49 protein-coding genes and 1 pseudogene (1 of these 50 running past the window's edge) are annotated in these 57,671 nt (G+C 70.2%); 24 read left to right on the plus strand and 26 right to left on the minus strand.

Annotated elements, in window-relative coordinates; translation table 11 throughout:
- Positions 1-117 precede the first annotated feature (117 nt).
- Positions 118-786, minus strand: coding sequence for a class I SAM-dependent methyltransferase (locus ACFYOY_RS39310; protein WP_351882577.1), 669 nt, complete (start codon positions 784-786; stop codon positions 118-120).
- 348 nt (positions 787-1,134) lie between these two features.
- Complete coding sequence (locus ACFYOY_RS39315) at positions 1,135-1,554, minus strand: ATP-binding protein (RefSeq protein ID WP_351882579.1); 420 nt, start codon at positions 1,552-1,554, stop codon at positions 1,135-1,137.
- Between the two features lie 135 nt (positions 1,555-1,689).
- Here ACFYOY_RS39315 and ACFYOY_RS39320 point away from each other — a divergent pair, with 135 nt between their 5' ends.
- From ACFYOY_RS39320 to ACFYOY_RS39335, 4 genes are read left to right on the plus strand one after another with little or no spacing between them, the layout of a single operon-like run.
- On the plus strand, positions 1,690-2,541 hold the full coding sequence (locus ACFYOY_RS39320) for a helix-turn-helix transcriptional regulator (protein WP_351882581.1): 852 nt from the start codon (positions 1,690-1,692) through the stop codon (positions 2,539-2,541).
- Positions 2,542-2,551: 10 nt separating this feature from the next.
- Positions 2,552-2,758, plus strand: coding sequence for a DUF397 domain-containing protein (locus ACFYOY_RS39325; RefSeq protein WP_351882583.1), 207 nt, complete (start codon positions 2,552-2,554; stop codon positions 2,756-2,758).
- Between the two features lie 15 nt (positions 2,759-2,773).
- On the plus strand, positions 2,774-3,523 hold the full coding sequence (gene recO / locus ACFYOY_RS39330; RefSeq protein WP_351882585.1) for a DNA repair protein RecO: 750 nt from the start codon (positions 2,774-2,776) through the stop codon (positions 3,521-3,523).
- A gap of 50 nt (positions 3,524-3,573) precedes the next feature.
- Positions 3,574-4,407 carry an isoprenyl transferase gene (locus ACFYOY_RS39335; protein WP_351882587.1) on the plus strand — a complete coding sequence of 278 codons (834 nt, stop codon included), beginning with the start codon at positions 3,574-3,576 and terminating at the stop codon, positions 4,405-4,407.
- Between the two features lie 16 nt (positions 4,408-4,423).
- On the opposite strand, the gene ACFYOY_RS39340 is transcribed toward ACFYOY_RS39335, so the two are convergent.
- Positions 4,424-5,488, minus strand: coding sequence for an aldo/keto reductase (locus tag ACFYOY_RS39340; RefSeq protein ID WP_388592450.1), 1,065 nt, complete (start codon positions 5,486-5,488; stop codon positions 4,424-4,426).
- Between the two features lie 132 nt (positions 5,489-5,620).
- Between ACFYOY_RS39340 and ACFYOY_RS39345 the strand changes: the two genes are divergently transcribed.
- Positions 5,621-6,439, plus strand: coding sequence for a helix-turn-helix transcriptional regulator (locus ACFYOY_RS39345; RefSeq protein WP_388592453.1), 819 nt, complete (start codon positions 5,621-5,623; stop codon positions 6,437-6,439).
- Positions 6,440-6,525: 86 nt separating this feature from the next.
- Here ACFYOY_RS39345 and ACFYOY_RS39350 read toward each other — a convergent pair whose 3' ends face one another.
- Entirely contained in the window at positions 6,526-7,104 is a 579-nt protein-coding gene (locus ACFYOY_RS39350) for a TetR/AcrR family transcriptional regulator (RefSeq protein ID WP_137965698.1), read from the minus strand.
- Positions 7,105-7,174: 70 nt separating this feature from the next.
- Between ACFYOY_RS39350 and ACFYOY_RS39355 the strand changes: the two genes are divergently transcribed.
- The 7 genes from ACFYOY_RS39355 (at position 7,175) to ACFYOY_RS39385 (ending at position 14,894) form a co-directional block, all read left to right on the plus strand.
- The gene (locus tag ACFYOY_RS39355; RefSeq protein WP_388592456.1) at positions 7,175-7,768 is read left to right on the plus strand and encodes a dihydrofolate reductase family protein; all 594 of its coding nucleotides are present in this window, start codon (positions 7,175-7,177) and stop codon (positions 7,766-7,768) included.
- Between the two features lie 125 nt (positions 7,769-7,893).
- A complete protein-coding gene (locus tag ACFYOY_RS39360; RefSeq protein WP_351882595.1) occupies positions 7,894-8,319 on the plus strand; it encodes a nuclear transport factor 2 family protein in 426 nt (141 codons plus the stop codon).
- Between the two features lie 233 nt (positions 8,320-8,552).
- Positions 8,553-9,140 (plus strand): TetR/AcrR family transcriptional regulator, encoded by a 588-nt coding sequence (locus ACFYOY_RS39365; RefSeq protein ID WP_351882597.1) that lies wholly within the window; start codon positions 8,553-8,555, stop codon positions 9,138-9,140.
- A gap of 159 nt (positions 9,141-9,299) precedes the next feature.
- Positions 9,300-9,683, plus strand: coding sequence for a hypothetical protein (locus ACFYOY_RS39370; protein ID WP_351882599.1), 384 nt, complete (start codon positions 9,300-9,302; stop codon positions 9,681-9,683).
- Positions 9,680-13,948 (plus strand): polymorphic toxin type 17 domain-containing protein, encoded by a 4,269-nt coding sequence (locus ACFYOY_RS39375; RefSeq protein ID WP_388592460.1) that lies wholly within the window; start codon positions 9,680-9,682, stop codon positions 13,946-13,948. The genes ACFYOY_RS39370 and ACFYOY_RS39375 overlap by 4 nt, the downstream gene beginning before the upstream one ends.
- Positions 13,949-13,991: 43 nt before the next feature.
- Positions 13,992-14,219: a hypothetical protein gene (locus tag ACFYOY_RS39380; protein WP_388592463.1), complete on the plus strand. Its 228-nt coding sequence runs from the start codon at positions 13,992-13,994 to the stop codon at positions 14,217-14,219.
- Between the two features lie 198 nt (positions 14,220-14,417).
- Positions 14,418-14,894 (plus strand): hypothetical protein, encoded by a 477-nt coding sequence (locus ACFYOY_RS39385; protein WP_388592466.1) that lies wholly within the window; start codon positions 14,418-14,420, stop codon positions 14,892-14,894.
- A gap of 163 nt (positions 14,895-15,057) precedes the next feature.
- Here ACFYOY_RS39385 and ACFYOY_RS39390 read toward each other — a convergent pair whose 3' ends face one another.
- From ACFYOY_RS39390 to ACFYOY_RS39410, 5 genes are all read right to left on the minus strand, one after another.
- Complete coding sequence (locus tag ACFYOY_RS39390; RefSeq protein WP_351882603.1) at positions 15,058-16,227, minus strand: Cmx/CmrA family chloramphenicol efflux MFS transporter; 1,170 nt, start codon at positions 16,225-16,227, stop codon at positions 15,058-15,060.
- 324 nt (positions 16,228-16,551) lie between these two features.
- Positions 16,552-16,977, minus strand: a complete 426-nt coding sequence (locus ACFYOY_RS39395) for a Fur family transcriptional regulator (protein WP_388592469.1) — start codon at positions 16,975-16,977, stop codon at positions 16,552-16,554.
- Positions 16,978-17,160: 183 nt separating this feature from the next.
- On the minus strand, positions 17,161-18,033 hold the full coding sequence (locus ACFYOY_RS39400; protein WP_351882607.1) for a metal ABC transporter permease: 873 nt from the start codon (positions 18,031-18,033) through the stop codon (positions 17,161-17,163).
- 1 nt (position 18,034) lies between these two features.
- Positions 18,035-18,907, minus strand: a complete 873-nt coding sequence (locus ACFYOY_RS39405; RefSeq protein WP_351883078.1) for a metal ABC transporter ATP-binding protein — start codon at positions 18,905-18,907, stop codon at positions 18,035-18,037.
- A gap of 29 nt (positions 18,908-18,936) precedes the next feature.
- Positions 18,937-19,944, minus strand: a complete 1,008-nt coding sequence (locus tag ACFYOY_RS39410) for a metal ABC transporter substrate-binding protein (RefSeq protein ID WP_351882609.1) — start codon at positions 19,942-19,944, stop codon at positions 18,937-18,939.
- 150 nt (positions 19,945-20,094) lie between these two features.
- Here ACFYOY_RS39410 and ACFYOY_RS39415 point away from each other — a divergent pair, with 150 nt between their 5' ends.
- Entirely contained in the window at positions 20,095-21,477 is a 1,383-nt protein-coding gene (locus ACFYOY_RS39415; protein WP_014060587.1) for a glycine--tRNA ligase, read from the plus strand.
- A gap of 138 nt (positions 21,478-21,615) precedes the next feature.
- Complete coding sequence (locus tag ACFYOY_RS39420; RefSeq protein WP_243979943.1) at positions 21,616-21,909, plus strand: hypothetical protein; 294 nt, start codon at positions 21,616-21,618, stop codon at positions 21,907-21,909.
- 122 nt (positions 21,910-22,031) lie between these two features.
- Here the strand turns inward: ACFYOY_RS39420 and ACFYOY_RS39425 are convergent.
- Together ACFYOY_RS39425 and ACFYOY_RS39430 are read right to left on the minus strand one after the other, a co-directional pair.
- A pseudogene (locus ACFYOY_RS39425) lies at positions 22,032-22,187 on the minus strand (TetR/AcrR family transcriptional regulator); the annotation flags it as partial.
- Between the two features lie 44 nt (positions 22,188-22,231).
- Complete coding sequence (locus ACFYOY_RS39430) at positions 22,232-23,746, minus strand: MFS transporter (protein WP_351882612.1); 1,515 nt, start codon at positions 23,744-23,746, stop codon at positions 22,232-22,234.
- A gap of 112 nt (positions 23,747-23,858) precedes the next feature.
- On the opposite strand from ACFYOY_RS39430, the gene ACFYOY_RS39435 reads away from it, so the two are divergent.
- The gene (locus ACFYOY_RS39435; protein ID WP_351883080.1) at positions 23,859-24,800 is read left to right on the plus strand and encodes a helix-turn-helix transcriptional regulator; all 942 of its coding nucleotides are present in this window, start codon (positions 23,859-23,861) and stop codon (positions 24,798-24,800) included.
- A 148-nt stretch (positions 24,801-24,948) separates the two neighbouring features.
- Here the strand turns inward: ACFYOY_RS39435 and ACFYOY_RS39440 are convergent, their stop codons facing one another.
- Positions 24,949-26,436: an MFS transporter gene (locus ACFYOY_RS39440; protein WP_351882614.1), complete on the minus strand. Its 1,488-nt coding sequence runs from the start codon at positions 26,434-26,436 to the stop codon at positions 24,949-24,951.
- Positions 26,437-26,564: 128 nt separating this feature from the next.
- Here ACFYOY_RS39440 and dusB point away from each other — a divergent pair, with 128 nt between their 5' ends.
- From dusB to ppdK, 6 genes are all read left to right on the plus strand, one after another.
- Positions 26,565-27,785, plus strand: a complete 1,221-nt coding sequence (gene dusB, locus ACFYOY_RS39445; protein ID WP_351882616.1) for a tRNA dihydrouridine synthase DusB — start codon at positions 26,565-26,567, stop codon at positions 27,783-27,785.
- A 141-nt stretch (positions 27,786-27,926) separates the two neighbouring features.
- Positions 27,927-29,174 carry an alpha/beta fold hydrolase gene (locus ACFYOY_RS39450; RefSeq protein ID WP_351882618.1) on the plus strand — a complete coding sequence of 416 codons (1,248 nt, stop codon included), beginning with the start codon at positions 27,927-27,929 and terminating at the stop codon, positions 29,172-29,174.
- Positions 29,171-31,384: a caspase family protein gene (locus ACFYOY_RS39455; protein ID WP_351882620.1), complete on the plus strand. Its 2,214-nt coding sequence runs from the start codon at positions 29,171-29,173 to the stop codon at positions 31,382-31,384. Before ACFYOY_RS39450 ends, ACFYOY_RS39455 begins: the two co-directional genes overlap by 4 nt.
- A gap of 15 nt (positions 31,385-31,399) precedes the next feature.
- Positions 31,400-32,359, plus strand: a complete 960-nt coding sequence (locus ACFYOY_RS39460) for a MoxR family ATPase (RefSeq protein WP_351882622.1) — start codon at positions 31,400-31,402, stop codon at positions 32,357-32,359.
- Complete coding sequence (locus ACFYOY_RS39465; protein ID WP_351882624.1) at positions 32,359-35,853, plus strand: tetratricopeptide repeat protein; 3,495 nt, start codon at positions 32,359-32,361, stop codon at positions 35,851-35,853. Before ACFYOY_RS39460 ends, ACFYOY_RS39465 begins: the two co-directional genes overlap by 1 nt.
- 636 nt (positions 35,854-36,489) lie before the next feature.
- Positions 36,490-39,207: a pyruvate, phosphate dikinase gene (ppdK, locus tag ACFYOY_RS39470; RefSeq protein WP_351882626.1), complete on the plus strand. Its 2,718-nt coding sequence runs from the start codon at positions 36,490-36,492 to the stop codon at positions 39,205-39,207.
- 163 nt (positions 39,208-39,370) lie between these two features.
- On the opposite strand, the gene ACFYOY_RS39475 is transcribed toward ppdK, so the two are convergent.
- Both ACFYOY_RS39475 and ACFYOY_RS39480 read right to left on the minus strand, forming a co-directional pair.
- Positions 39,371-39,691, minus strand: a complete 321-nt coding sequence (locus ACFYOY_RS39475; protein WP_351882628.1) for a DUF6087 family protein — start codon at positions 39,689-39,691, stop codon at positions 39,371-39,373.
- Positions 39,692-40,224: 533 nt separating this feature from the next.
- On the minus strand, positions 40,225-41,421 hold the full coding sequence (locus tag ACFYOY_RS39480) for a helix-turn-helix domain-containing protein (RefSeq protein WP_388592480.1): 1,197 nt from the start codon (positions 41,419-41,421) through the stop codon (positions 40,225-40,227).
- Positions 41,422-41,958: 537 nt separating this feature from the next.
- Between ACFYOY_RS39480 and ACFYOY_RS39485 the strand changes: the two genes are divergently transcribed.
- Positions 41,959-43,074 (plus strand): helix-turn-helix domain-containing protein, encoded by a 1,116-nt coding sequence (locus ACFYOY_RS39485; protein ID WP_351882632.1) that lies wholly within the window; start codon positions 41,959-41,961, stop codon positions 43,072-43,074.
- A 42-nt stretch (positions 43,075-43,116) separates the two neighbouring features.
- Here the strand turns inward: ACFYOY_RS39485 and ACFYOY_RS39490 are convergent, their stop codons facing one another.
- Both ACFYOY_RS39490 and ACFYOY_RS39495 read right to left on the minus strand, forming a co-directional pair.
- A complete protein-coding gene (locus ACFYOY_RS39490) occupies positions 43,117-43,779 on the minus strand; it encodes a response regulator transcription factor (protein ID WP_351882634.1) in 663 nt (220 codons plus the stop codon).
- Complete coding sequence (locus ACFYOY_RS39495) at positions 43,779-44,978, minus strand: histidine kinase (RefSeq protein WP_351882636.1); 1,200 nt, start codon at positions 44,976-44,978, stop codon at positions 43,779-43,781. Before ACFYOY_RS39495 ends, ACFYOY_RS39490 begins: the two co-directional genes overlap by 1 nt.
- 191 nt (positions 44,979-45,169) lie before the next feature.
- Between ACFYOY_RS39495 and ACFYOY_RS39500 the strand changes: the two genes are divergently transcribed.
- Positions 45,170-45,778, plus strand: coding sequence for a DUF308 domain-containing protein (locus ACFYOY_RS39500; protein WP_351882638.1), 609 nt, complete (start codon positions 45,170-45,172; stop codon positions 45,776-45,778).
- Between the two features lie 44 nt (positions 45,779-45,822).
- Here ACFYOY_RS39500 and ACFYOY_RS39505 read toward each other — a convergent pair whose 3' ends face one another.
- Together ACFYOY_RS39505 and ACFYOY_RS39510 are read right to left on the minus strand one after the other, a co-directional pair.
- Positions 45,823-47,337: an amino acid permease gene (locus ACFYOY_RS39505; RefSeq protein WP_351882640.1), complete on the minus strand. Its 1,515-nt coding sequence runs from the start codon at positions 47,335-47,337 to the stop codon at positions 45,823-45,825.
- A gap of 88 nt (positions 47,338-47,425) precedes the next feature.
- Positions 47,426-48,574, minus strand: a complete 1,149-nt coding sequence (locus ACFYOY_RS39510; RefSeq protein ID WP_388592484.1) for an aminotransferase class V-fold PLP-dependent enzyme — start codon at positions 48,572-48,574, stop codon at positions 47,426-47,428.
- 258 nt (positions 48,575-48,832) lie between these two features.
- On the opposite strand from ACFYOY_RS39510, the gene ACFYOY_RS39515 reads away from it, so the two are divergent.
- A complete protein-coding gene (locus tag ACFYOY_RS39515) occupies positions 48,833-49,531 on the plus strand; it encodes an FCD domain-containing protein (RefSeq protein WP_351882644.1) in 699 nt (232 codons plus the stop codon).
- A gap of 8 nt (positions 49,532-49,539) precedes the next feature.
- On the opposite strand, the gene ACFYOY_RS39520 is transcribed toward ACFYOY_RS39515, so the two are convergent.
- The 8 genes from ACFYOY_RS39520 to ACFYOY_RS39555 all read right to left on the minus strand — a co-directional run.
- A complete protein-coding gene (locus tag ACFYOY_RS39520) occupies positions 49,540-50,463 on the minus strand; it encodes a carbohydrate ABC transporter permease (protein WP_351882646.1) in 924 nt (307 codons plus the stop codon).
- On the minus strand, positions 50,463-51,401 hold the full coding sequence (locus ACFYOY_RS39525) for a carbohydrate ABC transporter permease (protein ID WP_137965667.1): 939 nt from the start codon (positions 51,399-51,401) through the stop codon (positions 50,463-50,465). The genes ACFYOY_RS39520 and ACFYOY_RS39525 overlap by 1 nt, the downstream gene beginning before the upstream one ends.
- A complete protein-coding gene (locus tag ACFYOY_RS39530) occupies positions 51,401-52,666 on the minus strand; it encodes a sugar ABC transporter substrate-binding protein (protein ID WP_351882650.1) in 1,266 nt (421 codons plus the stop codon). The genes ACFYOY_RS39525 and ACFYOY_RS39530 overlap by 1 nt, the downstream gene beginning before the upstream one ends.
- Before the next feature lie 88 nt (positions 52,667-52,754).
- Positions 52,755-53,966 carry a 4-carboxymuconolactone decarboxylase gene (gene pcaC, locus ACFYOY_RS39535; protein ID WP_351882652.1) on the minus strand — a complete coding sequence of 404 codons (1,212 nt, stop codon included), beginning with the start codon at positions 53,964-53,966 and terminating at the stop codon, positions 52,755-52,757.
- Complete coding sequence (gene pcaB / locus ACFYOY_RS39540; protein ID WP_388592490.1) at positions 53,963-55,321, minus strand: 3-carboxy-cis,cis-muconate cycloisomerase; 1,359 nt, start codon at positions 55,319-55,321, stop codon at positions 53,963-53,965. Before pcaB ends, pcaC begins: the two co-directional genes overlap by 4 nt.
- A gap of 25 nt (positions 55,322-55,346) precedes the next feature.
- On the minus strand, positions 55,347-56,009 hold the full coding sequence (gene pcaG, locus ACFYOY_RS39545; RefSeq protein WP_351882656.1) for a protocatechuate 3,4-dioxygenase subunit alpha: 663 nt from the start codon (positions 56,007-56,009) through the stop codon (positions 55,347-55,349).
- Positions 56,009-56,776, minus strand: coding sequence for a protocatechuate 3,4-dioxygenase subunit beta (pcaH, locus tag ACFYOY_RS39550; protein ID WP_388592493.1), 768 nt, complete (start codon positions 56,774-56,776; stop codon positions 56,009-56,011). The genes pcaG and pcaH overlap by 1 nt, the downstream gene beginning before the upstream one ends.
- Before the next feature lie 54 nt (positions 56,777-56,830).
- A protein-coding gene (locus ACFYOY_RS39555; protein WP_351882660.1) for a thiolase family protein crosses the window boundary here: on the minus strand, positions 56,831-57,671 show its 3' portion. The gene runs 362 nt beyond the window's last position; 841 of the gene's 1,203 nt are visible here — the last part of the coding sequence; its start codon lies off the right edge, out of view; its stop codon occupies positions 56,831-56,833.

Here is a 57,671-nt window from a genome sequence, read left to right on the forward strand (position 1 = left end):
CCCCGGGGCGGGGCTTAACGGCGCGGCAACTCGGACGCGGAAACGTAGCGGTTGAGGTGAGGCAGGGGTGGCCGGAGGGGATCGGATGCGATCCGCTCCCCTCCGGCCACCCCTCACTCACTTCGGAGCGCTCGCGCGCACCATGAGGGTGCCGACGTCCTCCGGGTTCGGTGGGGGGAGCACCTGCGCGTCGATCTCGACGAACCCCATGCGCTTCAGCAGGTCGGTCCACCACTCGGGCGCGTACGACCAGCGCAGAAGGGTGAGCTTCCGGCCCGCGAGGCCGTTCCCGTACATCGGCTGCGGGCCGTAGTAGCCCTCGAGCGGCTCGGCCTGCGAGAAGGCAAGGGTGCCGCCTGGGCTGAGGCGCTTGGCGATCAGTGGGATCAGGTCGTCGGGGTCGGTGAACCAGAGCGCGCCCCAGATGGAGAAGATCGCGTCGTACGTCGTCTCAGTCGTAGCGAGATAGCCGCATGCCTCGGCTTGGACGAATGCCAGGCCAGGGGTTCCGTCCCACCATTGGCGGGCACGTGCGACCTGGGCGGCGGAGAAGTCCAACGCGGTTACCGCGACGCCGGTACGGGCGAGGTACACGGCCTCCTTGCCCTCGGCGCAGCCGAGCTCCAGCGCGGTACGCGGGCTGCCCAGAAACTCCTCGCCGGGGCCGTGCCCGTCGTACTGGGTCCACGCGAAGGTCTCAACGTCAGGCTTCGGCTGCTCGCCCTCCCCGCGATACGGCTTGTAGGTGTCCCAGTACTCCGGCAGGGTGGTCGACTCGCGCGGCATGGGCCTCCTCCGGGGTGTCCGACAGGCTGGACACCGTACCCATGTCTTTCATTGGCCACAGCGGAATCACGGCGTTTCATCCGCACGGGTGGCGAGCTGCGTGCTGCCAAGTTCAAGACGGCTGAGCGCAGAGGAAGGATGCACACTGACCTCGCTCGTGCATGGCGGCAGTGGGGCAATCCGGAGCAGACAGCTGCGGAACTTCTATCAGCGGTACGAGTGTCTCCGGGTGAAGTGCGAGACAGGCCGGCGATCCGCAAGATCGTGACCGACCTTCAGGGCCGACACCCACGCACTACCGGTGTGGGGGAATTGGTTGCGGCGACCGGGGACTTGGCTAACTCTTGATCACTCGGTGAGGGGTTCGCGCAGCTCGAACCAGATGTGCTTACTGGTGGGGCGCAGCCCGTGCTCCCAGGTGACGCCCCACGCGTAGGCCAGCTCCTGCATCAGGAACAACCCCCGGCCGCCCTCCTCGTCCGGCGCCGCGTCGCGGGGATACGGGTGCCGTTCCGGGGAGCCGTCGCGTACGGCGATCGTCGCGATGCGGTCGCGAACGAGGGTGTCGATGTGGATCAGCTGGGTGTTGGTGTGCCGGTTGACGTTCGTCACGGCCTCGGAGACCAGGAGTTTCGCCGTGTCCGCGAGGTCGTGCAGGTCGTTGGCCTGGAGGAGGGCGGCGATGGCGTCCCGGCAGACCCTGGGGCTCTTGGGGGAGTTGGGGGCGCTGAGGCGGTAGGCGTACGGGGGTTCGGCGGTTTCGGGCATGGCGGTGCTCCCAACGCGGTGCGTGATTGGTTCGATGCGCTGCGCTACCAGGACCATAGAGCATCTGAGTGCACGTGTGCACTACGCTTCCAGTAACCGTTAACTGAGTGGACGTGACTGAAGGGGAGGGTGTTGGTGTCACCCAGGTCAGGCCCGACCGCGAGGCAGCGGCGCCTCGGTACGGAACTGCGCAAGATGCGCGAGCACGCCGGAATGACCGTGGCCCGCGCGGGCGAGGAGCTAGGCGCGGATCGCACTCGGATCAGCAACATGGAGGCAGGCCGCCTCGGCATGAGCGAGGAGCGAGTGAGGACGCTCGCGGCGATCTACTCGTGCGCGGACCAGGCGTACGTCGACGCGTTGGCGGCCATGGCTGTGGAACGGGTGCACGGCTGGTGGGAGGAGTACCGGGGCAAGCTGCCCGCAGGCGCGCTCGATCTGGCCGAGCTGGAACACCACGCGGTGGACCTGAGGACGATGCAGCCGATGCACATCCCGGGGCTGCTGCAGACGGAGGACTATGCCAGAGCCGTGTTCGCTACGGCGGTGCCCGATCTCACCGCCGCCGAGCACCGCCGCAGGCTGTCCCACCGGCTGAAGCGTCGGGACGTACTGGACAGGGACAATCCGCCGCAGTGCACCTTCATCGTCCATGAGGCAGCGTTGCGGATGCGGTTCGGCGGCGCCAAGGTGGCCCGTGGCCAGTTGGAGTACCTGCTGGAGGCGTCCGAGCGCGACAACGTGACCGTGCGCGTGATTCCCTTCGCGGCCGGAGGTTTTCCTGGCGCGGGGGCTTCCGTACTCTATGCGGCCGGACCGGTGCCGCAGCTGGACACCGTTCAGCTCGACGTGGCGACCGGAGTCGCTTTGGTGGACGCGGAAACGCTCGTTGCCAACTACAGGGAAGTCCTGGACCGGACGCAGGGGCTGTCACTCAGCCCTGAGGACACGCGCGACTTCGTTCGCTACATCGCGCAACAGCTCTGAAGGCATGGAGATGTCTGACATACAACACTGGCGGAAGTCCTCGTACTCAGGTGACGCAGCCAACAACTGCGTCGAGCTGGCCCAGGTCCCGGACGCCACCGCGATACTTCTCCGCGAGAGCGACGAACCCCAGACCGTGATCGCCACCACGCCCGCCGCCCTCCGGGCGCTCACCCGGGCCGTGAAGGCAGGGCGGTTCGATCACCTGTCCCGCTAGGGGACAATGGGCGCCATGAGTCTGTTCCGCGACGACGGCATCGTGCTGCGCACCCAGAAGCTGGGGGAGGCGGACCGGATCATCACCCTGCTCACCCGCAACAACGGCCGCGTCCGCGCCGTGGCCCGGGGGGTGCGGCGTACGAAGTCGAAGTTCGGCGCGCGGCTCGAACCGTTCAGCCACGTCGACGTGCAGTTCTTCTCGCGCGGTGGTGGCGAGCTGATCGGGCGCGGGCTGCCGCTGTGCACGCAGAGTGAGACGATCGCGCCGTACGGTGGCGTCATCGTCACCGATTACGCCCGCTACACCGCCGGTACGGCCATGCTGGAGACGGCCGAGCGGTTCACCGATCATGAGGGCGAGCCCGCCGTACAGCAGTATCTGCTTCTCGTCGGCGCCCTGCGCACCCTGGCCGCCGGGGAGCACGAGCCGCATCTCGTCCTGGACGCGTTTCTGCTCCGCTCCCTCGCGGTCAACGGTTACGCACCGAGTTTCAACGACTGCGCCAAGTGCGGGATGCCCGGCCCGAACCGGTTCTTCTCGGTCGGCGCGGGCGGGGTCATCTGCGGAGAGTGCCGGGTGCCCGGAAGCGTCGTACCCTCGGCGGAGTCGCTGACGCTGCTGGGCGCGCTGCTGACGGGGGACTGGGAGACGGCGGACGCGTGTGAGCTGCGGCACGCCCGGGAGGGCAGCGGGCTCGTGGCGGCGTATTTGCACTGGCACCTGGAGCGGGGACTTCGGTCGCTGCGGTACGTAGAGAAGTAGCAGCACAAGCAGTAGCACAGAGAGCAAGAGCTGAGGGAGACGTGGCAGGCATGGCAGGACGCGGGTTTCTGGGCCGACAGCGGCGCGAGTACCGGATCCCGGAGCCGCACCCGTCCGGCGCCCGGCCGCCGAAGATCCCCGGTGAGCTGGTGCCGCAGCATGTGGCCGTCGTGATGGACGGTAACGGCCGCTGGGCCAAGGAGCGCGGGCTGCCGCGCACCGAGGGGCACAAGGTCGGCGAGGGCGTCGTGCTGGACGTGCTCAAGGGCTGCCTCGAGATGGGCGTCAAGAACCTCTCCCTCTACGCTTTCTCGACCGAGAACTGGAAGCGCTCGCCCGACGAGGTGCGCTTCCTGATGAACTTCAACCGCGATGTCATCCGCCGCCGCCGCGACGAGATGGACGCGATGGGCGTACGGATCCGCTGGGCGGGCCGGATGCCGAAGCTGTGGAAGTCGGTGGCGCAGGAGCTCCAGGTCGCTCAGGAGCAGACCAAGGACAACGACGCCATGACGATGTACTTCTGCATGAACTACGGCGGCCGGGCGGAGATCGCGGACGCGGCGAAGGCGCTGGCGGAGGACGTCCGGTCGGGTCGGCTCGATCCGTCGAAGGTGAACGAGAAGACGTTCGCGAAGTACCTCTACTACCCGGACATGCCGGATGTGGATCTCTTCCTGCGCCCGTCGGGCGAGCAGCGGACATCCAACTACCTGATCTGGCAGAGCGCGTACGCCGAGATGGTCTATCAGGACGTGTTGTGGCCGGACTTCGACCGCCGCGACCTGTGGCGGGCGTGCCTGGAGTACGCCTCGCGGGACCGCCGCTTCGGCGGGGCGATCCCGAACGAGGAGCAGCTGAAGAAGGACTCCCCGTCCGAGTAAGCGCCCAGGGCCCGTATCAGCGACGGGTTTCGAGCTTCATTTCACCTGCGGTCACGTTGCGGATGTGGTCACTGGCGAGCATGTCATGCGGGAAGCCGAGTCCTATCGCGCTGGCCTCGTCGAGGCGGGCCAGGTGGGCGGCGGTGAGGTCGACCTCCAAGGCGCCCAGATTGTCCTCCAGCTGCGCGGGGGTGCGGGCGCCGATGATCGGTGCCGTCACGGTCGGATTCCGCAGGGTCCAGGCCAGCCCGACCTGGGCGGGTGTGACGCCCAGCTCCGTGGCGACCTCCTTCACGACATCGGCAATGGCAAGGTTACGTTCGGTGAGCGTGCCCAAGGCGAGGTTGAAGCTCTTGCGGGTGCCGTCGTCGGATGCGACGTTCGCCGCGGTCAGGTCGTCGCGGCTGTACTTGCCGGTGAGCACCCCGCCGGCCAGGGGTGAATACGGGAGCACGCCCAGCCCCATCTCGCGCGCCATGGGGATCAGGTCACGTTCCCCGGTACGCTCGATCAGGTTGTATTCGATCTGGAGCGCGACCAGTGGCGACCAGCCGCGCAGGTCGGCGATCGTCTGCATGCGCGAAACCTGCCAGGCCGGGGCGTTGCAGATCGCCACGTACAAGATCTTGCCCTGCCGGACCAGATCGTCCATGCCGCGCAGGATCTCCTCGACCGGTGTCGTGAAATCCCACACGTGCAGGTAGAGCAGATCGATGTAGTCCGTATTGAGCTGTCGCAGACTCGCTTCCACCGAAGTGAACAGGCTCTTGCGGTGACTGCCCGCGGAATTCGGGTCACCCGGTCGGCGTAGCGTCGTGTATTTCGTTGCGAGCACCAGGCTTTCGCGGTTGTCGCGGGTGAATTCGCCCAGCATGCGCTCGGAAGTGCCATTGCTGTAGGTGTTGGCGGTGTCGATGAAGTTGCCGCCTCGCTCTACGTAGCGGTCGAACAGCTTGCGCGCCTCGTCCTGCTCGGCTCCCCAGCCCGACTCGGTGCCGAAGGTCGCCGCGCCCAGTGCCAGCGGTGAGACCCGCAGCCCGGAGCGGCCCAGCAGCCGGTAGGTGTCGAGAGTGAGCGACATGGTGTCCTCCTGTGCTCGTGATCCGTTGTCGAGCACAAGCCTGTGACCGCCGCGAGCCGGAGGTAAGGGAAAGAAGTTCCTGGGAAGGCCAGTCCTACCCTCGCTGTTGCAACGAACATGACGACCCCCACCGTGGACACAACACAGGAGCTGGCCGCGTTCCTGCGGGCCCGGCGCGAACGGCTGGACCCGCGCGATCTCGGCCTGCCGTCGCGTCGGCAGGCCCGGCGGACCCCGGGGCTGCGCCGCGAAGAGGTCGCTGAGCTGGCCGGGGTCAGCGTCGACTACATCGTGCGGCTGGAACAGGGGCGCGGGCTGCGGCCCTCGGCGGACGTGGTGGAGGCGCTGGCCCGAGCGCTGCGCCTGGCCCCCGTCGAACGCGCCTACCTCTTCAACCTGACCCAGCAGCGCCCCCGCAACGCCGACAAGCCCGCCACCACCGCGGCGCCGCCGCTGGCCCATTTGGTCGCCGACCTGTCGCCGCTCCCGGCCATGCTGATGAACCACCGCTACGACATCCTGGCCTGGAACCATGAAATGACGAGGGTGCTACTGGATTTCGACACCCTGCCTCCGGCGCAGCGCAATGCGATGTGGCTGTGCCTGATGCATCCGGAGATACGCGAGTTCTACGTCGACCGGGAACGCGTCGTGCGGGAGGGGATCGCCCATCTGCGCGCCGCGTGGGCCACGCATCCGGAGGATCGGGCGTTGACCGACCGCATTGCCGAATTCATCACTCGTGACGAGGAATTCGCGCGACTGTGGGCCGAGCGGGACATCAAGGTCAACGGCCGCGGGCACAAGGTGATGCGGCATCCTGACGTCGGTGTGATCGCGGTGGATTTCGAAGTGCTGATACCGCTTGAAGATCCGGAGCAGCGTCTGGTGATCTTCCGCCCTGCGGATGATGAGAGCCAGTCGGCAATGGACCGGTTGTGCGCGCGGTGATGTCGAAGCGTTTGTTCACGCACTGAGCCGAACCGTCATTCCGGCGCGTAGGTGACATGAGCGGGGCCCGCCTGCCCCGCCGCCCCCTACTCCGCCGCCACGATGCGCTCCACCGCGGCCGCCACCAGCCGGTCACGCTCAGCCTCCGTGAAGACGTCCGGCAAGGTGAGCTGCTCGACGATCAGCCAGTTCAGAGCCAGGATCAGCAGCTTGACGGCCATGGCGTCACCGGGGAGCCCCGACGCCTCGTGGTAGGCGACGTTGGCGTCGACGTCGGCCCGCACCCGCTCGGTGAGGACCGTGCGCAGCGCGGGGCGGCGGGTGGCCTCGAGACGGAGCTCCAGCAGTGCCAGATAGCCGGTGCGGAACGAGGCGACGCGGCCGACGAGTTCACGCATCAGCTCCACGTAGGTTTCCCGGTCGCGGCCCGCCGCCCGCTGGCGGGCGATCGTGGCCTCGTCGGGCTGGAGTCGCTCGTAGACACGGGCACCGGCCTGGGTGAGCAGATCGTCGCGGTTGGCGAAGTAGTTGGATGCCGTACCGGCGGGGACGGCGGCCTCGGTGTCCACCGCCCGGAAGGTCAGGCCGCGTGCGCCTTCCCTGGCCAGCACCTCGATCGCGGCGTCGACGAGTGCGGCGCGCCGCTCGTCGTTCCGTCTCACCATTGACACCACTCCATCTGTAGTACTACGTTCTGACCACTTCAGTCAGAGTACTACAGATGGAGCTGTCACGATGCGAAAGCTCGTCTACTACGTCGCCGTCACGCTCGACGGCCGCATCGCCGGCCCCGGCGGCGAGTACGACTTCTTCCCCGGCGGCGACGAACGGCAGTCCGCCGCCTACTCGGCCTGGACCAACACGCTGTTTCCCGAGACGGTCCCGACCGCCTACCGTGCCGCGGTCGGCCTGGCCGACACGCCCAACCGCCACTTCGACACCGTCGTCATGGGCCTCGGCTCCTATCGCCCCGCCCTGGACGCGGGCGTCGGCAGTCCGTACGCGCATCTGCGTCAGTACGTGGTGTCCAGCACCCTCAAGCCCGACATCGACCCGGCCGTCACCGTCGTCCCGGGCGACCCGCTCGCCCTCGTGCGCGAGCTCAAGCGCGAGGAAGGCACGGAGCTGGACGTGTGGCTCTGTGGCGGCGGCAAGCTGGCGGGTGCCCTCCTGTCCGAGGTCGACGAGCTGGTGATCAAGAACTACCCGGTCGTCGCGGGTGCCGGAATCCCGGCCTTCGACGGCGCCTTCGACCCCACCGTCTTCGACGTCGCCGAGCGCACGGCCTTCCCCAACGGCGTCACCCTCACCCACCTCACCCGCCGCTGACGTGCGCCCCCGGCCGGGCAGCGCCACGGTTGAGGTCGGCGGAGTGGAGTTGATCGTCGCCCGGAGCACCGGCGTACTATGTTTGACGCTAGTGTCAAACATTGAGCCGAGCAGGTGGTGTCCCGATGGCGTATGCGAGTTCCGTTGAGATCGTGGAGGCGTTCTGGGCGGAAGTGTGGAACGCCCACGCCCCGGAGAAGATCGACGACTTCGTGGTCGATGACTTCGTGATCACCAATGCTGGTAAGAGCATCGAGGGGCGGGAGAACTTCAAGGCGTGGGTCCGGGCCTTCCTGGACACGGTCAACGACTTGAGGCTGGAGGCCGTCGAGACCTTCCAGAACCACGACGGGAGCCGGGTCGCCTCGCGCTGGGTGGTGCACGGCAAGAACAACGGCATCATGGGCACCGAACCCGACCAGCAGCCGATCTCCTTCACCGGCACAGCCGTCTGGGAGGTGCGCGCGGATGGCAAGCTCGTGCGCAACTGGGTGGAGCGTGCCTCCTGGGAACTGTTCCAGCGTCTGACCGGGCAGTCGGCCGCCGCCTGACGCCGTCGCCGGACATCGCCGCCTGACACCGCCCCTGGAGAGAAAGGGCGCTTCCGCCCGCCGCCGGGAGACGTCTCACCCCGGCGGCTTCGACAGTGCGGCACCGGCGCAGCTATGTTGGACATCGCTGTCAAAGACCGCAGGATCCGCCGCCGGTCGATCGGCGATCGGTGATTGGCCATCGGCCATCGGCCATCGTCGATCGGCCGGAGCGGGGCGGCAGAGGGAGTCAGGTGGCCGGGGTACGCCAATTCGACGAACGGGAGGCGCTCGCCCGCGCCCTGGAGGTGTTCGCCGTCCGCGGGTACCGCGCGACATCGATGCAGCACCTGGCCGTCGGGACCGGCGTTCAGCGCGGCTCGCTTTACCACGCCTACGGCGGCAAGGAACAGATCTTCCTGCGGGTGTTCGGCGACTACACCCAGGCATTCCTCACCGGCGCGGCCCAGGCGCTGCGCCAAGACGACCGGCACTCGGCACTGCTGTCCTTCTTCGACCACTGCATCCGGTCGATCACGGCGGGCACGCCCTCCCGAGGCTGCCTGTCCACCCGGACGGTGATCGACGCCGGATCGGAGATACCGCAGGTCGAAACCGTGGTGCGCACGTTCCTCGACGACCTCGAAGACACCGTCCACAACGGGCTGGCCGCGATCGACGACGACGATCTCGCGGTCGATCTCCGTTCCGCGGCCCGCCTCGTGGTCACCACGACCCGGGGCCTGGCCGTCATGGAACGCGCACATCACGAACCCGACCGGCTCCGCGACATCGCCGCAGCACTCGTGACCTCCCTGACCGGGCACAGCCGGTCCGGGTAGATCACCAACCCACCACCTCGGACAGCTCCCGGCCCGAGATCACTCGGAGTCGCGTCAGCACTCTTTACTTGATGTAGAGGCCATATTGAACGGTCCGTGATGGTCGCCGCCCTAGCCTGAGAGTTTTGTACGACAAACGTTCAGCGGGGGAGGCGTCGCATGGGCAGCGGCGACGGGCACGGCGGTGGCAAGGTCCTGGACATCAAGGTGGCGGACATCAAATCCGTCGCCCCCACCTTCCACCACCAGTCGGTGAAGCTGAGTGAGGCGCTGACCAAGCTGATCACGACGCTGGACGGCTATGGGGAGCCGTGGGGGGACGACAAGCCGGGGAAGGACTTCGGCAAGCAGTACAAGCCGAACCAGAAGCACATCGAGTCGGCGGCCGGCATCCTCGTCCTCGGGCTGACCAGCATCTATGAGGCGATGAACGACATGGCCGACGGTCATGTCGACAACGACAAGCTCATCGAGGGCATGTTCACCAAGGCCAAGCACGGCTCCGGCCATGACCAGGGTCCGGGCGCGGGCGGCCATCGGTGAGTTTCGGGAGCGATATCGAGGACAAGGCCAAGGCCCTCCTCATGAAGCTGGGCATGTGGTGGCCGGACGCCAACTCCGGCACGCTGCGCCACGCGGCCGACGCCTGGCGGACGTTCGCCGACAGCGTGGACGATGTGCGGGTCGCGACCGACAAGGCGGCCACGACGCTCATCCACCACAACAAGGGCGAGGCGATCGACGCCTTCGAGACCTTCTGGGGGCGTTACGCCAAGGGCAAGGACGAGGGCTGGCTGAGCAACCTCGCCAAGTCCGCCCGGAACATGGCCAAGGCACTGGACAAGTTCGCCGACACCGTCGATGACGCGATCGAGAAGCTGTGGACGCAGATCAGTATCGATGCCGTGGCGCTTGTCGGCGGTGGGCTGCTGACCATCGTCACCGGGGGTGCCTCCGACGGGGTGGCGGCGGAGATCATCGCCATGGCCGCCGGTCTGGGCGTCGCCGTGGAGGAAGCGGTCGCCGTCATCGCGGCGGAGATGCTGACCGGCGCGGTCTTCACCAGCGTGCTGTCGGTGACGATCGACGCGGCGGTGGCCCAGCCGGTGAAGATCGCCCTGGGGCAGCAGAAGGGCTTCAGCCTGGACGAGGTCAACCAGGCCGCCAAGGACGGCATGATCGACGGCGGGATCTTCGGGGCCGGGCTCGGGGTGCTCAAGCCCGGTGTGATGCCCAAGCTCACCGGCGTTCCGGACCTGCTCAAGCCCCCGAAGGTGCCCTCGCTGCGCCCGAACCTCGTCGAGGAGGGCCCGGCCGCCCGCCCGACGAAGAAGTGCCCGTGCACGGGTGAGCCGATCGATATCGCGACCGGTGCGATGCTGATGGAGCACTCCGATCTGACGCTGCCCGGTTCGCTGCCGCTGGTCTTCGAGCGCACTCATGTGTCGTCGTACCGGGGCGGGGTGTGGTTCGGCCCGACGTGGGCCAGTCTGCTGGACGAGCGGGTCCAACTGGACGCGGAGGGCGTGGTGTTCGCCGCCGCGGACGGGATGCGGCTGGTGTATCCGGTGCCGGAGCCGGGGGTGCCGACGCTGCCCGCGAAGGGCGCGCGGTGGCCGCTGGAGTGGGACGGCAAGCCGGACGGCGTCATGACGGTCACCGATCCGGAGGCGGGTGTGGTGCGGACGTTCGTCCGCCCCGCCGCCACGGAGGAGCCGGGCGCGGTCTATCTGGCCCTGGAGAGCCTGCAGGACCGCAACGGCGCCCGCATCGACATCGAACGCGCCCTGAGCGGCGTCCCGTTGGCCGTCCGCCATTCCGGGGGCTACTACCTGGCCGTCGACACCGAGGGCCAGCGGGTCACGGCGCTCCGGCTCCTTGACGAGCCGCCGTCGGTCTACGCCCCCGGGCAGAGCCGCGAGGGCGGCACGGTGGTGATGCGCTACGGCTACGACGAAGCGGGCAACCTCACCGAGGTCATCAACTCCAGCGGCGCGCCGCTGCGGTTCACCTACGACGGCGAGGGGCGGGTGACGTCGTGGACGGACCGCAACGGCACGTCGTTCCGGTATGTGTACGGGCCGGACGGGAAGGTGGTGCGCACCGAGGGCAGCGACGGCGTCTACAACGGCGGCCTGGAGTACGACGACGCGGCGCGGACGACGGTCTACACGGACTCGCTGGGCCACCGCACGACGTACCGCTACAACGCCGACGGGCAGCTGGTCGAGGAGACGGATCCGCTGGGCCACACCACGCTGACGGAGTGGGACGCGCGCGGCGACCGTAAGGTCGCGGTGACGGATCCCCTGGGGCGTACGACGCGTTACGGATATGACGAGGATGGCAACCTGACCGGCGTCACCCTGCCGGACGGGGCGCGGGCGGAGGCCACGTACAACGCCCTGTGCCTGCCGCTGGAGGTCACCGAGCCGGGCGGTGGGACATGGCGCCACACGTACGACGACACGGGCAACCTGACCGCCACCACCGACCCGACGGGATCGACCACCACCTACGCCTACACCGACCGGGGCCACCTCGCCCAGGTGACGGACGCCCTGGGCCACACCCGCCGCATCGCATGTGACGCGGCGGGACTGCCGGTGGCGGTCACGGACCCGCTGGGTCACACCACGAGCGTCCGCCGGGACACCTTCGGCCGGGTCGTCGAGGCGACCGATCCCCTGGGCCATACCACCCGTATGGGCTGGACGACCGAGGGCAAACCGGCGTGGCGGGAGGAGCCGGACGGGGCCCGGGAGAGCTGGACCTGGGACGGCGAGGGCAACCTCCTCACCCACACGGACCCGGCGGGCCACACCACCCAGCAGACCTCCACCCACTTCGACGTCCCCGCCACCCGCACCGAGCCGGACGGCGCGACGTACGCCTTCGCCTACGACACCGAGATGCGCCTGACCGAGGTCACCAACCCCCAGGGCCTGACCTGGACCTACACCTACGATCCGGCGGGCCGCCTCACCTCCGAGACCGACTTCAACGGCCGCACCCTCGCCTACACCCACGATGCGGCCGGCGACCTGCTGACCCGCACCAACGGCGCGGGCGAGATCCTGTACTTCACCCGGGACGCGCTGGGCCGCACGACGGAACAACGCGACGAGGCGGGCGCACGGACGACGTATGCCTACGACGCACAGGGCGCCCTGACGCGAGCGGCGAATCCGGACGTTGAGCTGACCCTGGAACGGGACGTGCTGGGCCGGGTCCTGTCGGAAACGGTCAACGGCCGCACGACGACGTACACGTACGACGCCGAGGGCCGTCGGACCCGGCGCACAACTCCCAGCGGCATCGTGAGCGAGTGGACGTACGACGCGGCAGGCCGCCCTACGTGCCTCGACAACGGCTCGGGAACCCTCTCCTTCAGGTACGACGCGGCGGGACGGGAAACCGAACGCCGCCTGGGCGAGGGCGTGACCCTGACCCAGACCTGGGACAAGACAGACCGCCTCACCACACAGACCCTCACCCACGAACCGGGGGCGGCAGACCGCATCCTCCAACACCGGGCGTACGCCTACCGCCCGGACGGCTACCTCACCGAGATCCGCGAACTCACCTCCGGAACCCGCCGCTTCGACCTGGACCCGGTAGGCCGCGTGACGGGGGTCCACGCCCACGGCTGGACCGAGACCTACGCCTACGACCCGGCGGGCAACCTCACCCACGCCACCGCCCCCGCGCACGCGTCACCCGGCGACCGGGAGTTCTCGGGGACGATCATCCACCGCGCGGGTCGCACGACGTATGAACACGACACCCAGGGCCGCATGACCCGCCGCACCCGGAAATTGTTGAACGGCCAGACGCGGACCTGGACCTACACCTGGAACGCCGAAGACCGCCTCACCGACGCAACGACGCCGGACGGCGACCACTGGCATTACACATACGACCCCCTCGGCCGCCGCATATCAAAACAGCGGCTGGCGGATGACGGCACGACTGCCGAATCGACCGACTTCACGTGGGAAGACACCCGCCTGGCCGAGCAATCCACCCACGAGGGCAAACACACCACCTGGGACTACGCCCCAGGCACCCACCGCCCCCTCACCCAGACCGACCACACCCCGCTGATCCGTGAGCCCGGCGCATCCCTCATCGAGCAATTCATGGGCGCCGAGGACGAAACGCCACCCGGCTTCCACGCCATCATCACGGACTTGGTCGGCACCCCAACAGAACTGGTGTCCCCTGACGGAGACCTGTCCTGGCAACACCGCACCACCCTCTGGGGCACCCACTTCCCCTCCCGGGCGAGCACCTCAAAGGTCGACTGCCCCCTCCGCTTCCCCGGCCAATACGCCGACCCCGAAACCGGCCTGCACTACAACTACTTCCGCCACTACGACCCCGAAACCGCCCGCTACACTGCCGCCGATCCGCTCGGTCTCGACCCCGCACCCAACCATCATCGGTACGTTGACTCTCCGTTGACGTTGCTCGACCCCATGGGTTTGAAGTGCGGAGACCCGGTGCCCACCCCGCGCACCGGCGTTAAGGGACTACTCAAGGATGCGCAGCTCCCATTCTCAGGGCGCATCCGATTCGTGCCTCCCGAAAACACTTCAGTCAACGCCGGATTGTTGCGCGGCCCCCGGAAGGGCTACATTGACCGTTTCGGTAATGAATGGATCAAGGGGCCATCCCGCACTGCCGGACAACCCTTTGAATGGGATGTTCAGCTGAGCAAGACAGGAAGGGCTAAACTCGGCTGGCTGAGCCGGGACGGAAGCCACTTGAACGTCTCGCTGGATGGGGAAATTACTCACAAGTAGAACCACGAAGTGCCTCCGGGCACGCTGATTCAAGGAATGAACCATGGAAGATCCTCTTCACTTCTACGCAGAGGTTCGGGTCGTCGCCTCTCCGGGCCGGCCGGAACTGGAGGGGGCTGTCGGCGCAATCGTCGGCATCTCTGAGCCGCCGCACCCTGACACTCCTCCCAGTTTTGGGGTGATGCTTGACGGGTTCGACGTTGTTCGTGTCTTTTCCAAGGAACAGATCGCTCCGACGGGGCAGGATCGCCAGAAGTCGGATTATTACTGACGCCCCGCTTGGCCCACGCTAGTCACAGGTGTAAACGGGATATCCGTCCGCTGCGACTCGAGGGGGCAAGTCCCTTCTATAATGAGTGATGGGTGTCTGTCGGCTCTGGAGTACGCCTGGTACAACGACGAGGCGCCGGTAGCGCTGCCTGATGCGCGGGATGTGACCGTTGCTGTGCAGCGCTAATAGGGAGGGTGCGTGAACGGTGTTGCCGCTCTGGCGAGCGTCATTGCGACCGAACGACTTCACGGCGTCGGCATTGGATCGTCCATCGAAGAGGTCGATCAAGCGCTGAAAGTCGACTTTATTGACGTGGTCGACGAAGAGTACGGAATGCTCCGCAGGGACTACGGATTCGTGGAGCTCTACTTCTCCGGCGGTCCGGGGAAGTGGAGCATGACCAGCGGCATGATCGAACTGCATCGGCTGGCGGCTGATGACCAGGGCATGGCGGCGGAATGGCGCCGGGATACGGACGTGGAGTTCCCGGAGTACTGCTCTTGGAACGAGCTGCGGGAGGAGCTGGCACGGACCCCCGACGCGCCCGATCTCGATCTTCGCCCTCAAGGCGGCTATCTCGAATACCGGGCACCGGAGACCAAGGTATCCGTGCTGGTGGTGGATAACAGGAGGAGCGTGACGACTGCCCGGGGCATGGGGACGTCTGGAGCGTGAGCCTTGGCTGATGGAGTTCGGAGGGGCCGCATTCGCCAGGCGACGGGCATTGGACTGTCGGCCCGGGCCGCATCCGCGCCGCGGAAGCCCAGCTCCCGCAGCGCGGATTGACGTCAGCGGCGAGGATACGGCCGGTACGTCACCCCACCCCGAATCGCCGAAGTCAGTACCCGGCTTCCTCGACGCCCGCGCGGGCACCCCATGCCCGCGAAGCGCCGACAGCACCCACCGCCGTCGCGGCCAGCGCGGCGCTGACCCACACCGCGCCCCGGTAGTCGCCCGTCGTCTCCGTCACGACGCCCGCGCTCAACGGGCCCAGGAAGGCACCCGCGTTCAGCGCGACCGTGGCGAACGAGCCGCCCAGCGAAGGGGCCTGGGAGGCCGTGTGCATGACGCGGGTGACGAGCGTCGAGCCGATGCCGAACGACAGGCCGCCCTGGAGGATCGTCACGATGAAGAGCGGAGCCGCGTAGGGGCTGCTCGCGGCCAGTACGGCCCAGCCGACCGGCAGGGCACACACGGCTAGCAGCAGGCCCCTCCCGGACCCGCCGTCGGCCGTACGGCCGGCCGTGGTCACCCCCACGAAGGCGCCCACCCCGAACGCGGCGAGAAGGGCGGGGACGGCGGCGTCGGGGAGGTGGGCGATGTCCGTGGCGATGACGGCCAGGTAGGCGAAGGTCGCGAACGTCGCCCCGTTGACCACGGCCGCGAGGACCATGGCCCACCGCACCGGTCGCGACGCCACCACACGCGCTTCCCGCCTGATCGAGACTTCCTTCCGACCAGCCGCGTCGGCGGGCGCGTGGCGGAAGACCAGCGCCAGCGCGGGCAGGCACAGGGCTGCCACGGCCCAGAACGCGGAGCGCCAGCCGGACCACTCCCCGAGCAACGCCCCCGCGGGGACGCCCGCGACGCAGGACAGCGTGACCCCGGACAGCAGGACGGCGGTGGCCCTGGCGTGCTGCGCCGCCGGTACGAGGGCCGTCGCGACGGACATCGCGACCGCCAGGAAACCGGCATTGACGATCGCGGCGACGATACGGGTACCGAAGAGCACGGCGAAGTCCGTCGTGACCGCGCCGATCACATGCACCACCACGAACGCCGTCAGAAACCCCGCCAGCGCCCTCCGCCGCGGCCATCGCGCGCTCAGCGCGGCCATCACCGGGGCGCCGACGATCATCCCGATCGCGTACGCGGACGTCAGGCTCGCCGCGGCTCCCACCGGCACGGAGAGGTCTTGGGCAATGCCCGGTACGAGACCGGACAGCATGAACTCGGACGTTCCTTGCGCGAAGACCGCGAGCGCGAGGACGTAAAGGAAAACAGGCAAGAGGTCGACTCCAGCGAAGAGCGGATGCGAGCGAGAACAGCCGCGTGCTGGATGTCGGACTACGCCACGACGAGCCATGAATACGTCATGACTACGCCATGGATACGGCGAGCCCGAAAGGGAACCAGACACACGGAGTCGTGTCCGGTCGCTGGAAGCGAGATCGACCCAAAAGTCAGGTCAGCGGTTCAGACAACTGCTCGCCGCCGAGCGACCGGCGGCTCTGTTCTGTCTGATTCAGGGCTCGTCACGTCGGGCACCGTATCCACAACCCCGACGGAGATCAATCGGAGCGGGGCGGGTGCCAACCCCGCGAAGTGAAGATCAACCCTGCGCGGCCTTCGTCGCCGCGCAATCGCCGCAGGTGCCGAAGATCTCGATCGTGTGGGCCACGTCCACGAAGCCGTGCTCTGCGGCGATCGCGTCGGCCCACTTCTCGACGGCGGGGCCCTCCACCTCGACCGCCTTGCCGCAGGCGCGGCAGACCAGGTGGTGGTGGTGTTCCTCGCTGTTGCAGCGGCGGTAGACCGCTTCGCCCTCCGTGGTGCGGAGGACGTCGACCTCGCCGGCGTCGGCGAGGGACTGGAGGGTGCGGTAGACGGTGGTCAGGCCCACCGAGTCGCCTCGGTGCTTGAGCATGTCGTGGAGCTCCTGCGCACTGCGGAACTCGTCCACCTCGTTCAGTGCTGCCGCCACCGCGGCGCGCTGCCTTGTGGACCGGCCGCGTACTGGGGGACCCGCGGTCACCACAGCTGCCTCCTCAACCTCACATGCTCCGTCGCTCTCAGGGCTCTCTCCGCGCCCACTGCGTCTTCTGCCCGGCCATTGTGCCAGTTATCGCTCGGGGGACGGACGAGAGCGACAGACTGAGCGACGGGCCGAGCGGTGGACTGTGCGAGTACGTGGACTCTACGAGTGCGTCGTCGTCAGTCGTTATACGAGTACATCGTCCCTCACCGTGCACCGTTCCCCGGCCGCGGCCACCCGTTGAGCGCGTCTTTTCGCCAGGGGCGCGGCCAGGGCCGTGATCACGGCGAAGACGCCGATGGCGAGGACGACGATGCTCGCGCCGGGCGGGACGTTCTTGTAGAAGGAGAAGACCGTGCCGGACAGGGTCACCACGACGCCGATGGTGATCGCCAGCGCGAGCGTCATCGCGAAGCCCCGGGTGGCCTGCTGGGCGGCGGCGACCGGGACCACCATCAGGGCGCTGACCAGGAGCAGGCCCACGACGCGCATGGCGACGGTGACCGTGACGGCCGCGGTGATGGCCAGCAGCAGGTTGAGCGTGCGCACCGGGAGGCCGGTCACCCGGGCGAACTCCTCGTCCTGGCACACCGCGAACAGCTGGCGGCGCAGCCCCAAGGTGATCAGTACGACGAAGGCGGCGAGGAGGGAGATCGCGACGACGTCCTCGGGGGAGACCGTGGTGATCGAGCCGAAGAGATAGGTGGTGAGGTTGGCGTTGGAGCCGGTCGGCGAGAGGTTGATCAGCAGCACACCGCCCGCCATCCCGCCGTAGAAGAGCATCGCGAGCGCGAGATCGCCACGGGTCTTGCCGTACCAGCGGATCAGCTCCATGGCGATCGCGCCGAGGGCGGAGACGGCGACGGCGGTCCACACGGGGTTGGCGCCGGTCAGGAAGCCGAGCGCGACACCGGTAAGGGCGACATGGCCGATGCCGTCGCCCATGATCGCCTGGCGGCGCTGGACGAGGTAGATGCCGACGGCGGGCGCGGTGACGCCCACCAGGACGGCGGCGAGCAGGGCCCGCTGCATGAAGGCGTAGTCGAGGATCTCGAGCATCTCAGGTCAGCAACCCTGTCCGGATCGGTTCGGCGTCGGGCGCCGCATGGGGATGGACGTGGTCATGGCCGGGCAGCGCGTGCTGGCCCACGGCCTTGGGCGGCGGCCCGTCGTGGACCACGCAGCCGTCGCGGAGCACCACCGCGCGGTCGATCAGCGGCTCCAGCGGGCCGAGCTCATGGAGGACGAGGAGGACCGTGGTGCCGGCGGCGACCTGCTCGCGGAGGGTGCCTGCGAGGATCTCCTGGCTGGCGAGGTCGACCCCGGCCATCGGCTCGTCCATGATCAGCAGTTCCGGTTCGCCCGCGAGGGCGCGGGCGATCAGTACGCGCTGGTGCTGACCGCCGGAGAGGGCGCTCACCGGGTCCCGGGCGCGGTCGGCCATGCCGACGAGCTCCAGAGCCCGCTGAACGGCCGCCCGGTCCGCCTTGCGCGGCGGGCCGAACCGGCGGCGGGCCAGCCTGCCCGCCGAGACGACCTCGCGCACGGTCGCGGGGACGCCGCTGGCGGCGGTGGTGCGCTGCGGTACGTAACCGATCCGGGCCCAGTCGCGGAAACGGCGGCGGGGGATGCCGAAGAGAGCCAGCTCACCGCCGGTGAGCGGCACCTGGCCGACGATGGACCGTACGGCGGTGGACTTGCCCGAGCCGTTGGCGCCGAGCAGCGCCACGACCTCGCCGCGGCGGACGGTCAGATCGATGCCGCGCAGCACGGGGCGGCCACCGAGGGTGGCGGTGGCGCCGCGCAGGGATATGGGATCGGCGGTCGGGTCCGCGGTCCGAGCCGGATGTGCGGGTGTCTCGGGTCCCGGATGCGGGGGCGCGGTCGGGGCTATGTCCGGCTCCTCGGTTTCCATGGGTTCCTCGGTCGCCATCGTTTCCTCGACCTCCGTGGGGTGGTCCGTCACTTGGTGCCCAGCGCCTTCTGCAGGGCCTTCAGGTTGGATCGCATGACCTGGATGTAGTCGTCACCCTTGGACTTGTCGCCGATGCCCTCGATGGGATCGAGCACATCGGTCCGCAGATGGAGATCGCCCGCCAGCGTCTTGGCCGTTCGGTCGCTCACGAGGGTTTCGAAGAAGACGGTGTTGACCTTGTCCTTCTTGGCGACGCTGTGCAGCCCCTTGATCCGGGCCGGGCTGGGCTCGGATTCGGGGTCGAGCCCGGAGATCGCCTCCTGCCGCAGGCCGTAGCGCTCGGCGAGATAGCCGAAGGCGGCGTGGGTCGTGATGAAGGTGTCCGAAGAACGGTCCTTCAAACCGCTCCGGAAGTCCTGATCGAGCGTGGTCAGCTCCTTGACCAGGGCGGTGGTGTTCTTCTTGTATGTCGTGGCGTGATCGGGGTCGGCCTTCTCCAGCGCCTTGCCGACGCCCTTGGCGACCTGGGCGTAGCGCACCGGGTCCAGCCAGATGTGGGGGTCGGCGGCGGCGTCGCCGGAGTGGGCGTGGCCCTCGTGCCCTTCCTCGCCCTCGTCCTCGTGGCCGCCTTCGCCCGCGTCCGCGCCCGCATGGTCGTGGTCGCCCTCGACCTCGGTGCCGTGGTCCTCCAGCGTGGTGTACGAGGCGGCATCGGCGACGTGCTTCGGCTCGGCCTGTCCGATGGCGCGGTCGACGGAGGGCTGGAGCCCCTTGAGGTAGACCACAAGACCGGCCTTGCTGAGATCGGCGGTCTGCCGGGGGCTGATCTCCAGATCGTGCGGTTCGACGCCGGGCTTGGTCAGGGAGGACACATGGATGGCGTTCCCGCCGATGCGCTGGGCGAGGAACTGCAGGGGATAGAACGACGCCACCACATCCAGCTTGCCGTCCGTCCTTCCGTCGCCGACGTTGGAGGAGCAGGCTGTGAGGGTGGTCAGGCCCAGTGCGGCGGCTCCGACGAGGGCGGTCGTGGGCCTGAGGCGGCGTATGTTCATGACTCTCATTTTCAACAAAGATGGAAACGATTGTCAACAACTGTCCTCTTGTTGATCGCTTCGACTACCGATTTGATCCGGGGGGTGCCGCCGCCGGTAACCTGAAGCATTCGCTTCGTCGTCAATGTCGTCATCAATGAAGAGAGCACCGTGGCCGCCGACAAGATCGACACCATCGTCAGCCTCAGCAAGCGCCGTGGCTTCGTCTACCCGTGCAGCGAGATCTACGGCGGCCAGCGAGCCGCCTGGGACTACGGACCGCTCGGTGTGGAGCTGAAGGAGAACATCAAGCGGCAGTGGTGGCGTTCGATGGTCACCTCTCGTGACGACGTCGTCGGACTCGACTCGTCCGTGATCCTGGCCCGTGAGGTGTGGGAGGCGTCCGGCCACGTCGCCACCTTCACGGACCCGCTCACCGAGTGCACCTCCTGTCACAAGCGGTTCCGCGCGGACCACCTGGAGGAGGCGTACGAGGCCAAGCACGGCCGGCTCCCCGAGAACGGCCTGGCCGACGTCAACTGCCCGCACTGCGGCAACAAGGGCAGCTTCACCGAGCCCAAGCAGTTCTCCGGGCTGCTCGCCACCCACCTCGGCCCGACCCAGGACTCCGGCTCGATCGCGTATCTGCGCCCCGAGACCGCCCAGGGCATCTTCACCAACTTCCTCGCCGTCCAGCAGACCTCGCGCCGGAAGCCGCCGTTCGGTATCGCCCAGGTCGGCAAGTCGTTCCGCAACGAGATCACGCCGGGAAACTTCATCTTCCGGACGCGTGAATTCGAGCAGATGGAGATGGAGTTCTTCGTCAAGCCGGGCGAGGACGAGACGTGGCACGAGTACTGGATGGAGCAGCGCTGGAACTGGTACCGGGACCTCGGTCTCCAGGAGGCGAACATCCGGTGGTACGAGCACCCGAAGGAGAAGCTCTCCCACTACTCCAAGCGCACCGCTGACATCGAGTACCGCTTCAGCTTCGGCGGCTCGGAGTGGGGCGAGCTGGAGGGCCTGGCCAACCGCACCGACTTCGACCTGAAGGCGCACTCGGCGGCGTCTGGCCAGGACCTGTCGTACTTCGACCAGGAGGCCGGCGAGCGCTGGACCCCCTACGTCATCGAGCCGGCGGCGGGCGTGGGCCGCGCGATGCTGGCCTTCATGCTCGACGCGTACGTCGAGGACGAGGCGCCCAACGCCAAGGGCAAGATGGAGAAGCGCACCGTGATGCGGCTCGACCCGCGCCTGGCGCCGGTCAAGGTCGCGGTGCTGCCGCTGTCCCGCAACCCGCAGCTCTCGCCGAAGGCCAAGGGGCTCGCGGCGGACCTGCGCAAGCACTGGAACATCGAGTTCGACGACGCGGGCGCGATCGGCCGCCGCTACCGTCGCCAGGACGAGATCGGCACGCCCTTCTGCGTCACCGTGGACTTCGACACCCTCGACGACAACGCCGTGACCGTGCGTGAGCGCGACACGATGAAGCAGGAGCGGGTCTCCCTCGACCAGATCCAGTCCTACCTCGGCGGCCGCCTGATCGGCTGCTGACCCCGGTCCGGGCCATCGCGCCCGGACCACGGGCACCGGACACATACCCGACGACGGGCTCCGGTGCCGCGGACGCCATGTCCGTGGCACCGGGGCCCGTCGGCTCGGCAGAACGGGGGTTCACCAATCGTGCGAGGCGTGACACATCACATCACCGCCACCCGCGAGGACGGCACGGTCTTCGAGGTGAGCTACGGCTACGGTCCGGGGCAGCGGCGGCTGCTCGGCTGCCGGCACTGCGACTGGCAGGAGCGGATCACCTACGGTGGCGCCCGCCACAAGGGACTCGACCACCTCGCCCAGGCGCACGGAGCCCTCGGCTCGCCCCGGATGACCGCCGACGCGGCGGCGCGGCGGCAGGTCCTCCTGATCATGCTGGCCTGTTTCGCGGCGGCAGCGCTCATTCTGTGGTGGGCTGCCTCGCAGGGGTGAGCTGCCAGAGGTGACCGGCACCGGAGGCCCTGTGCTCCCGGCGGGCCCAGGACCGCTGAGCCCGCCTGCGGGCCCAGCCGGCTCGTAGGCCCTCCCAGGAAGAGCTCGCGGACGGACGCGAAGGCCGGGTCCATGTCCGGGTCCGACCACCGTGGCGCGTAGACGGGGTCGTGGAATCGAGTCGTCGCGTCCCAGAGCGTCCAGAGCGCGCGGGCGGTGGCGCGGGCGTCCCGCATCGTGAACTCCCCAGTGGCGATGCCGCTTTCGACGATCGTGGTGAGCTGTGTCCTGTGGCCTTCTGCTGCCGCCTCTGGCGGCCTCCCTACGCCACCGCGCGCGGCAGCCGCAGGCTCAGCAGCAAGGTCAGCGCGATCGCCGCCAGCTGGGCCGCGAGTGTGATGACCAGCGCGTCGCCCATGCCCGTCGACGGCTCCAGGGACAGGAAGAGCGTGCCGAGCGTCGCCACGCCCAGGGCCAGCGCGGACTGCTGGGTGGTGACCATCACGCCGCTCCCCACCCCGGCCCGCTCGTTCGGCACATCGGCCAGCACGATCCGGATCAGCACCGGAAGCTGCAGCCCCTGCCCGAACCCGGCCAGCGCGACCCCCGGCAGCAGCCCGGCCAGCGACAGACCCTGCCAGTCGCGCCATACGGCCACCATCAGCATCGCGATGCCCACGGCCTGGATCAGCCCGCCCGCGGTCACCACGCGGCTGCCGTACCGGCCCACCAGGCGCGGTCCCATCAGTGAGGCGACGAAGAACGTCGTGGCCATCGGCGCCAGCGCCAGCCCGGCCTCGACCGGCCCGTACCGCAGCCCCTGCTGCAGTGCGACCGCGATGACGAACATGAAGCCACCGAAGCCGATCGAGAACGGCACCACCATCGGCAGCCCGCGCCGCAGCCCATTCAGCGCGAACAGGCTCGGCGGCAGCAGCGGCGTGCGTCCAGCCCGGTCGGCGCGCCGCTCCACGACGTAGAACGCGGCGGCCACGAGCGGGAACGCGCCCAGCGCCAGCCAGGTCCACAGCGGCCAGCCTGCCGCCCGACCCTCGGTCAGCGGCACCATCAACGTGATCAGCGACAGCGCCAGCAGCACGGTGCCCGGCACGTCCACCGGCGCGGGCCGCTCCGAGCGGGTCTCGGGGACCGTACGCACCGCGAGAATCAGGCCGATCACCGCGACCGGCACATTGACCAGGAAGACCGCGCGCCACCCGGTGCCCGCGATGTCCGCGGCCACCAGCACACCGCCCAGGATCTGCCCCGCGACCATGGACAGACCGGCCGTCGCGCCGTACATGCTGAGCGCGCGGGCGCGGCGCGTACCGCTGGTCGAGGAGTGGATCGTGGCCAGCACCTGGGGCAGCATCAGCGCGGCCGAGGCGCCCTGCGCCACCCGGGCGCCCACCAGGCTCCAGGCGTCCGGCGCGAGCCCGCAGGCCAGCGAGGTCAGCCCGAAGGCCGCCATCCCGGCGAGGAAGAGCCTGCGGCGTCCGAAGGTGTCGCCCAGCCGGCCGCCGAGGACCAGCAGCACCGCGTACGCCACGCCGTATCCGGCGACGACGAGCTCCAGTACGGCCGGACCGGCGTGGAGATCGTGGTCCATGGTGGGCAGGGCCACGTTGACGATGAAGAAGTCGATCAGCGGCAGCGCCGCGCCCAGCAGCACGGTGAACAGCCCGAGGGGGCTCAGCGCGGGGCCGGAGGAGGTGCGGGTCCGCCCGGTGGTCTTTCCGCCGGTGGTCTTCGTGCCACTGGTCTTCGTGCCGGTCGTCTTCGCTGCGTCCGGGGCGGCGTTTCTCGTTCGTATCGTGGAAATCTGCGTTTCGGTCACGCTTACGAAGATCCGTGGTCGCTCAGGCTGGTACCAGAGTGTCTTTATCCTGGTACAAGAAGTACCTGGCAACCGGCTGAGCCCTTCAGGCACCCTGGAGCCCATGACCACGATGGTGCAGGAAGCCACGGCCGGTGCCACGGCCGAGAGCAGGAGTGCGGGGGCGGAGATACGGCGGGGCGAGCTGGCCGCGTTTCTGCGGAGCCGGCGGGAGCGGATCACCCCTGAGCAGGTGGGGCTGCCCCGGGGCCGCCGCCGGCGCACCCCCGGTCTGCGCCGCGAGGAGGTCGCGCAGCTCTCGACCGTCGGCGTGACCTGGTACACGTGGCTGGAGCAGGGCCGCGACATCCATGTCTCGGCGCAGGTCCTCGACGCCATCGCCCGCGCCCTGATCCTGGACCGCAGCGAGCGGGCCCATCTCTTCGCGCTCGCCGGGACCGTCGACCCGAGCCCGGCGAGCGAGTGCACGGGCGTTCCGCAGTCGCTGCGGCGCATGCTGGAGCAGCTCGAGCCGTTCCCCGCCTGCGTCCAGAACAGCCGCTTCGACCTGCTCGCCTACAACCGCACCTACCGGCTGATGATGTGCGACCTCGACAAGGTGCCGCCGGAGGACCGCAATTGCCTGTGGCTGGCCTTCACCCATGACGAGTGGCGCTCCAGCCTGGTGGACCGGGACGAGACGATCCGGCTCATGGCGGCCAAGTTCCGCGCCGTCATGGCCGAGCATGTCGCCGAGCCCGCCTGGAAGGCGATGGTGAAACGGCTGGAGGACGCCTCGGCGGAGTTCCGGGAGATCTGGGCGCGGCATGAGGTGGTCCGGCCCGGCGACAAGATCAAGGTCTACCGCCAGTCGCAGGTGGGCATCCTCCGGCTGGCCACCACCAGCCTGTGGACCGGCCCGAGGCAGGGCCCCAAGCTGCTCACCTACACCCCGGCGGACGCGGAGACGCATGAGCGCCTGGAGCGGCTGCACGCCTTGGCGCTCGCGGCGGGGGGCGGGGCGGGAGCGGACCCCGGGTCTACGGCGGAGACCGCCCCGGCGGCGGCAGTCTGACCCGGCGGCAGCAGTCTGGTCCGACCGACGGCCCTGGGGCGGCCTGTCCCGACGGCCCTGGGGCGGCCTCCTTACGGACCGGCCCCAGGGCCGTCGTTACGGGACCGGCCCCAGGGCCGTCGTACGCATCACGTCTCGGGGTCGAGCATCACGCCTTCGCGTTCGCCGATGTCCGTCCTGGAGGCGCGCTCTCTTCGAACAGCGCGGCCGCGCGCCGGGTCGTCTTCTCGGCCCAGCGGCCCGTGGTCACGATCCCCAGCAGCAGGATGACGGCACCGCATCCGGTGATGATCCACCAGGCCGGACGGGCGGCGTCCACGAACGCGGCGGCGACCGCGGGCGAGGCGGCGTGCCCCAGCCGGCCCGCCGCCGACGCGGCGCCCGCCGCCAGCACCGCGCCGATGACCGCGACGCCGAGCGACTGGCCCACCTGGCGGCTGGTGGAGGCGACGGCCGCGGCGACCCCGGCCTGGGAGCGGGGCATCCCGGAGACCGCGGTGTTGGTGATGGGCGCGTTGACCATGCCGAAGCCGAGGCCGAACATCGCATAGCCGAGCAGCAGCCCGATGTCGGTCGTCTGGACGTCGAAGACGGCGAACATCAGCCCGCTGGCCGTTATGGCCACCCCGGCCACCAGCATCGACGGGCGAGGCCCGCGGGCGCCCACCAGCCGTCCGGACAGCGGCGCGCAGACGAAGCACATGAACGCCATGGGCAGCATCCACAGCCCGGCGTGCAGCGCGTCGAGCCCTCGCACGTCCTGCAGATAGAGCGTGTTCATGAAGAGATAGCCGCCGAGCGCCGCGAAGGCGCACACCGCGACGACCGTCGCCCCGCTGAATGGCGCGCTGTGGAAGAACCGCACATCGATCAGCGGTTCCTCACGCCGCATCTCGTAGCGGATCAGCGCGAGGAGCCCCACGGCGGCGATGGCCGCGAAGGTCACGATCAGCGGCGAGTCCCAGCCGCGGTCCGGCGCCTCGATGATCGCGTAGGTGATGGTGCCCAGCACGGCGACGACCAGCAGCTGGCCGATGGGGTCGGCCCGGCGCGGCTTGGGGGCACGCGACTCCGGTACGTAGCGGGCGGTGAGGAGCAGCGCCGCGATCCCGACCGGAAGGTTTATCCAGAAGATCGAGCGCCAGCCTACGGACTCCACCAGCACTCCGCCCACGATCGGCCCGGCGGCCATGCTGATGCCGACGACCCCGCCCCAGACCCCGATGGCGCGGGCCCGCTCCCTGGGCTCGGTGAAGACATTGGTGATGATCGACATGGCGACGGGATTCAGCATCGAACCGCCGATCGCCTGCACCATGCGGAAGATGACCAACGTCTCCAGGTTGGGCGCGAGGCTGCACAGCCCCGACCCGAGGGTGAAGATCACCAGCCCGGTCTGGAAGGTGCGCTTGCGTCCCACCCGGTCGGCCGTCGACCCGGAGAGCATCAAAAGCGCGGCGAGGACCAGGGTGTACGCGTCGATCGTCCACTGCATCCCGGAGACGGAGGCGTGCAGATCGCTTCGGATCGAGGGCAGGGCGACGTTGAGGACGGTGTTGTCGAGGCTGACGAGCAGCAGGCTCATGCAGCAAATCGCCAGCACGAGCATGCGCCGCCGATGGCTGAGCTCACGCATGGTTGAACGCTACATCGATACTGTCGGTGCGGCAGTCACAACCGCCCTGTCGGTCCCTCTAGCGGGTGCGGGACAATAAGAGATCGGCCCGTCCTCTCCACCGTAGTACGCACAAGGAAGCTGACCCCATGACGCAGACGCCGCAGCCGCCGCAGACTCCGCATCAGCCGCGGACGCAGCTGCGGATCGGACCGCATATGGTCCAGCCGCCGGTCGTTCTCGCACCGATGGCAGGGATCACCAACGCTCCGTTCCGCACCCTGTGCCGGGAGTTCTCCGGCGGTAAGGGGCTGTTCGTCAGCGAGATGATCACCACCCGGGCACTGGTGGAGCGGGACGCCAAGACGATGCGGCTGATCCACTTCGACGGCAGTGAGAAGCCGCGCTCCATCCAGCTCTACGGGGTGGACCCGATGACCGTCGGCAAGGCCGTCCAGATGATCGTGGACGAGGACCTCGCCGACCATATCGACCTCAACTTCGGCTGCCCGGTGCCCAAGGTGACCCGTAAGGGCGGCGGCTCGGCGCTTCCGTACAAGCGGCATCTGCTGCGCTCGATCCTGCGCGAGGCCGTGACCGCCGCGGGCCCGCTGCCGGTCACCATGAAGATGCGCAAGGGCATCGACGACGACCACATCACCTTCCTCGACGCGGGCCGGATCGCGGTCGAGGAGGGCGTGACCGCGATCGCCCTGCACGGCCGCACCGCGGCCCAGCACTACGGCGGCACCGCCGACTGGGACGCCATCGCCCGCCTGAAGGAGGCCGTCCCGGAGATCCCGGTGCTGGGCAACGGCGACATCTGGTCCGCCGACGACGCGGTCCGGATGATGCGCGAGACGGGCTGTGACGGCGTGGTCGTGGGGCGCGGCTGCCTCGGACGGCCCTGGCTCTTCGGCGACCTGGTGGCCGCGTTCGAGCCCGGCCAGGCGGGGCCGGTGGACGGCTCCGAGGCGCCGGTGCGCGGCTCCGAGGCGCCCGGCTACGCGCGGCCGACGCTCAAGGAGGTCGCGGCCGTGATGCGCCGCCATGCCGAGCTGCTCGCCGAGTGGCTGGAGGACGAGGAGCGCGGCGTGATCGACTTCCGTAAGCATGTCGCCTGGTACACCAAGGGCTTCTCGGTCGGCTCGGAGATGCGCAAGCGGCTGGCGATCACCTCGTCCCTCGCCGAGCTGGACGCCCTGCTGGCCGAGCTGGACCTGGACCAGGAGTGGCCCCCCGGCGCCGACGGCCCGCGCGGCCGCACCTCGGGCCGCAACCGCGTGGTGCTGCCCGACGGCTGGCTGGACGACCCGTACGACTGCGCGGGGATCGGCGCGGACGCGGAGCTGGACACCTCGGGCGGCTGAACCCCGGCAGTCCGGTGGTCCCAGGAATCCGGTGGTCCCGCCAGTCCCGTAGTCCCGTAGTCCGGGGGTCACACGGGGTCATCACGGGTTAAAGTAATGGGTTCGTGGTCGCGGTGGGATCTGGACGATCTGGGGGGATCGGTGACAAGCGTCGTCTTCGTCCACGGCACGGGGGTCCGGGCCAAGTCGTACGAGAAGAGCTTCGCGCGGGTCGTGAGCGGCCTGGGGCGGGTGAGAGCCGAGGTCAGGGTCGCCCGCTGCTTCTGGGGCGAGGAGCACGGAGCCTCGCTGGGGCTCGGCGGGGCGTCGATCCCGGTGCGGACGAAGAGCCGCGGCGTCGGCGGTGACGAGCTGCTGGACGAGGACGATCCGCTGGCCGTATGGGCGCTGCTGGAGGTGGATCCGCTCGCCGAGCTGCGGGAGTTCGCGGCGGCGGCGAAGGCGCGGCGTGGCAACGGCGCGCGGGCCGGTTTCGCCCCCGGCCGTCAGGACCCCTGGCAGGCCGTCGCCGACACGGCGCGCGGGCTGAGCCTTGAGGCGGTGGCCGGCGGCGGGGGGAGCCTGGACGAGCTGGTGTCCGACCTCGCGCCGCACCTCGGCACGGCCGGCGGCCGCGTGGCCCAGGAGATCTCCCGCACTCTGGGCGGTACGCCGCCCGCCGACGGCATCGAGGCGATCGCGGCCCGCGCCGTGTACGCCCTGGCCGTCCAGCGGGCCGAGGGCCCGCACGGCGACGAGGAGCCGCTCGCCGTGGACGGCGCCGACCGGGACACCGTCGTCGGCGCGCTCACCGATCAGCTGGGCGGCGCCGGGCGGGGCGGATTCGCCGCCCGCGCCGCGAAGGGCGTCGCCGTACGGGCGCTCAACTCCTACCTCTCGCCGCTCTCTTCACTGGCCCATACGTTCCGCGGGGGCATCACCGGCAAGTCCGTCCCGGCCAGTGGTGACATCCTCCGCTACCAGGTGCGCGGCGCCGGGGTGCGCGCCGCGATCCGGGAGGCCGTGCGCGACGAGATCGCGTCAGGGGGCGGCCCGGTGGTGCTGCTGGCCCACAGTCTCGGCGGCATCGCCTGTGTCGATCTGCTCGCCGAGCCCGATCCGCCCGCCGGTGTGGAACTGCTGGTGACGGTCGGCTCGCAGGCGCCGTTCCTCTACGAGCTGGACGCGCTCACCGCGCTGCGCCGCGGCGAACCGCTGCCCGGCGCCTTCCCCCGCTGGATCAACGTCTACGACGAGCAGGATCTGCTCGGCTTCGTGGGGGAGAAGGTCTTCCCCGACCGGGTGACCGATCTGCGCGTCAACACTCGCCAGCCCTTCCCGCGCGCCCACACCTCGTACTTCGCCCACCAGCGGCTGTACGAACTGCTGGCCCCGGAGCTGCCGAAGTGACAGCGGTGGAGCACGACTGGCGCCGCACCCATGCCGTGATCGTGGCGGTCGAGCGGTACAACGGCAGCGACGACCTGAACCTCGACGGCCCGGTGCACGACGCCATCGGCATGCTGAAGTGGCTGACCGGGCGGGGCGTACCGCCGGAGAACATCCGGTTGCTGGCCTCGCCCATGGAGCGCAACAGGGAGGCCCTGGAGGAGGCGCACCCTGGCTACCGCCCGGCGGAGCGCGCCGATGTGCGCAAGGTCTTCCGGGAGGGGCTCAGCCACATCGACGGCGACGACTGGCTGTGGGTCTACTGGGCCGGGCACGGGGTGCAGGCGCGGGGCGGCCGGTGGAGCCTGCTGTACCCCGAGACCTCGGACACCGACCTCCAGGGGCTCGACGCCGACAGCCTGGTCGACCTGGTGCGCACCGACCATCTGCGCTGGGACGCGGTGGACCGGGTCACCGTGGTCATCGACGCCTGCCGGCAGGCCCTTCCCCCCGGCAGCCACGAGTTGGCAGACATCCCACAGCCGCTCACCGACTGGCCCCAGACCAGATCCGATCGGCCGGTCTTCTGGATGCGGGCCTGCCAGGCCGGGGCCGTCGCCATGGAGCAGGACGGCGCCGGGCGCTTCACCTCCGCACTGCTGCGGCAGCTCGAGACGGCGGGGGCGGGTGGGGCGGGGCTGGATCTGGACCGGGTCTGGAAGGGCGTACAGGACGAGTTCGCCCAGGCACGCGCGACCGGGAGCAGTCGGCAGCACCCGACGATGCACGTCATCAACTGGGAGCAGGAGGAGCGGACGGTCCGGCTCGGCCCGTCCGCCCCGTCCCCGCCGCCGTTGGACGAGCAGCAGCGGCGGGAACGCGGCAAGCTGATCCACGCGGTCGGCGCGCTGCTGGGGGCGGAGCCCGGTCGCGCGGCGGACGTCGCCGTCCGGCTGTGCGAGCAGTTCACCACCGCCGAGCCCGCCACGACGCCTCCCTCGGCCGAGGACCTGGTCGACTGGGCGCTGGAGAACCCGCACGGCACCGTCACCCTCCTCGCCGAGCTGAGCGCCCAGGCCCCGGTCCGCACGGAGATCCGCAAGGCGTGCCATGTCCTGCAGAACCAGTGGCTGACCCGCGCCGAGTACACGGACCTGGTCGCGCTGCTGGGGCGGCTGGACGAGCGGGGCCGGTACGACGTCGCCGAGGAGGCCCGCGCGCTGTTCGGCCTCGTCGATCTGTCGTGCCACGATCCGGCCGTGCTCGCCGACGCGCTGGAGGAGCTGCTCCCCAAACCGGATCAGCTTCCCCAACTGCTCAGGGTCGTGGAGCGCTTCGCGGCCGTCGATGACGGGGCGGTCGCGGCCGATCTGCGCGCCTGGTCGCTGCGGTGTGCCGAACGGCTGGGGCTGAAGGGTCAGTTGATGGAGCGGCGCGGCGAGGCCGAGGAGTACGCCGAGGGCGTCAAGGCCGCCGGTCTCGCCCAGGACCAGCGGATCCAGATCCGGCTCCACCCGTCCAACGGCTCAGGGCAGCGGCGTCGGTACGAGGTGTGGACGCGCCGTGGCGAGGACGTCAACTCCCTGGCCAAGGAGGACACCCCCGCCTCCCTGGAGGAGATACAGCGCGGCGTCGATGAGCTCCTGAGGACACATGCCCGCACGCGGGACACCCTCGTGGAGTTCTTCGTGGCCTCCACCGATCTCGAACTGGCCGTGCACCGCTGGCAGCTCGACGCCGGTGGGCCCCTGGAGCGCTCGCTCGGCACGGACTACCCGGTCGTGGTGCGCTGCACCGAACTCCGGGACAATCAGCGGCACGTCTGGAAGCAGCGGTGGGAGAGGGTCGACTCGGCGGGGATCGAGGACTTGGAGTGGCTGCCCGCTCACCTGGACACGTTCAAGCAGGTCCACGGCGTCCTCCAGGGACAGGAGGACGCTCCGGGCGTGGTGCTGACCACCCCCTTGCGGGCCCGGTCGGACGTCTTCAACGCCTGCCTGTTCGACGGAGTGCCCGTCCTCATATGGCATGGCGAGGCGGAAGCCGCCGCCGCGCGGGCCGAGTTGACGGCCCTGCTCCGCACCGAACGGCTGCGGACCCTGCCCCAGCATCTGCGCAAGCTCCGGTCGGCGAGCGAGGCCGACGAGAGCCACCACGGCCGCCATATGGCGCTCCTGTGGGACGATCCGCACCGCCCGCTCCCCGACCAACTCGACCTGTCCGCACCCTGAGGAGAGACGAAGAAGATGGCACAGGACTGGAGGCTCTTCCAGGGTGGCGACACCGAGCCCCACGAAGTGGAGACCTGGCCCACCGCCCCGCCGTGGCGGCGTTTCGGCGACGACGCGCGGCGCCGGGACCAGGAGCGGCCGCTGCCGTATCTGATCTCCGACGAGGACCGCGACGTCGTCAATATGGCGCTGCATCTGCACCGCCCGCTGCTGGTCACCGGCCGCCCCGGGACCGGCAAGTCGACCCTGGCCCACGCCATCGCCCGCGAGCTCAAGCTGGGCGAGGTGCTGCACTGGCCGGTCAACAGCCGCTCCACGCTCACCGAGGGCCTGTACTCGTACGACGCGGTGGGCCGGCTGCGCGAAGCCTCCCTCAAGCGGCGCGCCGACGAGACCGTCGAAGCCGAACCGGACATCGGCGACTATCTGCGGCTCGGCGCGCTCGGCACCGCGCTCCTCCCGGCGGACAAGCCGCGTGTCCTGCTCGTGGACGAACTCGACAAGGGCGATGTGGACCTGCCCAACGACCTCCTTACGGTCTTCGAGGAGGGCGAGTTCGAGATTCCGGAGCTGGCCCGCCTGGGCGAGGACAGGACGATCCAGGTGCAGATCTCCGGGTCCCGGAAGAAGGCCGGGATCCCCGGCGGCTGGGTCCGCTGCCGCGTCTTCCCCGTCGTCGTCATCACCAGCAACGGCGAGCGCGAGTTCCCCCCGGCGTTCCTGCGCCGCTGCGTCCGGCTCGACCTCAAGCAGCCCGATGAGCGGCAGCTCCAGAGAATCGTCACCATGCATCTGGGCGAGGAGATCGGCGCACGGGCCCAGGAGTTGATCGCCGACTTCGTGGCCCGGCGCAACGAGCGGGAGCTGGCCACCGATCAACTCCTCAATGCGGTCCGGCTGCGGTCCTCCGGGGTGCGGGTCGACCAGGACGTCCTCGACAAGCTGTTCCGTTCGCTGAACGAAGTCGACGCGTAATGATCGAGCGGCTGTGCGCCCTGCTGGAGGACGCGGGCGTCGAGCTCTCCGAGGAGGAGCTGCGCGACGTCCTGTGGTTCGCCGCGACCACGGCCCCGGCGCGGAGCGAGGAAGGGGAACCCACGCCGTCCCCGGGGTCCACCGGTCCCGCCTCCGGCGCGGCCGACGGCGACGACGAGGGGAAGGGCGACCAGCGGCAGCCCGCCGGGTCACCGACCGAAGGCGCGCCCGAGCCCGGCCCCCTTGCCCCCGCCGGGCTCTACGCCCCCGGCGCCGCCCGCCCCGCCGCGGCCCGCCCGGCGCGCGCCATCGGTGTCCGGGGCGTCCGGGCGCTCCCCGCGGCGCGCGGGCTCTCCCGCGCGCTGCGGCCGCTGCGGCGGAGCGTGCCGTCCCGTACGTCCTTCTGCGTGGATGAGACCGCCACCGCCGAGTGGATCGCCGAAACCGGTCTGCCGGACGTGGTGCTGCGCCCTCGCCCGGAGCGCTGGCTGAGCGTCGCGCTCATCGTGGACGACGGCCCGTCGATGGTCCTGTGGCAGCAGCTCGCCGCCGAGGTGCGCGGACTGCTGGAGCGGCAGGGCGCCTTCCGCTCCGTACGGACCTACGGCCTGGACAGCGCCCAGGACGCCGTACCGGTGCTCAGGGCGCGCCCGTACGCCCCCGGCGCCCCGCGCCGCACCGCGCGCCAGCTCACCGACACCTCCGGCCGCACCGTGATGCTGGTCCTCTCGGACGGGGTGGGCCCGGGGTGGCGGGGCGGCGCGATTCCGCGGCTGCTGCGCCGCTGGGCCCGCCACTCGCCGGTGGCGGTCCTCCAGCCGCTGCCCGCGCGGATGTGGCCGGAGCGCGGGATGCCCACACAGCGGCTGCTGGTGGACGCCGGCGGCCGGGAGGGCAGCCCTGGCCGCGCGCTGTCCGTGCGCCATCCGGTGCTGCCGCGCGGCCTGGTGTCGTACGACGGCAAGACACCGGTGCCCGTGCTGGAGCTGGCCGAGGGCGAGCTGGGCGCGTGGGCGGCGCTCACCGGTACGGGCGGCAGCGGCGCGCCGCTGCCGGTCATGCTGCTCGACGGGGCGGAGAAGCCGGTGGCCGCGCGGGCCACGGCGCATGTCCCCGAGCCGACGGCCGAGGAGCGGCTGCGCCGCTTCCGGGGCGCCGCCTCGCCCGAGGCCCAGCGTCTGGCCGGGGCGCTGGCCACCGTTCATCCGCTGACGCTGCCGGTGATGCGGCTGATCCACCAGGCGGGCGCGGGCCGTGCGGAGCGGTTCCATCCGGCGCAGCTGGCCGAGGTGTTCCTGGGCGGGCTGCTGCGGAGGAGGGAGGGCGGCGCGGAGGAGTACGAGTTCCACCTCGGGGTCGCGGATCTGCTGCTGGACGCGGTCCGGACGTCGGACGCGCTGGAGACGGCGGCGCAGGTCACCGAGTTCCTGCTGCACCGCCAGGGCAGCGGCCCCGAGTTCCGCGCCCGGCTCTCCGGCGACCACGGGGACTCCCGCGTCGCCGAGGAGGCCCGCCCGTTCGCGGCGGCGTCCCCGGAGCTGCTGCAGCGGCTGGGGCTGCTGGAGGAGGGCCCGGACGATCCGGCGCCGCCGCAGGTGCCCGAACGGCAGCCGGTGGCACCGGCCACCGCCTTCCCGCCTCGCTCCTACACCTCCGAGCAGGTCCAGCCGCCGGTGATGGCGGTGGTGCGGCGGATCGCGGCGGACGGCGGGCTGCCGAAGTCGGTGCGTGACTACGTCGACAAAATGCTGGCCGAAGCTGACGAGCGCAACGAGGAAACCGGCTGGTCGGGGGTGCGGACCCTGCCCGATGTGGCCGAGCAGCTCATCGACGCCGGGTGGGCGGAGCACGTGGCCGAACTGCGCGAGGTGGCGCGGGAGCAGATCGAGGGGCTCAGGTCCCGGGGCGACCTCGAATCCCGCAACCTCCGCGGGCATCTGGCGATCACTCTGAACAAGCTCGGGGAGCACGACGAGGCGGAGCGCGAGCTGCGTGCGGTGGTCGCGATCTCGGGGAGGGTGCACGGTGTGGAGCACGACTACACGCTCTTCGCCCGCGGCTACCTCGTCGACCTGCTGAGCGACGCCGGGCGGGCGGACGCGGCGGAGGAGGAGTGCCGCACGCTGATCGAGGCGTGGGAGCGGCGGGAAGACGACTCCCGGTCGCATGTCGAGGCCAAGCGCTTCAGGCTCGGGCGCCTGCTGCTGGACCTCGGGCGGGTGGAGGAGGCCGAGGAGGAATTCCGGGTCTCGCTGTCCATGGCGCGGGAGCTGTACGGACCCACGCACCAAGAGACCGTCAGCCCACGTGCCTGGCTGAGCACCGCGCTGCGGCGGCAGAACCGGCTCGACGAGGCGGAGGCCGAGATGCGGGCGGCGGCCGAGGACTGCGCGGCGTCGGCGGAGTCGGAGGTGGACCCGCCCCTGATGACGGCGCTCTTCACGCTCGGCGACATCCTGAACCTCAGGCAGCGCCATGAAGAGGCGGAGTCGCTGTGGCGCGACCTCGTCGACAGGACGTCGGCGGCCCTGAGCCCCACCCACTGGCAGGTGCGGCGGGCGCGCCGCAGCCGCATCGACCGCCTGCGCAGCCTGCGGCGGTACACCGAGGCGGAGGTGGAGGCCGAGGCGCTGGTGGCGGAGACGTTCGCCGCCGTCGGGGAGCGGCACGACGAGTCGTTGACCGCCCTGCGGATGCGAGCGCTGGTCCTGGACGATCAGGGACGGCACGACGAGGCGCAGGCGGCCTACCGCGACCTTCTGGAACGGCAGACCGCCGTGCTCGGGGCCGAGCATCCCAGCGCCCTCACCACCCGTCACCATCTGGCGGTCAGCATGGGGATGGCCGGACGGCACGAGGAGGCGCTGGAGGCGTACACCCGGCTGCTCCAGGACCGGATCCGCATCGTGGGACCGGAGGCCCCGGCGACGCTGGTGGAGCGCTACAGCCGCGCCGGGGTCCTGTCGAGGCTCGGGCGCGTGGAGGAGGCCGAGCAGGAGTACCGCCTGACCATGGAGGGGGAGGCCCGGGTGCTGGGGCCGGACGACCCGAGCGCCCTGCTGACCGTCGTCCAACTGGCTGCTCTGCTGCGTGACCAGAAGCGTTACGAGGAGTCCGAATCCTTGTACCGCCGGGTGGTCGAGGGGCGCACGCGGTCCCTGGGAGCCGAGGCCAAGGAGACGCTGGCCGCCCGGCACAGCCTGGGCAATGTGCTCAACAAGATGGGCCGGTTCGCGGAGGCCGAGACGGAGATCCGGGAAACGCTCACGGCCCGGCAGCGCCTCCTGGGACCGGAGCATGGCAACACCCTGTGGACCCGGCACAACCTCGGCACCACGCTCAAGGGCCTCGGCCGCCTCGACGAGGCCGAGGCCGAGTGGCGGGCCGTGCTGGAGATCGGCGAGCGCGCCCTGGGCGAGGAGCACAACTGCACCGTCAAGACCCGCGAGGCCCTGGCCGGGCTGCGGGGGCCGGAGGACGACCAGATGTCCTGATGGGAACGGTCAGGCGTCCTGATGGGGGATCCGGCTGCCCGCCCCCTCGGGCGGCGAGCAGGGCTTCCCGTTCCCGCCGGGCGCGCCGTGGCGAAATATGGCGCGATCTGATCGTCATGCTGTTCCTCAGCACGCGCCGGGCACCGCTCGCCAGTTCGGTCGGCGCGGGCCGTGCGCTGGCCGGGGGCTCGGCCGCCTCTCCCCGCGTGTCGCTCGTTTGAGCAGCACCCCTCTCGTTGTATCCAAAAGGCGAGACAATGGGCTCTGACAAGGCGTGATTCTCGCCACTCTGATCGGGGTGTCGCTCATATGAGCAGTGATCGAGAGGTGGTGCGGTGGCCCCGCGCTGTGCTCACCTCTCCAATGCGTGGCACTCAGTGCCACCCTCTTGATGTTCGACACCTCGAACCATCGGTTACGTATAGTGAAATTCCAAGCGTCCACCACGGGCGGAGGGTGGGTGTGTGTTCGAGGCTTGAAGGCACTTCAAGCGAGTCTCGATCGGGCGCCGCACTTTCGAACACGTGGCAGGCGGGTGGTTACGGCCGTATGACGGTGGAGTGGACCTGCTCAGGGGCCTTTGATCTGGGTACGCTCCCCGCCGTCAGGGCAGCCGAGCCGAGGAGATCGAGTCCCGTGCCGGAAACACAAGATCAGCAGAAGTTCGTTTACGACTTCACCGAGGGCAACAAGGATCTCAAAGACCTGCTCGGCGGTAAGGGAGCCAATCTCGCCGAGATGACCAATCTCGGTCTCCCCGTGCCACCGGGCTTCACCATTACCACCGAGGCATGCAAGGTCTACCTCGACAGCGGTGAGGAACCCGCGGCCCTGCGCGACGAGGTGAGTGCGCACCTCGACGCCCTCGAAGCGAAGATGGGCAAGAAACTCGGCCAGGCGGACGACCCCCTCCTCGTATCCGTACGCTCCGGCGCCAAGTTCTCGATGCCCGGCATGATGGACACCGTCCTCAACATCGGCCTCTCGGACCAGTCCGTGGCCGGGCTCGCCGCGCAGGCGGGTGACGACCGGTTCGCCTGGGACTCCTACCGGCGCCTCATCCAGATGTTCGGCAAGACCGTGCTCGGCGTGGACGGCGACCTCTTCGAGGAGGCCATCGAGGACGCCAAGCAGGCCAAGGGCGTCACCGTGGACGTGGACCTCGACGCCGCGGACCTGAAAAAGCTGGTCGGCGAGTTCAAGAACATCGTCGCCAAGGAGACCGGCCGGGGCTTCCCGCAGGAGCCGCGCGAGCAGATGGACCTCGCCGTACGGGCCGTGTTCGACTCCTGGAACGGCGACCGCGCCAAGCTCTACCGCCGCCAGGAGCGCATCCCCCACGACCTCGGCACCGCGGTCAACATCTGCTCCATGGTCTTCGGCAACCTCGGCCCCGACTCGGGCACCGGCGTCGCCTTCACCCGCGACCCGGCCAGCGGCCACCAGGGCGTCTACGGCGACTACCTGCAGAACGCCCAGGGCGAGGACGTGGTCGCGGGCATCCGCAACACGGTCCCGCTGGCCGACCTCGAGAGGATCGACCAGCAGTCCTACGACCAGCTCATCCAGATCATGGAAACCCTCGAGACGCACTACAAGGACCTGTGCGACATCGAGTTCACCATCGAGCGCGGCAAGCTGTGGATGCTGCAGACCCGGGTCGGCAAGCGCACCGCCGGGGCCGCCTTCCGCATCGCCACCCAGCTCGTCGACCAGGGGCTGATCGACGAGGCCGAGGCGCTGCGCCGGGTCACCGGGGCGCAGCTCGCCCAGCTGATGTTCCCGCGCTTCGACCACGAGGTGGCCTCCGGCGACACCGTCCAGAAGATCGGGCGGGGCATCGCCGCGTCCCCGGGAGCCGCCGTCGGCAAGGCCGTCTTCGACTCGTACACCGCCGTCAAGTGGTCGCGCTCGGGCGAGAAGGTCATTCTCATCCGCCGCGAGACCAATCCCGACGACCTCGACGGCATGATCGCCGCGGAGGGCATCCTGACCTCGCGCGGCGGCAAGACCTCACACGCCGCCGTCGTCGCCCGCGGCATGGGCAAGACCTGTGTGTGCGGCGCCGAGGAGCTCGAAGTCGACACCAAGCGGCGCCGGATGACGGTGTCCGGCCGGGACGGCATCGTCATCGAGGAGGGCGACGTCGTCTCGATCGACGGCTCCTCCGGCAAGGTCTACCTCGGCGAGGTCCCGGTGGTGCCCTCGCCGGTCGTGGAGTACTTCGAGGGCCGGATGCACGCGGGCGCCGACGACGCGGACGAGCTGGTCGGCGCGGTGCACCGGATCATGGCGTACGCGGACCGGGTGCGCCGCCTGCGCGTACGGGCCAACGCGGACAACGCCGAGGACGCCGCCCGCGCCCGGCGGTTCGGCGCCCAGGGCATCGGGCTGTGCCGCACCGAGCACATGTTCCTCGGCGAGCGGCGCGAGATGGTCGAGCGGCTGATCCTCGCCCACACCGACGAGGAGCGGGATACGGCGCTCGCCGGGCTGCTGCCGCTGCAGCGGGACGACTTCGTCGAGCTCTTCGAGGCGATGGACGGGCTGCCCGTCACTGTCCGGCTGCTCGACCCGCCGCTGCACGAGTTCCTGCCCGACATCACCGAGCTGTCGGTGCGCGTCGCGCTCGCCGAGTCCCGCAAGGACCACAACGAGAACGACCTGCGGCTGCTGCAGGCCGTGCACCGGCTCCATGAGCAGAACCCGATGCTGGGCCTGCGCGGCGTACGGCTCGGCCTGGTCATCCCCGGCCTGTTCGCCATGCAGGTACGGGCCATCGCCGAGGCCGCCGCCGAGCGCCGCAACGCCAAGGCCGACCCGCGGGCCGAAATCATGATTCCGCTGGTCGGCACGGTCCAGGAGCTGGAGATCGTCCGCGAGGAGGCCGAGCGGGTCATCGCGGAGGTCGAGCAGGCCCGCGGCGTGGACCTCAAGCTCACCCTCGGCACCATGATCGAGCTGCCGCGCGCCGCACTGACCGCCGCCCAGATCGCCGAGTCCGCCGACTTCTTCTCCTTCGGCACCAACGACCTCACCCAGACCGTCTGGGGCTTCTCCCGCGACGACGTCGAGGCCAGCTTCTTCACCGCCTACCTGGAGAAGGGCATCTTCGGCGTCAGCCCGTTCGAGACCATCGACAAGGACGGCGTCGGCGCCCTCGTCCGCGACGCCGCCCAAGCCGGTCGCGCCACCCGCCCCGACCTCAAGCTGGGCATCTGCGGCGAGCACGGCGGCGACCCGGAGTCCGTCCACTTCTTCCACGAGGTGGGCCTGGACTACGTCTCCTGCTCCCCGTTCCGCATCCCCGTGGCCCGCCTGGAGGCGGGCCGAGCGGCGGCGAACGGCCGGTAGAGCCACCAGCCGACAAGACCACCGGAGCCGGCGCCGGGAAACACCCACCCTCATCCCCGGCAGCGGCTCCGGATCTCAAAGGGGGCGGCACCTTGTGCGGAGGTGCCGCCCCCTTCTTTTGCTACCTGCTGACGTGTGGCAGATGTGATTGTGTCGCCATGCGTCAGGAGCGGTAGAACCGTTCGGTCGGCCGCCATGGTTCGGGCAGTGGGGGCAGCTTGTCGAACGACGGGAGTGGAACCCGCTCGGCCCGGGACGCCGCGTCGTCGCCGATCTCGCCGACGGCAGCCGTAAGGTCCTCGGCGACCCCGGCCGGGGTCCACTGGTGCCCGTCCCACTCCTGGATGCCGCGAGGAGCGTCCGGGGCGACGTGGGAACCCTGCTCCGGCTGGTCGCCGAGCGGGGCGAGCCGCCGCTCGCCGCGCGTGGGGCGACGCCGGTCACGGCGTGCCGCCCACTCCTCAAGGGACTCGTCGTCGTCCATGCGGGATGCTCCCTTCTCGTCGGCTCCGCCCAGTCTGCCGCGTCGTCATCGACGGCCCGGCGCAGGGCGGGGGCCAGGTGGCCGGGGTCGGTGAGACAGCGGTCGGGGCCGAGCGGGATCCGCCAGTGCGTCCGGTGCTCGGGCCCCCATGCGGCGGGTGGTACGCCGAGGAGGGTGCTTTCGTCGGCAAGTTCGGTGAGGACGCGGATCTGGCGCAGGCACCAGCTACGGGCCGTGCCGATGCCGATCAGCCAGTAGGTCTTGCCGTAGGTGTCGTCCTGGATCACCGCGCCCGAGTCGCGCCCGAGCAGCTCCAGGGCGCGGTCCGCGACGGCGGTGGGCGCGGAGACGGCATCCCACCATCTGCCCACCGGTAAGGGCTCGATGTCCTCGGTGTTCGGCGGTGTCCACGGCAGAGTCTTGGTCGTCATGGTCGGCCCCGTGCACGGTCTGTGTTCTGACCGTCACATCGTGCCGACCTGGCGAGGCGTCATGTTGCACAGAACTGTGCAATTTCAAGGCGATTGTCCGTGCTACAGGCCGATCCAGCCGGCGAACTCGGCCAGCTCGCTGCCGCGCGACCGCTCACGCGACCGCAGGGCGATGACCGTCTCGCGGGTCGTGGGGTGGTACCGCGTCTGCTGCGGTGCCGTCCGGCGCGCCTTCTGCAGGCAGTAGAGTGCCTGGGCCGAACCCCCGGTCCATACGTTGGCCCTGCTCAGGTCCAGCCAGTGATGCCCTGCCCGAGACCGGTCCCAGCGCTTGGGGAACCGTACGTCGTCCGCCAGTTGGACCGCCTGGTCGTACTCCTCCAGGTCGCAGGCGATCGCGATGGCGTGGACGCCGACGTTCGTCGGACCCCAGCCCACGCCGTAGGCCGAGGTCTCGCCGGTTCGTTGGGCCAGTTCGCGGGCCTCGGTCACGCGGGCCTCGACCTGGTCGGGGTCCTTCATCCGACCGGCGATCACGGCCGCCCGGAGCTGAAGGACACCGGCCATCGCGGCGAGGCCGTGCGGGCTCCGTGCGCCCTGGCCTTCCAGGTCCCGGAGGGTGCTGTCCACGATGCGCATGCCCAGGTCGTATCGGCTGGAGGAGAGGGTGGTCTGGGCGCGCAGGTAGCCGTACATGGCGGCGAGGCCCGGCTCGTCGGCGCGCGGCGCCGCCCAGTCCAGCCGTTGCAGGGCCACGGTGGCCAGGTCCACGTATCCGAAGGACCAGGCCAGCGTGAAGACGCACCGGAACGCCCAGGCCAGGCATTCATGGGCCTGCCGCCGCTCCTCGCCGCCGGTGGTGTGTACGGCCTGCACGCATTCGTCGATGAGCGCTGGGAGGTCGACAGCCATGGGCAGGTACTCGGCCTGCCGCCGCTGCACCAGGACCTTCTCCATATCGGCGCGGATTAACGTGACCGGGCGGGCCGGGACCTGCCAGTCGAGGGGGATGTCCCAGTTCTCCATGCTGACCCGGATGGGCTGTATGACCTCGTCGAGCCGCTCGCGCCGAAGCTCCTGGGTATACGGCTGGCCGAGGAGGTCCGAGGTGGTCACGCTGAGCGCGCGTGCGCAGGCCGCGATGAGGGAGGGCGAGGCGGGCCGCTGGCCGCACTCGACCTTCGACAGCAGGGACTTCGAGACGTTGGCGCGCATGGCCAGACCTTGCTGGGTCAGATCGCGTTCGCGGCGGGTGCGAGCGATGCGTGCGCCGGTGTGTTCCTCGATGCTTTGCGGCATGCTGAACTCCGTTCTGGCCTCGACACTCAGAACGGTACCCGCGCCCCGCTCCGCCGGTACGGCTGATCGGCGCCCATTTCGGTGAGGGCCGTCGTGCCTCCTTGACACGACGGGACCGACGCGGGTGCGGGTCGCCCGTCACCGATGTCCCCGCACGGCGAAGCATCATCGCGACCGCGGAACTCAAAGGGGGCGGCACCTTGTGCGGAGGTGCCGCCCCCTCTCACTCCCCCCACGGGAGCTGTTGCCGCGCGCATCGGCTACGTGCGGCAACACAAGTGCCCAGTCGCCGTAACGTACTCGTCACCCCCCACGGGAACGAGCAAACTGGCTCTGAGCACCGCCTGTTGAATTCCGGACGGCCCCCGGAAGTGTTTACCGGCGGCCCCCGGTTTTCCTGGGGAACAGCTTTCCTCTTCCGGCGTCCGCGCCGCTCCCCGTTTCACATCTGGCCAAAAGGGCGTGGTGACTGACCGTGCCAGCGTGCATACTCAACGGTGATCGGGGGGCGGTCGCAATGTCACGTGTGGGGGTCTGGTGCTCCGTGTTCATTTCAGTGAACTCGATCTGGCCCGGCTGCGGATGGCGGTCCGACCGGACGCGCTCTGGGAAACCGTTTTAAGTTTCCATCGGCTGCGGGAGAACCGGGCGGAGTCCGTATACGGAAAATGGCGTTCGGAGGCGCGAAACCGACTCAACGGCGAAGCGCGGCTACTCGCGCCGCTCATTCCCTCGCGCGGCTATTTCCCGGACTTCCTGACCCCCGCGGAAGGGGTAATCGGTTGCGACGCCGCGATGTCCGCGCTGCGCGCCATCCCGGGGGAGCGGCTGAACGCGGAGCTCGCAGGGCTTCCGGCGGCCCGGGCGCTTCCGGGGTGGATACGGGATCTGGGGGAGGGCGAACGAAAGCCGCTGGACCGGCTGATCAGCACGCTGCGTGCCTACCACCAGGCCGCCGTCGCGCCGTACTGGCCGCATATACAGGCCCGGATCGAGGCCGACCGGGTGGCCCGCGGCCGTGCCCTGCTGGACGGGGGTGCCGATGGGCTGCTGGCCTCGCTGCCGGCGACGATGCGGTGGCGGGCGCCGGTGCTGGAGGTCGACTATCCGGTGGACCGCGATCTGCGGCTGCGCGGGCGGGGGTTGCTGCTGCTGCCGTCGTTCTTCTGCCGGGGGACGCCGGTGACCTTCCGGAACCCGGATCTGACGCCCGTACTGGTCTACCCCGTCGAACACGCCCCGTGCGGCCTTCCGCTCCGCCCCGGGCAGCGGCCCGCCCTCGCGTCGGGGTCCGGGTCCGGGGTCGGGTCCGGGGTCGGGTCCGCGTCCGGGCACGGGCCCGCCCGGACGCTCGGCAAGCTGGTCGGGCAGACCCGCTCGGCGGTGCTGCTGGAGGTCGGCGGCGGCTGTACGACCAGTGAACTCGCCCGCCGGGTGGGCGTATCGCTGGCCTCGGCCAGTCAGCACGCCAGTGTGCTGCGCGAGGCGGGCCTGGTGCACACCCTGCGTCAGGGCAGCGCCGTCCTGCACACGCTGACGCCGCTGGGGGCGGCGCTGCTGCGCGGCGGGGCGCCCGGAGAGCGCGTCTTCGGCTCACCGGCGCAGCTCCCGCCGGTCGCCACGAGCGGGCGGGGGCCGTCCGGGCGCGGATGAGGCTTTCCGGCCCGACCGTACTGTGGGTTGTGCTCGGTGGGCTCAGGGGCGGTAGAGACCGGCCCGGAAGGTGAACGAGACGAGTTGCGCTCGATCACGTGCGCCGACCTTCGTCATGGCCCGCACCGCATGCGTCTTCACGGTGAACGGCGACACGGACATCTGGGCCGCGATCTCCTCGTTGCCGAGACCGCTCGCGACGAGAACGACCACGTCCCGCTCCCTGGGGGTCAGAGCGTCGAAGCGTCGCAGCAGTTCCCGGTCGATCACTGGGGGCGGGCTGACGGTCATATGACCGATGAGCGCGGCCGTCGCGGCGGCCGACAGCGCACCGCCACCGCGGACGACCTCACTGATTCCGGCGACGAGTTCAGCAGGGCTCACGGTCTTGCTCAGGAAGCCGTTGGCGCCCGCGCGAAGGGCGGCGAGAACGATGTCGTCCTGGTCGAAAGTGGTCAGCACGATCACCCGCAGCTCTTCGGGCGGGTGCTCCTTGCGGATCCGGCGGGTGGCTTCGACACCGTCGATGCCGGGCATCCGGATGTCCATCAGGACCAGGTCGACGGGGTGGTCCCGGAGGAAGGGGAGGACCTGGAGTCCATCGGAGAGATCACCCGCCACAACCAGACTCGGGTCGAGCGCAAGCATCGTCCGGATGCCGGCCCTCATGTCGTCCTGGTCGTCGACGATCAGAATCCGGGTCATCAGACGACGGCTCCCAGGGGGCTGAACTCCGCGTGGACCCGGAATCGTCCGTCGTCACCGTCGATCGTCAGCCGCCCGCTGGAGGACTCGACGCGTTCGCGCATCCCGACGAGTCCCAGTCCGCTGCCCGAGCCAGAGCCGCGGAGGGAATGACCGACCCGGTTCTCCACGGTGACGCAGATCCTGCCCTCGCGCTCGCGCACCTCCACCGTTGCCGTCCCCTCCCCATGCCGGTAGGCATTCGTGAGTGCTTCCTGAACGACCCGGTAGACCGTCACGCCGACGCTGGGCTCCACGAAACCGGCGGGGAGGTCGATGGAGGGTTGGACGTCGAGGCCGATGCTCTCGAAAGAGGCGATCAGTCCTTCCAGGCCGCTCAGCGACGGAGTCGGCCGGAGCGCCTCGCCGTCGGAAGTGTCGTCTCCGAGGCGGAGGAGCGCGAGGATCCGTTGCGTCTCGACGACGACGGTGCGAGCGCTGGACCTGGCCGAGACGAGGGCCTGCCGGGACGATTCGGCGTCCTCGGGCAGCCCGATTTCCGCGGCACCGAGATGCAGGCTCAGCATCGCCACCTGGTGGCCGATGACGTCGTGGAGGTCTCGTGCGATGCGGAGTCGTTCTTCGGTCACTCGTCGAGTGGCTTCGATCTCGCGGGTGGCGATGGCGCTTTCGGCCCGCTCCTCCAAGATCCACCAGTGGTCTCGATGGATGCGGAGCGCGGCCCCTGTCGCACCTCCCGCTATGGCCGAGAAGAGGGCGGCGGCTCCCACGATCGCGCCGCCACGAAATCCTCCCAACGTCATGAACGCCCCCAGGAAGAACGCCGCCACGATGCCGGTTCCGGCCAGCGGCTGCTTTCCCCTGAGAGTGACCGAGAACAGCACGAGCACCGCCATCATCCACACCGACAGCGGGTCGTGGCCCACCGCCGTGACGGCGAAGGACGCCGCGCTCGTGACGACCAGACCTGCCCACGGCTTCCACCAGGAGAGGGCGACACCGCCACCGGCGAGGAGGACCGAGAGGGCCGTCGGCCCATCCGAGCCCCTCACTACCACTGCCACGATCTGACCGGTGAAGACCAGCGCGGCCACTGCATAGGCGACTCGGTGCAGCGCCTCGGGGCGGCGGACCCACAGCGGTGCTGCGGGCCCGTCCGGACTGTTCTGCGCCTTGACCATGCCCTGATTCTCGTTCACGTGTGCCGCGGCCGTGTACTTCGAACGATGTAGACGGCGGACCTGATTCCGCCGGTGGAGACGGCAGAACTCATTCGATCGAAGCGGATGGCAGAACTACTTCGATCGAAGTACACCGCGCCTGCCGAGACCGCTGAGACTCCTCATCGAGGCGACCGCCTCACATCATCACGATCACAACGGGACACCCGATGACTCAGACCACCGTAACTCCGGACACGACCACGACGGCGCCCTCCGGGCTCCGATCGCTCTACCTGATCCGAGTCGCCTTCTCCCTGATCTGGGTGGCACTCGTCCTCACGACCTCCGCCTCGCTCGTGTCGAGGGACAGGCCCACAGTGATCGCGGCCCTGCTGCTCATCGTCTACCCCCTGTGGGACGTCATCGCCACGCTCCTGGAGCGGCGGATGGCCGCCATCGGCTCCACGAACCGCGTCAGTACGATCAACATGGCCCTTGGCCTCGCCACCACCGCCGGAATGATCATCGCCGTCTTCTCCACCATCGGGACGGCCCTTCTCGTGTTCGGCATCTGGGCCCTCCTTTCCGGAGCGATCCAGCTCGTCGTAGCGATCCGACGCCGGCGCACCGTCGGCGCCCAGTGGCCCATGCTGATCAGCGGCGGACAGTCCGTCCTCGCCGGTGCCACCGTCGCCGCCACGTCCGCCTCGGCGACGAGCGGCCTGTCCACCGTCGCCGGCTACTCGGCCTTCGGTGCCTTCTGGTTCCTTGTCTCCGTCATCGCCCTGAGCGTCCGCGGGCGACGCGACGCCGCCGCCCGCAGCCGCTTGGCGTAGCCCGACCGCTGAGAGCGGCAGGGGAAGAGGCCGTTCAAGATCGGCTAGGCCTTTCGGCCCTCGGCCATCGCGTGGTCCTCCGCCGTCCCCGGTGTGGCCCCGGCGGCGAGTTCGCCCGTGGCCACCTTGCTGTGCCGGCGGCCCCAGCACAGGTAGATCAGCAGTCCGGCCGCCATCCAGCCCAGGAACCGGGCCCAGGTGATCAGCGGCAGATTGCCCACCAGCAGCAGGCACAGCAGCACCGCGACGGCGGGGACGACCGGCACCCACGGGGTGCGGAAGCCGCGTCGCAGATCGGGGCGGGAGCGGCGCAGGTAGACCACGCCGACGCAGACGACGATGAAGGAGGTCAGCATGCCGATGTTGCCCAGCTCGGCGAGGTCCCCGATGGGCAGCACCGCCGTCATGAACGCGACCAGCAGCCCGAGGGTCCAGGTGATCCGGCGCGGGCTGCGGGTGACCGGGTGGACGTGGGAGAACCACTCGGGCAGCAGCCGGTCGCGGCTCATCGCGAGGAAGACCCGGCTCTGCCCGAGCAGCATGATCATCACGACCGTGGTCAGCCCGCAGATCGCGCCGATGCCCACGATCCGCACCGCCCAGTCCGCGCCCGCCGCCTTGAGGGCACCGGTGATGGGGGCGGCGTTGTCCAGCTTGGAGTAGTGCTGCATCCCGGTCACGGTCAGGGCGACGGCGACGTAGAGCACGGCGCAGACGGCGACGGTGGACAGCAGCGCGATGGGCAGGGTGCGCTGCGGCCGCTTGGCCTCCTCGGCGTTGCTGGCCATGATGTCGAAGCCGGAGTACGCGCCGAAGACGATCGCGCCGCCGGTCAGGATCCCGGCCATGCCGAACGTGGCGTCCGCGCCAAGACCGGCCCAGCCCAGCAGCGGCTGCTCCCACATGTCGCCGTCGCCGCCCACCGGTTGGGACGCCGGGATGAACGGCGACCAGTTGGCCGCGTCGATGTGCGTCACCCCGATCGCGAGGAAGATGACGATGGCCACGAGCTTGACCACCGTCATCGCCGTGTTGATCCGGGAGGTGGTGCGCACCCCGGAGGCCAGGACGGCGGTGAGCACCAGGATGACCAGCACCGCCGGGATGTTGACGGCGGCGTCCGGGCCGGAGACGGAGGCCGGGAGGTGGAGATCGAAGGTCGCCAGGAAGTCGGTGACGTACTGCGACCAGCCGCTGGCCACCGCGCCCGCGCCCATCGTCATGTCGAGGATCAGGTCCCAGCCGATGAGCCAGGCCACCAGCTCCCCGAGCGAGACATAGGCGAAGGTGTAGGCGCTGCCCGCCACCGGGACGGTGCTGGCGAACTCCATGTAGCACAGCGCGACCAGGGCCGTGGCCACCGCGCCGATGCTGTAGGAGATCGCGATGCTCGGCCCGGCGTAGTTCGCGGCCGCGGTGCCGGTCAGCACGAAGATGCCCGCGCCGATGGTGACGCCGATGCCCATGAGGGTCAGCTGGAGCGGGCCCAGGGCGCGGGCCAGCCGCGTTTCGGGGCTCGCGGCGTCCTCGATGGTGGCTTCGATGGATTTGTTGCGCATGGCGGTGGTCACTCCTTCGCTGGGCCCGTTGCGCGACACGGCGGACGACGACGCCCTGAGCAGGACGGCTGCGCCGTGAGCGGGACGACTACGCCCTGAGCAGCACTCCGGGGAGGCGCTCGGCCAGTCGCTCGTAGTCGGAGACGGTGTTGTAGAGATGGGCCGAGAGCCGCAGGAAGCCCCGGCCATCCCAGGAGGTGATCGCGGTCTCGCAGCCGGTGTCGGCCGCGATCGCGCGCTGCAGCACATGGGAGGCTTCGTGGTCGGCTGCGAGACCGGCGGGCAGCGGGACCAGCCGCATCGCCGGGGCCTCGCTGCCCCCGACGGCGGTCAGGTCCGCGCCCAGGGCGTCGGCCAGCAGCCCCTGGGCCACCTCGGCGAGCTTGGACATCCGCTCCCGGGCGGCGTCCCAGCCGTACGTCTCCTCGATGAACTCCAGCGAGCGCGGCGCCGCGAGCCAGGCGGTGAGGTCCAAGGTGCCCTGGACGTCGAAGCGTTGCGGGAAGGGGTCCGGGGTGCCCCACGAGTCGGTGAGCGGCCACAGGTCCTGGGCGTCGGGCCCGCGCGCGACCAGCGCCGCCGTACCGCGCGGCGCACAGCACCACTTGTGCAGATTCCCGACCCAGAAGTCGGCCGCCCCGGCCAGGCCGACCGGATCGGCCAGCATGCCGGGCGCGTGCGCACCGTCGACCAGGACCTTCGCCCCGACGGCGTGGGCGAGCCGGGCGATCTCCGCCACGGGGAAGAGCCGGGCGGTGGCGGAGGTGATCTGGTCGACGACCACCAGCGCGGTGGCCTCGCTCAGCGCCCCCTCGACGACCGCCGCGATCTCCTCGGCGGTCGCCTCCAGCGGGATGTGCAGCGTCCGCACCCGGGCCCCGGCCCGCTCGGCGGCCCGTGACGTGCCCATCGCCACCGCGCCGTAGGTGTGATCGGTCAGCAGCACCTCGGCGCCGGGCGGCAGGGCAAGGCAGCCCAGTACGGTGCTCACCCCGGCGCTGGCGTTGGCCACCAGGGCGGTGTGATCCGGGGGGACCCGCAGAAACCGCGCCACGGCGGCCCGCGCCCGGCCCACCCGCTCGGGCAGCTCGCGGAACCACGCGTCCGGGTTGGTCTCCATCTCCTCGCGCAGCGCCCGCTGGGCGTCCTGAACGGTGCGCGGCACGGCGCCGAACGAGCCGTGGTTGAGATGGACGACCGAGGGATCGAGTGTCCAGTGCGACGGAGCGGCGGCCATGGGTCCCTTCCTGGTTGACTGAGGGGAGGTGAGCGGGTGGTCCGACGTGAGCGAGTGGTTCGACGACTTGTCCGATGACTTCGTCAAGCCTCCGGGAACCGTAGAGGGATCACGCCAGTCTGACCAGGCCCTTGACGTAAAATGGGCGTAACGAAGTCGGCCGGTAGCATGGAGTCATCTAATGACTCGGCCGGGTGGTCAGGAATGGGTGGCCATGAACGGGTGGCCAGAACCGGGTGGGCAGGAAGGGGTGGCCGGATGGCCGCGACCGATGAGGCGGCGGACGGGCTGCGCGCCATGATCGCGGGGGGTGAGCTGGCGCCCGGCCAGCAGCTCCCCGCCGAGCCCGAACTCTGCGCGCGGCTCGGCGTCTCGCGAGGCTCGCTGCGCGAGGCCGTTCGCTCGCTCGCCGCCCTCGGGATGCTGGAGTCCCGCCACGGCGCCGGCACCTTCGTATCGGCGCTGCGCCCCGGGCAGATGCTGGCCGGGTTCGCCGCCACCGTGGACGTCCTGCCGCTCGATGGGCTGCTGGAGCTGTTCGACGTCCGCCGCCCCCTGGAGGCCCAGGCCGCCGCGCTGGCCGCCGCCCGCGCCGACGAGCAGGTTCTCGCCCGGCTGCGCGAGGTGCAGAAGCGGCTGGCCACCTCCGAGGACGAGGCGGAACGGCATGCGCTGGACCGGGAGTTCCACTCCACCCTCTGCCGGGCCGGCGGCAATGAGGCGCTGGCCGCCCTCGCCGATGTGCTGCGCGCCCGGGGCAGTCACTACAGCATCTACGGCGCCCCCGAGGCCGACACCATCCGGCTGGCCAGCGACCTCGGCCATGAGGCGCTGATCAACGCCGTGGCCGCCCGCGATCCGGCGGCCGCCGCCGCGGCCGCCACCTCGCATCTGTCCCAGACCGAGGTCTGGCTTCGGCGGTACGGCCCGGCCCCGGACGGCGGCCCGGCCCACTGATCAGCGTGTCAGTCGTCGATACCGCTGCGCTCGACGCCCGCGACGATATGGCGCTGGAGGACGAGAAAGACCACCAGCAGCGGCACGATCGACACCGCCGCCGCCACGAACAACTCATGGATGTTGACGGTCTGGGCGGTGGTGAACGTCGAGAGCGCCACCTGCACCGTCCACGCGTCCCGGTCCTGGCCGATGACCAGCGGCCACAGGAAGGAGTTCCAGGCGCCGATGAAGACGATCGTGCCGACCGCCGCGAACACCGGCCGGGAGTTCGGCACCACGACCCGCCAGTACGTGCGCCAGTAGCCAAGACCGTCCACCCGCGCCGCGTCCTCCAGCTCCCGGGGAAACCCGAGGAAGTACTGGCGGAAGATGAACGCCGCGACCGCGCTGAACAGCGTGGGCACCACCAGACCGCGCAGGGTGGACACCCACCCGAGCGAGCTGACCAGAACAAAGCTGGGCACGAAGGTGACCGCCGCCGGGACCATCAAGGTGCCCAGGATCCAGTAGAAGACCACATTGGCGTAGGCGTACGGGATGCGGGCCAGGCCGTATCCGGCGAGCGAGGCCAGCAGCAGGGTGCCCACGGTGGTGAGGACCGCGATCAGCGAGGAGTTGAGCAGCGCGTGCGCCATCGGCACATTCGGGTCGTCGAACAACTCGCGGATGTTGGACCAGTGCAGCTCGCTCGGGAAGAACCGCCACTCCGGCGAGGTGATGTCCGCCTCGCTCGACAGACCGTTGCGCAGCAGGAGATAGAAGGGGATCAGGAAGAGCAGCGCGAGCGCGAGCAGCAGCACCAGCCGCACGGCGCGCCCCACGCCGACGAGGGCGTCCCGGACATCGCGCGTGTTCGGGGGGACGCCCGGGCGAGTGCTTGGGGCATTGCTGGGGCGATTGCCCGGGGAAGCGCCACGGGGAGTGCGCATCAGTCCTCCTTCCGGCCCAGCCCGAACCAGCGGGCCTGCACCACCGTCACCACGGCGATGATCAGCGCCAGGATCACCGCGCCCGCACTGCCCAGGCCCAGGTTCTGCCCCTGGCCCAGCGCCGTGTAGTAGAGGTAGACCAGCGGCGGGCGGGCATACGGCGGATAGCCGCGCGAGTCCGACAGCAGGTTGTAGAACTCGTCGAACGCCTGGAACGCGTTGATCACCAGCAGCAGCACCACCGCGACCGAGGTCGCCCGCAGCTGCGGAAAGGTGATGTACCGGAACACCTGCCACCCCGGCCGCGCCCCGTCCACGGCCGCCGCCTCGTAGAGCCGAGGCGAGATGCGCTGCAGCCCGGCCAGGAACAGCACCATGTAGAACCCCGCCTGCAGCCACAGCCGTACGGTCACGATGACCAGCCAGTACCAGGGCGGGTCTGTGGTCGACAGCCAGGCGATCTGATCGGCGCCGAACCAGTCCAGCACAGTGTTGGCCAGCCCGAAGCGCACCCCGTTGAAGATCGACATCTTCCAGATCAGCGCCGCCACCACATACGAGCACGCCACCGGCAGGAAGAACACCGACCGGAAGAACGCCTGCGCCCAGCGCAGCCGGTTGACCATCAGCGCGAGCGCGAGCGAGAGCACATAGGTCGCCGGGACGATGAACGCCGTGAAGACCAGGAAGGTCACCAGGCTGCCGGTGAACGCGTCGTCGCCCAGCATCGCCGTGTAGTTGTCGAAGCCGACGAAGTCCGTGGGCGACACGGTGTTGTGCGCGTCGAAGAAGCTGAGATACACGCTCCAGGCCAGCGGGACATAGGTGAAGAGGGTCAGCCCCAGGACGAAGGGGCCGACGAATATCCAGAACCACAGATGGCGGTTCTGCGGGCCCAGCAGCTTGCGTGTCAGTGTGGTGGTCAGCGGCCCCCGCATCAGTTCTTCTTCTGCACGCGCCGCAGCTCGGCCTCGGTCTTGCGGACCACCGACCGCAGCTCGCCGTCCGGGTCGGCGCCGCCCTTGATGATCCGGCTCAGCGCGTCCTGGTAGGCCGTCCTGCTCGCCGAGGTCCACAGCAGCGGCTCGGCATGGCCGTGGTCGGTGACGTAGCGCACCGCCTCACCGGCCGCGCCCTGCCGCAGCTTGGCCGCCTTCGTGGCCAGCGAGATCCGGGCGGGGATGTGGAAGCCGTAGCGGAGCGCGAAGTCCTCCTGGTAGTTGGTCCGCTCCACCCACAGCCACTTCACGTACGCCTTCGCCACCGCCTTGTGCCGGGACCGGGCGCTGACCGCCGCCCCGTACGCGCCGACCGGCACCGCGGGCGCGCCGTGCGCCCCGTCCTGCGGGAAGGGCAGCACCCCGAAGTCGTCCCCCAGCGCCTTCCTCACCTGCGGCAGCGCCCACAGCCCGGACCACTGCATGGCGGTGAGCCCCTGGGTGAACGCGGCCGGATCCGACCAGTCGGAGGGTGCCCCGAGCAGCAGCGACTTCTCGGCGTAGAGCTGACGCAGCTTGCCGAGCGTCCGGGCGGCGGCCGGGTCGTCGAAGCCGACCTTGCCGTCCTCGGTGACCAGCGTGAGCCCGGCGGCGTTGAGCGGGGTGCCGCCGAGGACGCCGGGCCCGCCGTCGTTGCCCAGGAAGAGCCCCTTGACGTCCCTGGTGGTGAGCTTCTTCGCCGCGTCGATCAGCGCGTCGAGGGAGCGCGGCGGCTCCACCCCGGCGTCCTCCAGCATGCTCTTGCGGTAGTAGAACAACTGGGTGTCGATGACCTGCGGAATGGCCCAGATCTTGCCCTGATACGTCTTCGGGGCGAGCACGGCCGGGTTGAAGTCGTCCTTGGCCTCGCTGAGGAGATCGGTGAGGTCGACCACCTGACCGCCCTGGATCTGGTCCAGCGTCGGGCCGTTGACCTCGAAGACATCCGGGCCGGACTTCGTGAGCAGCGCGGCGGCGGTCTGCTGGTCGTAGGCGCCCGGCCGCCACTGCACCTGGACGTTGGCCTGGTCGAACGCGTCGGCGTAGCGCCTGACGGCCTGTTCGGTGCCGGGCTCGCCGTACTGGTGGTACCACTGCTCGATCACGGGCTGGCCGGCGTGGTCCTCGCCGTCCCGCCCGGTGTTCGACCCGCAGGCGGAGGCCAGCGCCCCCGTCAGGGCCAGCCCTCCGCCCGCACCCAGCAGCCTTCGGCGACTCATGGACATTGGCGTGCGCCCCCTCGTCTCCCGGTCTCCTTACGACCCAACGATCAACGATGGAGGCGGATTACGACAGAGGTGTTGCGAAGGGATGTCACTTTTCGGTATCGGAATGTGACGCTGAGTCGACGCCGGTGCCGGCGTCGAGTTCGTCGAAGACGCGCTGGGCGGTGGCGAAGGCCGAGTTGGCCGCCGGGACACCGCAGTAGATCGCGGACTGCAGCAGCACCTCGCCGATCTCCTCCCGGGTCAGCCCGTTGGTGAGCGCGGCCCGGATGTGCATGGCCAGCTCGGCGTCATGGCCGTGGGCGATCAGCGCGGTGAGGGTGATACAGCTGCGGGTCCGCCGGTCCAGACGGTCGCCGGCCCAGATCTCGCCCCATGCGTAGCGGGTGATGAAGTCCTGGAAGCGGGCGGTGAACGGGGTCGTCCGGGCCACCGCGCGATCCACATGCGCGTCCCCGAGGACGGCCCGGCGCACCGCCATCCCGGCGGCGTGGCGGGAGGCGTCGTCACCCGGCCGCGCCGGCGCTGTGCTGGTGAGGTGGGCGAGCAGCGCCGCAGTCACCGGCTCCGGGCGCTCGACCCCCGCCAGATGGGCCGCCCCGGCGATCTCCAGCAGACTCGCGCCGGGCACCGCGTCCGCGATCCGGCGGGCGTGCGCGGGCGGGGTCGCGGGGTCGTCGCGACCGGCCACGACGAGGGTGGGTGCCGTGATCTTCTCCAGGTCGGCCGTCATGTCGTACGCCGCGAGAACGTCGCAGCAGGCGGCGTAGCCCGCCCGGTCCGTGGCGCGCAGATCCTCGATCAGCGCGGCGCCGGCGGGCGACTGGGCGAAGCGGTGCGAGAACCACGTGCCCGGACGGCTCGCCACCATCGCCTCCGTCCCCTCGGCCCGTACCAGTGCGGCCCGCTCACGCCAGACGGCGGGGTCCCCGAAGCGGGCCGAGGAGCAGACGACGGAGAGACAGCCGACCCGGTCGGGGTGGTGGGCGGCGAGGTGCAGCCCGACCGCGCCGCCGATCGAGATGCCCGCGTACGCGAACCGCTCCCACCCCTGATCGTCGGCGAGCCGCAGCACGAGGGCGGCGAGCGCGTCGATGGTGGCCGAGCCGTCGGAAGGCAACAGCGCGGCGGGGGAGCCGCCGTGGCCTGGCAGATCCCAGCGCAGGACCCGGTGTTCACGGGCGAGCGCGCGAAGCTGCGGCTCCCAGACGGCGAGGGAGGTGCCGATGGAGGGGCCGAGGATGAGGGGCGGGGCGGTGGGGGGGCCGGTGAGGTCGTGGTGCAGTCGGTTGTCGCTCACGTGTTGCTCCGGTCGGTGGGTGTGTGCGGGTGCGTGGGCGGCTGCGGCGGGGTGGGGAAGTGCCGCCGGAGGCGTTTCGCATCGCGCCCCAGCGCACGGTCGACCAGGCCCGGGGCCGCACCCAGGTACGTGCCCGGGTCCGCCAGCTCGCGCAGACGGTCCGGCGGCAGCGCACCCGCCAGCGCCTCGGCCAGCCCCACGCCCCCCTCCGCGACGCGCCGCGACGCCTCGGTCAGCAGTTCCTTCGCACGGGCGCGGCCGACCACCTCCGCCAGCTCGGCCGCGATCCGCTCGCTCACGACCAGACCATCCGTCAGCCGCAGATGCTCGGCCATCCGCTCGGAAAACACCTTCAGACCGGACGTCAGCTCCGCCGCGTCCCGGGCGGAGCCCCCCGCGAGCCGCAAGAGCTCCCGTAGCGTCTGCCACTCGGCGTGCCAGGCCCCGCCCGGCCGTTCGTCCTCCGCGGCCAGCGCACCCAGCAGGGTGGCGGCGAGCCCCGGGGCCTGACGGGCGGCAGCGGCCATCAGCGTGGCGCGTACGGGGTTCGATTTATGCGGCATCGCCGACGATCCGCCACCCGCCCCCTCGGCCACCTCGCCGATCTCCGTCCGCGAGAGCACCAGCACATCCGCCGCCACCTTCCCCAGCGCCCCCACGGTGAAGGCGAGCGCCGAGCCCAGGTCGGCGACGGGGGTGCGCAGGGTGTGCCAGGGCAGATCGGGTTCGGCCAGCCCGGTCGCCTCGGCGAAGCGCGCCAGCAGCCCGACCCCCTCCCCGAAGGACGCCAACGTGCCTGCCGCACCGCCCAGTTGGGCGGGTGGCCGCAGCGCCGCGAGCCGGTCACGGGCGTCCAGGACCAGCGCCCGCCAGCCCGCCGCCTTCAGCCCGAAGGTGGTGGGCACGGCGTGCTGGGTCAGGGTACGGCCGGGCATCGGGGTGTCGCGATGCGCGGCGGCGAGCCGCGCCAGCTCCGCCGCCGTACGGTCCAGATCGGCCACGATCAGCGGCAGCGCACGCGAGGCCACCAGCATCGTGGCCGTGTCCACGATGTCCTGGCTGGTCGCGCCCCGGTGGACATACGGCGCGGCCTCGCCGTCCGTATCGGCCACCGCCGCCGTGAGATCGGCGACCAGCGGGATGACCGGGTTGCCCCCGGAGCGGGCGCGCACTGCCAGATCGCGTACGTCGTACAGCTCGACGCGGGCCGCGCCCGCCACCGCCTCCGCCGCCCCGGACGGCGCCACCACGCGCGCCAGCGCGGCCTCCGCGTCCAGCATGGCCTGCACAAACGCGGTGTCGCCCGTGACGGCCTCCACCGCGGACCCGGCCCGCACCGGGGACAGCAGCCCCACGTCATGGCTGTCCGAAGGACGAGAACTACCGGAACTCAAGGAAGACCGTCTCCCCTTCGCCCTGCAAGCGGATGTCGAAGCGATACGTCCCCGGCGGGGGCCCCGCCGTCGCCACCAGCGTCTCGCGGCGCGCCGGATCCAGCGAGGCGAGCAGCGGGTCGGCGGCGTTGGCCTCCGCGTTCCCGGGGAAGTACACCCGGGTGAAGAGGTGGTGCAGCAACCCCCGGGCGTGGACGCACACGCTGATGTACGGGGCGGCGGGCGCGGCCGGGCCGCCCGGCGGCAGCGTACGGGCCGTCCAGTGGCCGTCCGCGTCGGTGGCGATCCGGCCGAAGCCGGTGAAGTCCACGCCGTTGCGCCCGAGGAATCCGCCGGTCACCGGGTCGCGCCGCATGGACCCGCCCGCGCCGGTGAGGGAGCCGTCCGGGCCGGCCTGCCACAGCTCGAGCAGCGCGTCCGGGACGGGCGCTCCCTCGCCGTCGTAGACGTAGCCGTGGAGCGTGATGGCGCCGGGGTGGCCCGCGGGGGCCATCTCGCCGCCGTCGGGGAAGGGCAGGGCGTAGCCGTAGAAGGGGCCCACGGTGTGGGAGGGGGTGGGCGCGAGCCTTTCCTCCGGTGTAAGCCCCTGCTCGGGCGCGAGCCCCTTCTGCGGTGCGAGCCCCTGCTCGGGCACGAGCCCCTCGGCCATCAGCGCCCCTCCTCGATCCAGGTGGCGGACGGCCCGTCCAGCACGATGTCCCAGCGGTAGCCCAGCGACCACTCCGGCTGTGACAGCGCGTGGTCGTACGCCGCGACCAGCCGCCCCCGCGCCGACGGGTCCGTCACCGACTGCAGGATCGGGTCGTAGACGAAGAGCGGATCGCCGGGGAAGTACATCTGGGTGACCAGGCGCTGGGTGAACGCCGAGCCGAAGACGGAGAAGTGCAGATGCGCGGGGCGCCACGCGTTCTCGTGGTTGCGCCACGGATAGGCACCCGGCTTGATGGTGGTGAAGCGGTACGAACCGTCGTCGCCGGTCAACGTCCGCCCCACACCGGTGAAGTTGGGGTCGAGCGGCGCGGGGTGCTGATCGCGCAGATGGGCGTAGCGGCCCGACGCGTTGGCCTGCCACAGCTCGATGAGCTGTCCCCGGACGGGGCGGCCCCGGCTGTCCAGGAGCCGTCCGGAGACGGTGATGCGCTCGCCGAGCGGTTCGCCCTGGTGCTGTGCCGTGAGGTCGTTGTCGATCGCGGTGATGTCGGTGTGGCCGAAGACGGGGGTGTGCAGTTCCACGGTCTCCGGGTCGCCGTGGACCGCGACCAGCGGCTGTTTGGGGTGGCGCAGCACACTGCTGCGGTACGGGGGGAAGTCGCGCGGCGGATGGTCGGCGGCGGGCGCCCCTTCGGCGCGCGCCGTGTCGTACGACTCCCGTATGTGCGCGAGTTCGCGGTCGATGTCGGACTGGGTGAGAGCCATGTCTGCTGTCAGCCTTACCTTTCAGCCTTTCCAGCCGTGCCGTTCCGGTCCGGATTACCTCTCCAGGACGAGGGCGAGGCCCTGTCCGACGCCGATGCACAAGGTGGCCAGGCCCGTTCCCGAGCCGCGGGCGGCGAGCTGATGGGCGACGGCCCCGGCGAGCCGGGCCCCGGAGGCGCCGAGCGGATGGCCGATGGCGATGGCGCCGCCGCGCGGGTTGACGATCGCGGGGTCGAAGCCGGGGTCCTGACCGGACCATTCGGCGAGGCAGCCCAGCACCTGCGCGGCGAACGCCTCGTTGAGTTCGAGGGTGGCCAGATCGGCGAAGGAGCGGCCCGCCTTGGCCAGCGCGCGGCGTACGGCCTCGACCGGGCCGAGTCCGAAGTACTGCGGCTCGATACCGGTGACGGCGGAGGCGCCGATCCGGGCCAGGGGCTCCCGCCCGGTGGCCTTCAGCCCCTCCTCGTCGACGAGGAGCAGCGCGGCCGCGCCGTCGTTGAGGGGCGAGGAGTTGCCCGCGGTGACGGTGCCGCCGGGCTTGCGGAAGGCGGGCTTGAGCTTGGCCAGGGCCTCGGTCGAGGTGGTGTCGCGGATGGACTCGTCGCGGACGAGCTCGCTGTCCGGATACGCCAGCACCTCGGCGTCGTACGCCCCGTCCTTCCACGCCCGCGCCGCCTTCTCATGGCTGCTGAACGCGAACGCGTCCTGCGCCTCGCGGCTGATGGCGTGCTTGTCGGCGATCAGCTCGGCGCCCTCGCCGAGGGCGACGGTCCACTCCGGCGGCATGTCCGGGTTGGTCATCCGCCAGCCGAGGGTCGTGGAGTACATCTGCTGATGCCCGGCGGGGAAGGCGCGTTCGGGCTTGGGCAGCACCCAGGGGGCGCGGCTCATCGAC

Origin of the sequence: Streptomyces sp. NPDC007875 (assembly GCF_042868035.1) — a bacterium.
GTDB classification, from domain to species: Bacteria; Actinomycetota; Actinomycetes; order Streptomycetales; family Streptomycetaceae; genus Streptomyces; species Streptomyces antimycoticus.

Bases quoted from the DNA above. Each gene is read 5' to 3' on its own strand.
- dusB (WP_351882616.1), top strand. From the start codon at position 26,565: ATGACGCAGACGCCGCAGCCGCCGCAGACTCCGCATCAGCCGCGGACG.
- ACFYOY_RS39490 (WP_351882634.1), bottom strand. From the start codon at position 43,779: ATGACCCGGATTCTGATCGTCGACGACCAGGACGACATGAGGGCCGGC.
- ACFYOY_RS39465 (WP_351882624.1), top strand. From the start codon at position 32,359: ATGATCGAGCGGCTGTGCGCCCTGCTGGAGGACGCGGGCGTCGAGCTC.
- ACFYOY_RS39355 (WP_388592456.1), top strand. From the start codon at position 7,175: ATGCGAAAGCTCGTCTACTACGTCGCCGTCACGCTCGACGGCCGCATC.
- ACFYOY_RS39440 (WP_351882614.1), bottom strand. From the start codon at position 26,436: ATGCGTGAGCTCAGCCATCGGCGGCGCATGCTCGTGCTGGCGATTTGC.
- ACFYOY_RS39405 (WP_351883078.1), bottom strand. From the start codon at position 18,907: ATGGCGACCGAGGAACCCATGGAAACCGAGGAGCCGGACATAGCCCCG.
- pcaG (WP_351882656.1), bottom strand. From the start codon at position 56,009: ATGGCCGAGGGGCTCGTGCCCGAGCAGGGGCTCGCACCGCAGAAGGGG.
- ACFYOY_RS39310 (WP_351882577.1), bottom strand. From the start codon at position 786: ATGCCGCGCGAGTCGACCACCCTGCCGGAGTACTGGGACACCTACAAG.
- ACFYOY_RS39510 (WP_388592484.1), bottom strand. From the start codon at position 48,574: ATGGCCGCCGCTCCGTCGCACTGGACACTCGATCCCTCGGTCGTCCAT.
- ACFYOY_RS39380 (WP_388592463.1), top strand. From the start codon at position 13,992: ATGGAAGATCCTCTTCACTTCTACGCAGAGGTTCGGGTCGTCGCCTCT.
- ACFYOY_RS39360 (WP_351882595.1), top strand. From the start codon at position 7,894: ATGGCGTATGCGAGTTCCGTTGAGATCGTGGAGGCGTTCTGGGCGGAA.
- pcaH (WP_388592493.1), bottom strand. From the start codon at position 56,776: ATGGCTCTCACCCAGTCCGACATCGACCGCGAACTCGCGCACATACGG.
- ACFYOY_RS39315 (WP_351882579.1), bottom strand. From the start codon at position 1,554: ATGCCCGAAACCGCCGAACCCCCGTACGCCTACCGCCTCAGCGCCCCC.
- ACFYOY_RS39335 (WP_351882587.1), top strand. From the start codon at position 3,574: ATGGCAGGACGCGGGTTTCTGGGCCGACAGCGGCGCGAGTACCGGATC.
- ACFYOY_RS39435 (WP_351883080.1), top strand. From the start codon at position 23,859: ATGGTGCAGGAAGCCACGGCCGGTGCCACGGCCGAGAGCAGGAGTGCG.
- ACFYOY_RS39475 (WP_351882628.1), bottom strand. From the start codon at position 39,691: ATGGACGACGACGAGTCCCTTGAGGAGTGGGCGGCACGCCGTGACCGG.
- ACFYOY_RS39460 (WP_351882622.1), top strand. From the start codon at position 31,400: ATGGCACAGGACTGGAGGCTCTTCCAGGGTGGCGACACCGAGCCCCAC.
- ACFYOY_RS39500 (WP_351882638.1), top strand. From the start codon at position 45,170: ATGACTCAGACCACCGTAACTCCGGACACGACCACGACGGCGCCCTCC.
- ACFYOY_RS39520 (WP_351882646.1), bottom strand. From the start codon at position 50,463: ATGCGCACTCCCCGTGGCGCTTCCCCGGGCAATCGCCCCAGCAATGCC.
- ACFYOY_RS39525 (WP_137965667.1), bottom strand. From the start codon at position 51,401: ATGCGGGGGCCGCTGACCACCACACTGACACGCAAGCTGCTGGGCCCG.
- ACFYOY_RS39340 (WP_388592450.1), bottom strand. From the start codon at position 5,488: ATGTCGCTCACTCTCGACACCTACCGGCTGCTGGGCCGCTCCGGGCTG.
- ACFYOY_RS39410 (WP_351882609.1), bottom strand. From the start codon at position 19,944: ATGAACATACGCCGCCTCAGGCCCACGACCGCCCTCGTCGGAGCCGCC.
- ACFYOY_RS39370 (WP_351882599.1), top strand. From the start codon at position 9,300: ATGGGCAGCGGCGACGGGCACGGCGGTGGCAAGGTCCTGGACATCAAG.
- ACFYOY_RS39400 (WP_351882607.1), bottom strand. From the start codon at position 18,033: ATGCTCGAGATCCTCGACTACGCCTTCATGCAGCGGGCCCTGCTCGCC.
- ACFYOY_RS39530 (WP_351882650.1), bottom strand. From the start codon at position 52,666: ATGTCCATGAGTCGCCGAAGGCTGCTGGGTGCGGGCGGAGGGCTGGCC.
- ACFYOY_RS39505 (WP_351882640.1), bottom strand. From the start codon at position 47,337: ATGCGCAACAAATCCATCGAAGCCACCATCGAGGACGCCGCGAGCCCC.
- ACFYOY_RS39480 (WP_388592480.1), bottom strand. From the start codon at position 41,421: ATGCCGCAAAGCATCGAGGAACACACCGGCGCACGCATCGCTCGCACC.
- ACFYOY_RS39325 (WP_351882583.1), top strand. From the start codon at position 2,552: ATGTCTGACATACAACACTGGCGGAAGTCCTCGTACTCAGGTGACGCA.
- ACFYOY_RS39350 (WP_137965698.1), bottom strand. From the start codon at position 7,104: ATGGTGAGACGGAACGACGAGCGGCGCGCCGCACTCGTCGACGCCGCG.
- ACFYOY_RS39515 (WP_351882644.1), top strand. From the start codon at position 48,833: ATGGCCGCGACCGATGAGGCGGCGGACGGGCTGCGCGCCATGATCGCG.
- recO (WP_351882585.1), top strand. From the start codon at position 2,774: ATGAGTCTGTTCCGCGACGACGGCATCGTGCTGCGCACCCAGAAGCTG.